The 55,132-nt window shown below is 64.5% G+C and carries 58 protein-coding genes and 2 pseudogenes (2 of these 60 cut by a window edge); 18 read left to right on the top strand and 42 right to left on the bottom strand.

Annotated features, from left to right (window positions below):
• From BSY18_RS17720 to BSY18_RS20750, 4 genes are all read left to right on the top strand, one after another.
• Nucleotides 1-141, top strand: partial view of a DUF3768 domain-containing protein gene (locus tag BSY18_RS17720; RefSeq protein ID WP_069051366.1) — the end only. Its footprint begins 195 nt before the window's first position; only the last 141 of its 336 coding nucleotides appear in the window; its start codon lies off the left edge, out of view; its stop codon occupies nt 139-141.
• Complete coding sequence (locus tag BSY18_RS17715; protein WP_069051365.1) at nt 141-326, top strand: hypothetical protein; 186 nt, start codon at nt 141-143, stop codon at nt 324-326. The genes BSY18_RS17720 and BSY18_RS17715 overlap by 1 nt, the downstream gene beginning before the upstream one ends.
• A gap of 151 nt (nt 327-477) precedes the next feature.
• On the top strand, nt 478-732 hold the full coding sequence (locus BSY18_RS17710) for a hypothetical protein (RefSeq protein WP_069051364.1): 255 nt from the start codon (nt 478-480) through the stop codon (nt 730-732).
• A gap of 85 nt (nt 733-817) precedes the next feature.
• Nucleotides 818-2,167, top strand: a complete 1,350-nt coding sequence (locus BSY18_RS20750; RefSeq protein ID WP_083231545.1) for a site-specific DNA-methyltransferase — start codon at nt 818-820, stop codon at nt 2,165-2,167.
• On the opposite strand, the gene BSY18_RS17700 is transcribed toward BSY18_RS20750, so the two are convergent.
• Nucleotides 2,120-3,067 (bottom strand): hypothetical protein, encoded by a 948-nt coding sequence (locus BSY18_RS17700; protein ID WP_150126321.1) that lies wholly within the window; start codon nt 3,065-3,067, stop codon nt 2,120-2,122. The two genes, BSY18_RS20750 and BSY18_RS17700, sit on opposite strands and share 48 nt — an antisense overlap.
• A gap of 34 nt (nt 3,068-3,101) precedes the next feature.
• Here BSY18_RS17700 and BSY18_RS17695 point away from each other — a divergent pair, with 34 nt between their 5' ends.
• Complete coding sequence (locus BSY18_RS17695; RefSeq protein WP_171900271.1) at nt 3,102-3,746, top strand: DNA-3-methyladenine glycosylase family protein; 645 nt, start codon at nt 3,102-3,104, stop codon at nt 3,744-3,746.
• 60 nt (nt 3,747-3,806) lie between these two features.
• Here BSY18_RS17695 and BSY18_RS17690 read toward each other — a convergent pair whose 3' ends face one another.
• Together BSY18_RS17690 and BSY18_RS17685 are read right to left on the bottom strand one after the other, a co-directional pair.
• Nucleotides 3,807-5,174, bottom strand: coding sequence for an exonuclease domain-containing protein (locus tag BSY18_RS17690; RefSeq protein WP_069051360.1), 1,368 nt, complete (start codon nt 5,172-5,174; stop codon nt 3,807-3,809).
• Between the two features lie 660 nt (nt 5,175-5,834).
• Nucleotides 5,835-7,430, bottom strand: a complete 1,596-nt coding sequence (locus tag BSY18_RS17685) for a recombinase family protein (protein WP_083231544.1) — start codon at nt 7,428-7,430, stop codon at nt 5,835-5,837.
• A gap of 43 nt (nt 7,431-7,473) precedes the next feature.
• Here BSY18_RS17685 and BSY18_RS17675 point away from each other — a divergent pair.
• Nucleotides 7,474-7,986: pseudogene (locus tag BSY18_RS17675) on the top strand (ATP-binding protein); the annotation flags it as partial.
• A 40-nt stretch (nt 7,987-8,026) separates the two neighbouring features.
• Here BSY18_RS17675 and BSY18_RS17670 read toward each other — a convergent pair.
• Nucleotides 8,027-8,809, bottom strand: coding sequence for a 3-hydroxybutyrate dehydrogenase (locus tag BSY18_RS17670; protein WP_069051356.1), 783 nt, complete (start codon nt 8,807-8,809; stop codon nt 8,027-8,029).
• Between the two features lie 150 nt (nt 8,810-8,959).
• On the opposite strand from BSY18_RS17670, the gene BSY18_RS17665 reads away from it, so the two are divergent.
• From BSY18_RS17665 to BSY18_RS17655, 3 genes are read left to right on the top strand one after another with little or no spacing between them, the layout of a single operon-like run.
• On the top strand, nt 8,960-10,048 hold the full coding sequence (locus tag BSY18_RS17665; RefSeq protein ID WP_083231543.1) for a patatin-like phospholipase family protein: 1,089 nt from the start codon (nt 8,960-8,962) through the stop codon (nt 10,046-10,048).
• A gap of 30 nt (nt 10,049-10,078) precedes the next feature.
• Nucleotides 10,079-10,834, top strand: coding sequence for an acetoacetate decarboxylase (locus tag BSY18_RS17660; RefSeq protein ID WP_069051355.1), 756 nt, complete (start codon nt 10,079-10,081; stop codon nt 10,832-10,834).
• 14 nt (nt 10,835-10,848) lie between these two features.
• A complete protein-coding gene (locus tag BSY18_RS17655) occupies nt 10,849-11,586 on the top strand; it encodes an acetoacetate decarboxylase (RefSeq protein ID WP_069051354.1) in 738 nt (245 codons plus the stop codon).
• Nucleotides 11,587-11,647: 61 nt separating this feature from the next.
• Here BSY18_RS17655 and arsC read toward each other — a convergent pair whose 3' ends face one another.
• The 4 genes from arsC to BSY18_RS17635 form a co-directional block, all read right to left on the bottom strand.
• A complete protein-coding gene (arsC, locus tag BSY18_RS17650; protein ID WP_069051353.1) occupies nt 11,648-11,995 on the bottom strand; it encodes an arsenate reductase (glutaredoxin) in 348 nt (115 codons plus the stop codon).
• A 17-nt stretch (nt 11,996-12,012) separates the two neighbouring features.
• Nucleotides 12,013-12,552 (bottom strand): single-stranded DNA-binding protein, encoded by a 540-nt coding sequence (gene ssb, locus BSY18_RS17645; RefSeq protein ID WP_069051352.1) that lies wholly within the window; start codon nt 12,550-12,552, stop codon nt 12,013-12,015.
• 70 nt (nt 12,553-12,622) lie between these two features.
• Nucleotides 12,623-14,479, bottom strand: coding sequence for a ferrous iron transporter B (gene feoB, locus BSY18_RS17640; protein ID WP_069051351.1), 1,857 nt, complete (start codon nt 14,477-14,479; stop codon nt 12,623-12,625).
• The gene (locus tag BSY18_RS17635) at nt 14,476-14,739 is read right to left on the bottom strand and encodes a FeoA family protein (protein ID WP_054135416.1); all 264 of its coding nucleotides are present in this window, start codon (nt 14,737-14,739) and stop codon (nt 14,476-14,478) included. The genes feoB and BSY18_RS17635 overlap by 4 nt, the downstream gene beginning before the upstream one ends.
• 127 nt (nt 14,740-14,866) lie before the next feature.
• On the opposite strand from BSY18_RS17635, the gene BSY18_RS17630 reads away from it, so the two are divergent.
• Nucleotides 14,867-16,474, top strand: a complete 1,608-nt coding sequence (locus BSY18_RS17630) for a phytoene desaturase family protein (protein WP_069051350.1) — start codon at nt 14,867-14,869, stop codon at nt 16,472-16,474.
• 39 nt (nt 16,475-16,513) lie between these two features.
• Here BSY18_RS17630 and BSY18_RS17625 read toward each other — a convergent pair whose 3' ends face one another.
• Complete coding sequence (locus BSY18_RS17625; protein WP_069051349.1) at nt 16,514-17,290, bottom strand: MerR family transcriptional regulator; 777 nt, start codon at nt 17,288-17,290, stop codon at nt 16,514-16,516.
• Between the two features lie 165 nt (nt 17,291-17,455).
• Here BSY18_RS17625 and BSY18_RS17620 point away from each other — a divergent pair, with 165 nt between their 5' ends.
• The 4 genes from BSY18_RS17620 (at nt 17,456) to nikE (ending at nt 21,328) form a co-directional block, all read left to right on the top strand.
• Nucleotides 17,456-17,998: a dihydrofolate reductase family protein gene (locus BSY18_RS17620; RefSeq protein ID WP_069051348.1), complete on the top strand. Its 543-nt coding sequence runs from the start codon at nt 17,456-17,458 to the stop codon at nt 17,996-17,998.
• 74 nt (nt 17,999-18,072) lie between these two features.
• Complete coding sequence (locus BSY18_RS17615; RefSeq protein ID WP_069051347.1) at nt 18,073-19,002, top strand: ABC transporter permease; 930 nt, start codon at nt 18,073-18,075, stop codon at nt 19,000-19,002.
• Nucleotides 18,999-19,787 carry an ABC transporter permease gene (locus BSY18_RS17610; protein WP_069051346.1) on the top strand — a complete coding sequence of 263 codons (789 nt, stop codon included), beginning with the start codon at nt 18,999-19,001 and terminating at the stop codon, nt 19,785-19,787. Before BSY18_RS17615 ends, BSY18_RS17610 begins: the two co-directional genes overlap by 4 nt.
• Nucleotides 19,784-21,328 (top strand): nickel ABC transporter ATP-binding protein NikE, encoded by a 1,545-nt coding sequence (gene nikE / locus BSY18_RS17605; RefSeq protein ID WP_069051345.1) that lies wholly within the window; start codon nt 19,784-19,786, stop codon nt 21,326-21,328. The genes BSY18_RS17610 and nikE overlap by 4 nt, the downstream gene beginning before the upstream one ends.
• 39 nt (nt 21,329-21,367) lie before the next feature.
• Here nikE and BSY18_RS17600 read toward each other — a convergent pair whose 3' ends face one another.
• The gene (locus tag BSY18_RS17600; protein WP_069051344.1) at nt 21,368-23,734 is read right to left on the bottom strand and encodes a TonB-dependent receptor; all 2,367 of its coding nucleotides are present in this window, start codon (nt 23,732-23,734) and stop codon (nt 21,368-21,370) included.
• Between the two features lie 197 nt (nt 23,735-23,931).
• Here BSY18_RS17600 and BSY18_RS17595 point away from each other — a divergent pair, with 197 nt between their 5' ends.
• Nucleotides 23,932-24,573, top strand: a complete 642-nt coding sequence (locus BSY18_RS17595; protein ID WP_171900270.1) for a TetR/AcrR family transcriptional regulator — start codon at nt 23,932-23,934, stop codon at nt 24,571-24,573.
• A 71-nt stretch (nt 24,574-24,644) separates the two neighbouring features.
• On the opposite strand, the gene BSY18_RS17590 is transcribed toward BSY18_RS17595, so the two are convergent.
• Complete coding sequence (locus BSY18_RS17590; RefSeq protein ID WP_069051343.1) at nt 24,645-25,877, bottom strand: FAD-dependent monooxygenase; 1,233 nt, start codon at nt 25,875-25,877, stop codon at nt 24,645-24,647.
• Between the two features lie 139 nt (nt 25,878-26,016).
• Here BSY18_RS17590 and BSY18_RS17585 point away from each other — a divergent pair, with 139 nt between their 5' ends.
• Nucleotides 26,017-28,353, top strand: a complete 2,337-nt coding sequence (locus BSY18_RS17585; protein WP_069052010.1) for a DNA translocase FtsK — start codon at nt 26,017-26,019, stop codon at nt 28,351-28,353.
• A gap of 24 nt (nt 28,354-28,377) precedes the next feature.
• On the opposite strand, the gene BSY18_RS17580 is transcribed toward BSY18_RS17585, so the two are convergent.
• The 27 genes and pseudogenes from BSY18_RS17580 to BSY18_RS17455 all read right to left on the bottom strand — a co-directional run bounded on the left by BSY18_RS17580 (nt 28,378) and on the right by BSY18_RS17455 (nt 48,518).
• Nucleotides 28,378-29,439: an AI-2E family transporter gene (locus BSY18_RS17580; protein ID WP_083231541.1), complete on the bottom strand. Its 1,062-nt coding sequence runs from the start codon at nt 29,437-29,439 to the stop codon at nt 28,378-28,380.
• Between the two features lie 154 nt (nt 29,440-29,593).
• Nucleotides 29,594-29,767, bottom strand: a complete 174-nt coding sequence (locus BSY18_RS17575; protein ID WP_069051341.1) for a DUF1328 domain-containing protein — start codon at nt 29,765-29,767, stop codon at nt 29,594-29,596.
• A gap of 116 nt (nt 29,768-29,883) precedes the next feature.
• Complete coding sequence (gene erpA, locus BSY18_RS17570) at nt 29,884-30,225, bottom strand: iron-sulfur cluster insertion protein ErpA (RefSeq protein ID WP_054135408.1); 342 nt, start codon at nt 30,223-30,225, stop codon at nt 29,884-29,886.
• Nucleotides 30,226-30,372: 147 nt separating this feature from the next.
• Nucleotides 30,373-31,490, bottom strand: a pseudogene (locus BSY18_RS17565) (OmpA family protein).
• Nucleotides 31,491-31,713: 223 nt separating this feature from the next.
• Complete coding sequence (locus BSY18_RS17560) at nt 31,714-32,157, bottom strand: DUF2793 domain-containing protein (protein WP_054136494.1); 444 nt, start codon at nt 32,155-32,157, stop codon at nt 31,714-31,716.
• A gap of 35 nt (nt 32,158-32,192) precedes the next feature.
• Entirely contained in the window at nt 32,193-34,391 is a 2,199-nt protein-coding gene (locus BSY18_RS17555) for a GTA baseplate fiber-binding domain-containing protein (protein ID WP_069051340.1), read from the bottom strand.
• Nucleotides 34,392-34,394: 3 nt separating this feature from the next.
• On the bottom strand, nt 34,395-34,826 hold the full coding sequence (locus tag BSY18_RS17550) for a hypothetical protein (RefSeq protein ID WP_069051339.1): 432 nt from the start codon (nt 34,824-34,826) through the stop codon (nt 34,395-34,397).
• Nucleotides 34,827-34,828: 2 nt separating this feature from the next.
• On the bottom strand, nt 34,829-35,650 hold the full coding sequence (locus BSY18_RS17545) for a DUF2163 domain-containing protein (RefSeq protein ID WP_069051338.1): 822 nt from the start codon (nt 35,648-35,650) through the stop codon (nt 34,829-34,831).
• A complete protein-coding gene (locus BSY18_RS17540) occupies nt 35,647-37,980 on the bottom strand; it encodes a DUF2460 domain-containing protein (RefSeq protein ID WP_069051337.1) in 2,334 nt (777 codons plus the stop codon). Before BSY18_RS17540 ends, BSY18_RS17545 begins: the two co-directional genes overlap by 4 nt.
• Before the next feature lie 4 nt (nt 37,981-37,984).
• Entirely contained in the window at nt 37,985-38,548 is a 564-nt protein-coding gene (locus tag BSY18_RS17535; RefSeq protein WP_069051336.1) for a tail tape measure protein, read from the bottom strand.
• Nucleotides 38,541-38,759 carry a phage tail assembly chaperone gene (locus BSY18_RS17530; protein WP_054136500.1) on the bottom strand — a complete coding sequence of 73 codons (219 nt, stop codon included), beginning with the start codon at nt 38,757-38,759 and terminating at the stop codon, nt 38,541-38,543. Before BSY18_RS17530 ends, BSY18_RS17535 begins: the two co-directional genes overlap by 8 nt.
• Complete coding sequence (locus BSY18_RS17525; protein ID WP_069051335.1) at nt 38,756-39,076, bottom strand: gene transfer agent family protein; 321 nt, start codon at nt 39,074-39,076, stop codon at nt 38,756-38,758. Before BSY18_RS17525 ends, BSY18_RS17530 begins: the two co-directional genes overlap by 4 nt.
• On the bottom strand, nt 39,073-39,480 hold the full coding sequence (locus BSY18_RS17520; RefSeq protein ID WP_054136502.1) for a phage tail tube protein: 408 nt from the start codon (nt 39,478-39,480) through the stop codon (nt 39,073-39,075). The genes BSY18_RS17525 and BSY18_RS17520 overlap by 4 nt, the downstream gene beginning before the upstream one ends.
• Before the next feature lie 16 nt (nt 39,481-39,496).
• Nucleotides 39,497-39,889, bottom strand: a complete 393-nt coding sequence (gene gp17 / locus BSY18_RS17515) for a tail completion protein gp17 (RefSeq protein ID WP_054136503.1) — start codon at nt 39,887-39,889, stop codon at nt 39,497-39,499.
• Nucleotides 39,886-40,110 (bottom strand): hypothetical protein, encoded by a 225-nt coding sequence (locus tag BSY18_RS17510; protein ID WP_150126319.1) that lies wholly within the window; start codon nt 40,108-40,110, stop codon nt 39,886-39,888. The genes gp17 and BSY18_RS17510 overlap by 4 nt, the downstream gene beginning before the upstream one ends.
• Complete coding sequence (locus tag BSY18_RS17505) at nt 40,107-40,649, bottom strand: head-tail connector protein (RefSeq protein ID WP_054136504.1); 543 nt, start codon at nt 40,647-40,649, stop codon at nt 40,107-40,109. Before BSY18_RS17505 ends, BSY18_RS17510 begins: the two co-directional genes overlap by 4 nt.
• Complete coding sequence (locus BSY18_RS17500; RefSeq protein ID WP_054136505.1) at nt 40,649-40,930, bottom strand: phage fiber-tail adaptor protein; 282 nt, start codon at nt 40,928-40,930, stop codon at nt 40,649-40,651. Before BSY18_RS17500 ends, BSY18_RS17505 begins: the two co-directional genes overlap by 1 nt.
• A gap of 49 nt (nt 40,931-40,979) precedes the next feature.
• Nucleotides 40,980-41,138, bottom strand: coding sequence for a hypothetical protein (locus tag BSY18_RS21300; RefSeq protein WP_171900269.1), 159 nt, complete (start codon nt 41,136-41,138; stop codon nt 40,980-40,982).
• The gene (locus BSY18_RS17495) at nt 41,125-42,297 is read right to left on the bottom strand and encodes a tail fiber domain-containing protein (RefSeq protein ID WP_069051334.1); all 1,173 of its coding nucleotides are present in this window, start codon (nt 42,295-42,297) and stop codon (nt 41,125-41,127) included. Before BSY18_RS17495 ends, BSY18_RS21300 begins: the two co-directional genes overlap by 14 nt.
• 137 nt (nt 42,298-42,434) lie before the next feature.
• Nucleotides 42,435-43,640: a phage major capsid protein gene (locus BSY18_RS17490; protein WP_236823398.1), complete on the bottom strand. Its 1,206-nt coding sequence runs from the start codon at nt 43,638-43,640 to the stop codon at nt 42,435-42,437.
• A gap of 105 nt (nt 43,641-43,745) precedes the next feature.
• Nucleotides 43,746-44,132 carry an HK97 family phage prohead protease gene (locus BSY18_RS17485; RefSeq protein WP_054136507.1) on the bottom strand — a complete coding sequence of 129 codons (387 nt, stop codon included), beginning with the start codon at nt 44,130-44,132 and terminating at the stop codon, nt 43,746-43,748.
• Nucleotides 44,129-44,440: a DUF6127 family protein gene (locus tag BSY18_RS17480; protein ID WP_335617672.1), complete on the bottom strand. Its 312-nt coding sequence runs from the start codon at nt 44,438-44,440 to the stop codon at nt 44,129-44,131. Before BSY18_RS17480 ends, BSY18_RS17485 begins: the two co-directional genes overlap by 4 nt.
• Complete coding sequence (locus BSY18_RS17475) at nt 44,437-45,573, bottom strand: phage portal protein (RefSeq protein WP_069051333.1); 1,137 nt, start codon at nt 45,571-45,573, stop codon at nt 44,437-44,439. The genes BSY18_RS17480 and BSY18_RS17475 overlap by 4 nt, the downstream gene beginning before the upstream one ends.
• Before the next feature lies 1 nt (nt 45,574).
• Complete coding sequence (locus BSY18_RS17470) at nt 45,575-46,903, bottom strand: DNA-packaging protein (protein ID WP_069051332.1); 1,329 nt, start codon at nt 46,901-46,903, stop codon at nt 45,575-45,577.
• A complete protein-coding gene (locus tag BSY18_RS17465) occupies nt 46,900-47,421 on the bottom strand; it encodes a hypothetical protein (protein WP_069051331.1) in 522 nt (173 codons plus the stop codon). Before BSY18_RS17465 ends, BSY18_RS17470 begins: the two co-directional genes overlap by 4 nt.
• A 120-nt stretch (nt 47,422-47,541) precedes the next feature.
• A complete protein-coding gene (locus BSY18_RS17460) occupies nt 47,542-48,075 on the bottom strand; it encodes an MmcB family DNA repair protein (RefSeq protein ID WP_082382491.1) in 534 nt (177 codons plus the stop codon).
• A 56-nt stretch (nt 48,076-48,131) separates the two neighbouring features.
• Complete coding sequence (locus BSY18_RS17455; protein WP_069051330.1) at nt 48,132-48,518, bottom strand: hypothetical protein; 387 nt, start codon at nt 48,516-48,518, stop codon at nt 48,132-48,134.
• Between the two features lie 312 nt (nt 48,519-48,830).
• Between BSY18_RS17455 and BSY18_RS17450 the strand changes: the two genes are divergently transcribed.
• Nucleotides 48,831-49,670, top strand: a complete 840-nt coding sequence (locus tag BSY18_RS17450) for a TorF family putative porin (RefSeq protein ID WP_069051329.1) — start codon at nt 48,831-48,833, stop codon at nt 49,668-49,670.
• A gap of 114 nt (nt 49,671-49,784) precedes the next feature.
• The gene (locus BSY18_RS17445) at nt 49,785-50,525 is read left to right on the top strand and encodes a 7-carboxy-7-deazaguanine synthase QueE (RefSeq protein ID WP_069051328.1); all 741 of its coding nucleotides are present in this window, start codon (nt 49,785-49,787) and stop codon (nt 50,523-50,525) included.
• On the opposite strand, the gene BSY18_RS17440 is transcribed toward BSY18_RS17445, so the two are convergent.
• From BSY18_RS17440 to BSY18_RS17425, 4 genes are all read right to left on the bottom strand, one after another.
• Nucleotides 50,526-52,232, bottom strand: a complete 1,707-nt coding sequence (locus tag BSY18_RS17440) for an ATP-binding protein (RefSeq protein ID WP_083231540.1) — start codon at nt 52,230-52,232, stop codon at nt 50,526-50,528.
• A 105-nt stretch (nt 52,233-52,337) separates the two neighbouring features.
• Entirely contained in the window at nt 52,338-53,099 is a 762-nt protein-coding gene (locus BSY18_RS17435; protein WP_054136515.1) for a TIGR02186 family protein, read from the bottom strand.
• Complete coding sequence (locus BSY18_RS17430; protein WP_054136516.1) at nt 53,096-54,013, bottom strand: sulfite exporter TauE/SafE family protein; 918 nt, start codon at nt 54,011-54,013, stop codon at nt 53,096-53,098. Before BSY18_RS17430 ends, BSY18_RS17435 begins: the two co-directional genes overlap by 4 nt.
• Nucleotides 54,014-54,087: 74 nt before the next feature.
• Nucleotides 54,088-55,132, bottom strand: the 3' portion of a protein-coding gene (locus BSY18_RS17425; protein ID WP_069051327.1) for a hypothetical protein. The gene runs 86 nt beyond the window's last position; only the last 1,045 of its 1,131 coding nucleotides appear in the window; its start codon lies beyond the right edge, outside the window — the gene reads right to left on this strand; its stop codon occupies nt 54,088-54,090.

Genomic DNA, 55,132 nt, shown 5'->3' with positions numbered 1-55,132 from the left:
GCGGTGGTCGTGGTGCCTGGTTATCGGATTATCTGGAAGATCGACTACTACCCCAACGATGACGGCTGCGCTGATCTCGACCCCACCGATCCGGCGACGACCAGGCGGGTAATAACGATTATGCTCGCGGAGGAATATTGATGCGAAAATTTGAAGTCAGCGACATTGGGGATTTTCACTACCGCCAGCTCCAGATGCTCATCAAACTTGGCCTTGCTGAAGCCCATATCGTAGTTCGACGCTGCGAGGGCGCTTGGCCGCGGACCAGTGACGTCGCTGACCGACGTGCAGCAGGTGGCGTGCCCACGGGCGAGGCGATCAACTGATCGGTGCTTGTCGGATACCACCACGCATGATCTTGTGTTACCTCAAAATTCTTTGGTGTGGCAGATAGCAAGTCGGTGGCTTATGAATGTATCGGGTTGCGTTCCATCCGCACCTATTGTTCGATCCCTCATTTCCAACTGATCAGGCACCATGTATCTATCTGACGTTGATGCGGCCCGTGTCGAAAAGCTCGCGCAAACTGTGAGGCAGCTCGCACCCGGTTCATACAAGCTTTCAGAAATCTGCGGCGACGAGTGGCGCTCCATGCCTGATGCCAATTCTTTTTCGCGCAAATTCCGTAGGGTAGTCGAAGCCGGGATGATCCCAGAATTGGTGATCCATCCTGAAAAAGGGCCAAGCGACACCCTCGTCTATATCGTCAAGATTGACGAAATTTGTGGCTAGATTGACTTCCTTACGCCTTTACGTTCCCGCATCGTTCTCATACAACATCGAAAAATTTGGTTACCAAAAAAACGGAGAATAACGCGTGGCAACAGGCATTACGGGACGCGAGCAAAAAAGCCAGGACGCTATCACTGCGCACGTTCCGCATCGTGATCCCCACCCTCTTCCAAGCGGGCAGGCTGAGCCCTTTTTGGCATACGACAACCGCATTACTCAAGCTGAAGCGCTGCAAGCAATCCCAGTGGATTTTTCGGTACGCGAAGCTTCGGGATGGAGAGATACCACGCTTGCAGCAAACGCTTTTGCGCTCTGCGACAATCTTGCTGGATTGAGTGCCCTTGCTCAATCTGGCCAAAAAGCTCGTCTATTTTACCTCGATCCGCCCTACAATACGGGTATGGGTTTTCATTCGCGTAGTCTTCAGCATGCTTACAAAGATAATCGCTCAACAGCTGCGTATGTTGAGTTTATGCGTCGCCGTATCATTCTGATACGCGAATGCTTGGCAGATGACGGATCGATTTATATCCATATTGGCCATCAGATGCTGGCTCATCTGAAAGTGGTCATGGATGAGATTTTTGGTGCTAAAAATTTTAGGAATATCATTTCGCGACGGAAGTGCAGTTCAAAAAATTTCACATCAAATAGCTACTCAAATATCCACGACTATGTGTTATTCTATTCAAAGACCGATGATTACCTCTGGAACCAGCCTGGGCAGAAACCCACGGAGGAGTGGGTAAACAAAGAATACACAAAAGTCGATGCCAAGGGGCGCTATAAGCTGGTTCCTATTCATGCGCCGGGAACCAGAAATGGTGAAACAGGCCTGCCTTGGAACGGGAAGAACCCGCCACCCGGTAAGCACTGGCAGTACGCACCGTCGAAACTTGACGAGCTGGATCAACAGGGCTTAATTCATTGGAGTAAAACCGGAAATCCGCGTCGTAAGGTCTATTTGACCGATGACAAAATGGTGCCGTACACTGACCAGTGGGATTGCTTTCGTGACGCGCATCACCAAAGCATCGGAATTACCGGCTATCCAACAGAAAAGAACATAGACATGTTGCGCATGATCGTGGGTGCAAGCAGCGATCCGGGGGACCTCGTCGTTGATCCCTTTTGCGGGTCAGGGACCACACTTGCTGCCGCTGATGACCTTGGTCGTAAATTCATTGGTATGGACGAAAGCTTCACTGCCGCCAGCGCAACCTTGAACAGGCTCCGATTTGGCGTCAAGCCCATGGGGGATTACGTGGATAGGTCGGCGCTGAGCAGTGGAGGCACGCTCAGCCTTTTTTCTGACCTTCCCAGCCTATCCCCGCACCCCAGCAATTTGGAGCATGAGCGCAAATTTGCATTTTTGGTCGACAGCGAGCTACTCAGCAGCTTTCGCAAGGAGATTGATGACCTCGCTGACCTCTGAAAGGTCTGCATCTTTGTCTCCGATCAGCCAGTCGAGCGTAATACGCGTGGGGGCGAGCTTAAGGCTCGCTACCCGAACATTACCATCCCATTCGCCATCGATTTCACAAGCCTCCTGCCATGTGTCGCGGTGGGCTAAGCCAGGACCATCAGCAAGAAAAATCACCCGGAATGATCTTCCCGTCTCTGCACAATACTGCCGTGCTTTTTCGACCTTGTATCTGTTGCCACCAGTACGGTCATCAGATTGCGCACCGCCTCGCGTTGCATCGTACCGAGCAAATCCGACCGCTAAGACTTTTGGCTTTTTGCCGACGGTCCGGATCACGAAGTCACAGGGATAGCCGCCAACAAAATCAGTGAAAATGCTGCTGAGTTCAACGTCACGACCCGCCCGACGGGGTCCTTCGATAGTGAGCACGTCCGGAAATTGCGTTTCAAACCAATCAAAGAACTGCTCTGTCAACGCATAGCCCGACTGCCCGCGCGTGTCATATTCGCCGACCAGCGCGGCAAGGGTCTCAAAATCCCCCGGTCGCAAGGCCGCAAATTGCTCCTGTAATTTCTCAATCGGCTTAAACGTTGCGCCGTAGCTGTTGACCAATTCCTCCGTCGTAACTTTCGTGATCTTTTTGCTCATTTCAGTGTCGATGACCGGGGCCACGCACCGCCTAAACATTTTCAGCAGAGACATGCGGGTATCTTTTTGTATTTTGGATGACCGGATGCGGTCCAGTAGCTCTGCGCTACTAGCGGAGGATTTTATGAGATCGTGGAAAAGGGCGATGTCGCCTTCGTAGCGGCTATAGCTCTGCTTCAATATCTCGGGGAAGCGGATCGCGCTATCAATGGGTGTGATGATCGAGCTGGGGACCTCAATCGAACTGAGAAATTTTGTCATTGCTACGCGCGCTCTCTTTTGTGATGTCTCGGTGATGTCCAACCCCTCGCCAGCTGTGTCAAGGAACAACAATCTAAAGGCTGCTTATCGCCACCTTCGCGATGTTTATCCGACACTGAACTGGCTTTTCGACGCCACTGGTGAAATTGCTCTTCCTGATCCCACGCCATTGCCCGTATCAACCTCGCTGGTGAAGATCGTGGTGGGTCAAATGCTTTCGGTAGCAGCGGCCAGGACGATCTGGGAACGACTTATAACCACAGCCACCGAGATCGGCGTTGGTGTGCATGATTTGCCGTTTGACGAATTGCGTGCCGCCGGATTGAGTGCGCGTAAAGCAAAGACTATTGAGCTGATCGCGCAAATCGTTGGCGATGACGTGCATTATCTCGAAACGTGGCGGTCACTGAGCTACACGCAGCTGCATGCGTCGGTTCGATCTATCTGGGGCCTTGGAGATTGGTCAGCCGCGATGCTCGGGATATTTCAGTTTGGGCACCCGGATGTTTTTCCACTCTCTGATGGCAGCCTTTTACGGGCGTTGCGTTTAGTCGAAATGAAATTCTACGATAATGGAGCGTTTCAACCTTGCGCTGCCGCGCCCTACCGCAGCTATCTCGCCCTAACGCTCTGGAACGCATTAGACGCTCGATTGCTCAGCAATGATGAGCTGACCTGACTTCTTGCGCATAGTTTGGCCAGAAAAATCAATGCATGCTGTGCTTCATTCCGCCACAGGTCACTGAATTTTAAAGTGCTGTAAAAATGCGGAAAGAATGGCAGTCTCCTCAGGGTTTCGTTTATCCAAGCGTGCCACTGCTTCAGCTTGGGCGTCGGCAATCGTCGTCCAACCCGTCCTTTCATATCCAGTGCCGGTCATACGCCGCGCAATCTTGGCGGCCATGTTGCTGCGAAGGCTGTCCGACAGCAGGTCAGGCCGATGTTCAAATATCAGACGACGACCGAGCACGATCAGTCGGCCATCGTCGAACCCGTCAACAATCGCTGGTCGATCTTCCCATGCTGTTTGGTGGAACGCAGCCATGCGGTTTTCATCAGCGCGGTTTACGAACCCAGAATAGATTTGCTCTTCCACGAACTCCGACGATGGCCAGTCCTGCTTGGCACACAGGCGGATTAACCGCGCACAGAATTCCGTGTCGGCTTGTAGCCGATATGCGCGCTCCAGCAGGTCGCCAGCAGCAACATCGTCGAAGTGATCATATTCGGTTAAGGGTTGCAGGGCCGGGGCAGCATTTGTGCGAATGCGCCTGACAGGCTTAGGCGAGCGGGCCAGCCGTGCGGCCAACTCTTCATCCGTCATGGCGCGAAGCTGGTCCATGTCGATAGTCAGGCTCAAGGCAAGCACGCTGCCAGCATTGCCGGGGTCATGCCCAATTTTGGCGAGCGCAAATTGGTACGGACGATTGTAATAGCTTTCCGTGAGAACGAAGCACGGCTCGGCATCCAAAAACGCTGCCAAAGCTGCTTTGTCCGAAAACTGAATAGCGTCTGCCCATAATGCTGGCGCGTTGTCACGGATGAGGCGGGCCACATGGATCGTGGCCTCGACATCGGCCAATGCGTCATGGGCATTCGCGTGCGCAAAGCCGTTTGCCGGTGCTAGCCGGTCAAGCCTGAACGTTGGCTTGCCGTTTTCACCAGTTGGCACGATGATAGCGCCCGGCATCAGAACTGACGCAGCCTGTGCTATCTTCAATATATCGATCCGGCAGTTGCCTGCCGTGTTGGTTAGATAGGGGGAGTGCAGTGACTGGTACAGCGCCTGCCGCAGCAGGTGCTCATCAAAGCTGAGGGTATTCCAGCCGGTGAAGATGGACGGCGACCAAGCCGCGAGCTTTGCTCGAATGGCGCAGATCATTTCGTAATGGCTAGGAAGGGTCGGGTCGGTGATCTGCTCAATGCTGATCCGTGTTACGCATAAAGCGCCGGGCGACGGCACGATATGTGGCATCAGGCGGCATCGGATTTCGAAGCGGTCGATTTCGTTCAGGTCAACGTCGGTGTGGATAGCCGCGAATTGCAGGATCTGATCGAAGCTGGTGCTCGTGCCGGTCGTTTCCGTGTCGTAGAAAACAAACCCCATATATGGTCCCGCTAACCCTGATCGGCTGACGCTATCAGTGCCGCCAATAAATCGCCATGGCCGACGAACCTGCCGTCGCGGTCGCGTGTTTCGTCCCGTGCAATTTCGTACCAGCCGACCAGCCTGCCGTTTCGATTGCGGCCTGTGATCCTGCCCCCGGCGCGGTCGGACCAACCCAACAACAACCCATTTCTATCTCGGTACATCTGTCGCACTGGTCTGCCTCCTTAATTGAGGCTGTTCGATCAAGCGCCGATGGTGGTGGCTGTCAACAAAAGGCTTTCGGTTCAGGCCGATGCTTCGGCAGCCCCGCTAAGGGGCCACAGACGTCAATATGGATTGAGGCATAGTCGCTGTGCTGCCCAGATCATTTTGCGCTGCTATGACCCTCGCGGGGCACTACATGCCTGCCACAGACAAACACACAGGGTTATAAAGTCGAACACCGATGCTGGAAAAGAGAAGGGTTCTTTATGCCAAACTGGCCACCCCCTGACGAGAAGCCGATTTCTCGCATCGAGATATTGATCGTTGCTACCCCCGTGGGGCTAACGATCCTCCTTACCCTTTGTGCTCTCGTTCAAGATCTTGGCAACTGGCTGGGGCGTTGAGGTGAAATCTCGACAAAGGCCCATGGGAAGCGAGGGGGTGCATTGCAATTTACTCTAGCACATATGATCCCTCGATCATGGTGCCTTTGGCATCGAAAAGCCACCAAGAGAAATCGTCGGGCTCAATCCTGAAGCAATCCGTTGGCATAATCACTATGCGCTTGAGAAGCCGCCTAAGGCTCATGTTGGCGCGGCCCCTTGCATAGGTGCGAACCTCATCAAGCTCGCTATCTAGGTCTGCCTCAAGCGCCCTGAGAGAAGCGGCATCGCTTTCTGTGGAAGGTTTGGACATCTCGATACCTAGCGCCTTCTGCGCCAAATCGATAGATTTGCTCCGGTCTTCGATCTGCTGTTGAAGTGCTGCCACGCGCTGGACGATTGCTTTCGGGCCACCCTCCTCAAGCACCCCGATCAGGTTGTCCAACCGATTTTGATCCGCGTCCCTGAGCCTCACAATTTCTGCTAGCTGTTCCCGTAACGTCGCCACTGCGGCAGCCTCGGTGCGCTTTGCCACCAATTGCGGCAATAACTCATTCAGCACCGTTGCCTCGACCACATCGTAGCTCAGGATTGTGCCATTGCTGCAATTGTGTTTGCGGCGGGCTCTGTCGCAACGAAGGCGACGGTGATCATTCCGTTTGTAGGTCATAACCTCACCGTTCTTTTTGGTGTATGTTTGCCCCTTGTCGATTTGATGACGAAAATGGGCACCACCGCCGCACTCTCCGCACACGATGATGCCTTGGAGCAGGTTACGGTTATAATTTGCTTTCGTGGTAGTCTGGTTGCCCTTTCGCATCGCCAGCGCGGCCTGTGCGCGGTTCCACTTCTCCGTGGTAATTGCTTGGGGGAAAAAATCGACAGCCAGGATTTCGCCTTTGTTCGTCACGTATTCGCCTAGCACGGTCCGTTTGGTGAGGAGACGGTAGATGTAGCTATAGAACCAACCGTTGTTCCCTCTCCGCTGCTCGGGCGGCGTCCAGCTTGGCTCGTCGCGGGCATGTAGAATTGTCACAATTTTGTGAATGCCAACCCCGTCGATGTAGAGGTCATAAATCTCGTTCAGAACTTTAGCGCGTTGCTCGTTCAGCACCATCTTTCCGCCAATGCGGTCGACCCAGAGCGGCATGTTCGGCACGGGAATATTTTTCGCGCCTTGGCTGATTGCGTCCATGCGTTTCTGCCAGGTGGCAGTGGTCCGCTTACTCTTTTTACTGCTTTCCTCGTGCGCCTGCTGCGCGATAATCACGAGCTTGAAGATGTCTAGCATCTCCCCAGATGCAGCAGCTCGATAGATATGCGCATCGTGATACGTGGCAACATCGACCCCGTTTTCGTTGAGGCCCCAGATCAGTTGAGCGGCGGCCTTTGCACCCTGACGGCTCAGTCGGTCGATGTTCTCCACGACCAGTACCTTGCCGGTATGCAGCCCATTTCTGGCTTCGATCTCAAACTCGTGAAGAGATGCGCCCTCGTATCTATTTGCGCCATGAAAGGCGGATCGCCCTTCATCTATGATCGTCTTCTCGACGGTCCAGCCGTGTTCGGTTGCGAAATCGGTGCCAAGTTTTCGCTGCCGTTCTAACGAGAAGCCCCTCTGCTCTGATGTTGAAAATCGGGCGTAAATGATTGCAAACTGTGACATCAAAACCCGTTAACACCCAAGCGTTGCATTTCAGTTTACTTACCTAGCATCCTGCGTGCAGATGATCGCGGCGATGAACCCGTGCCGCTGCGGGCATCTGGGCGATCCCGCGCTCGGCTGCTCGCGCGCGCCCAGATGCGCGGCGGATTATCAGGCCAAGGTATCGGGACCATTGCTCGACCGCATCGACCTGCATGTCGAGGTCGAAGCCGTCACCGCCGCCGACCTAACACTGCCCCCGCCCGCCGAAGGCTCGGCCGAGGTCGCCGCCAGAGTCGCCGCCGCCCGCGCCCTCCAGACCGCGCGCTACGCCGACATCAAGGCCCGCACCAACGCCGAGATCGACGGCGAAGCACTGGAACGCTTTGCCACGCCGGATGAGCCGGCAAGGCAGCTGCTGGCAAGAGCGGCAGAGGCGATGCGTCTATCTGCGCGCGGCTATACACGAGTTTTGAGGGTCGCCCGCACGATCGCGGATCTGAGCGGCGCACAGACAGTGGGCCGGGTGCATGTCGCAGAGGCACTGAGCTACCGCAGACGGGCGCCGGTGGGGTAACAGCAGCGGAGCCCCCCGGCCCCGCCGCCGTCATCGCATGTTACTGCGCGGTCCAGCCGCCATCCACGGGGATTGCGGTGCCGGTGATTTGCGCGGCGGCCTCGCTCGACAGGAACGCGGCGAGTTCGCCCATCTGTTCGGGAGTGGCGAACTGCTTGCTGGGCTGCTTTTCGATCAGCAGCTTTTCGGTTGCTGCTTCCACGCTGATGCCCTGATCGGCGGCCATCGCCTCGATCTGCTTCTGCACCAAAGGCGTGTGGACCCAGCCGGGGCAAATGGTGTTCGACGTGATACCGGTGCCGGCGTTCTCGAGCGCAACGACCTTGCTCAGGCCGACCACGCCGTGCTTGGCGGCGACGTACGCCGCCTTGTGCTTGCTGGCGATCAGGCCGTGGACCGATCCGATGTTGATGATCCTGCCGAAGCCCTTGGCCTTCATGTGCGGCAACGCTGCCTGGATGGCGAAGAAGATGCCCGACAGGTTGATCGCGATCACTTGGTGCCACTTGTCCGCCGGAAAGTCCTCGACCGCGTCGGTGTGCTGGATGCCGGCGTTGTTGACGAGGATGTCGACCGAGCCGAGCTTTTCGACGCACAGTTCGACCATCGCCTTGACATCGTCGGGCTTGGACATGTCGGCGTTGCTGTAGACGACCTCGACGCCGTATTTGGCGGCCAGGCCTGCGCGTTCCTTCTCGATCGCATCGGCATCGCCGAAACCGGTGATGACCAGATTGGCGCCCTTGGACGCCAAAACATTGGCAATGCCCAGCCCGATTCCGCTGGTCGAGCCGGTGACGATGGCATTCAGTCCCTTAAGCATTTCAGATCCCCTTCAGAGCAGTTGCACAACGCGGCCCGGAGCTTTGTTCGCAGGTGCAGCGAATCACTCTTGCCGACTCGTCTAACGTGAGTTACCCCTACGTTCCAACGGAAAAAGACGGGTTTCGCATCAGTTTCTGGGGGAAATGCGATGGCCAAGGCTAGCCCGTCGTCTGCGGCCAATGCTGCGGATGCGAAATCCGAAAATGTCAAATATGTTGCAGCCGCTAACAGCAAACCGGTCAATCTGGCGTTGCAGGGCGGCGGTGCGCACGGGGCCTTTGCCTGGGGCGTGCTCGACCGGCTGCTCGAGGATGGCCGGCTGAAATTCGATGCGGTGAGCGCGACCAGCGCGGGCGCGATGAACGCCACGGTGCTGGGCTATGGCCTTACCATCGGCGGGGCCGACGGGGCGCGCGAAGAGCTCGAGAAATTCTGGAAGAAAATCAGCGACGAAGGCGCCAAGGGGCCGCTGCAGCCTTCGTGGATCGACAAGGCGATGGGCAACCACAGCCTTGATTTCAGCCCCGCCTTCCTGATGATGGACATCCTCTCGCGGGTGATGTCGCCTTATGAGCTCAACCCATTCAACTTCAATCCGCTACGCCAGGTGCTGGAGTCCAGCATCGATTTTGGCGTGCTGCGCGAGGGTTGCCCGATCAAGCTTTTCCTGTCGGCCACCAATGTGCGCACCGGCAAGGTCCGCATGTTCGAGAACCACGAGATCGGCCCCGATCAGGTGCTGGCATCGGGCTGCCTGCCGTTCATGTTCCAGACCATCGAGATCGATGGCGAGGCATATTGGGACGGCGGATACATGGGCAATCCGGCAATCTTCCCGCTGATCTATGGCAGCGAGACCAACGATGTCGTGATCGTCCACATCAACCCGCTCAACCGCGAGGAAATCCCCAAGACCGCCAAGGACATCCTCAACCGGATCAACGAGATCAGCTTCAATTCCAGCCTGATGCGCGAGATGCGCGCGATCGCCTTCGTCACGCATCTGATCGACGACGGCCAGCTCAACGACGACAGGCACCGGCGGATGCTGATCCACTCGATCCAGGACGAGGTGTTCATGGAGAGCCTGGGCGTCACCAGCAAGCTCAACCCCGACTGGGGCTTCATGAAGAAGCTGCGCGATGTCGGCCGCGAATGCGCCACCCAGTGGCTGGACAATCATTTCGACGATGTCGGGGTGACATCGTCGACGGACATCAAATCCTTTTTTCTCTGATCCTTTGGTCAAAAACGGGGGTTCCTGACCATGACGCCTGAAGACATCCTGAAACTGCCTTCCATGCCCGCCGCAGCGCCCAGCTATCCGCTCGGCCCGTACCGCTTCATCAACCGCGAATTCATGATCGTGACCTACGAGACCGACCCGGTTGCACTGCGCGCCGCAGTGCCCGAGCCGCTCGAGCCCAATGCCGACAATCTGGTGCTCTACGAATGGATCCGCATGCCCGACAGCTCGGGGTTCGGCGATTATACCGAAAGCGGGATCGTCATCCCCTGCACCTATCAGGGCGAGCCGATCAACTACACTGCGCAGATGTATCTCGACGACGAGCCGCCGATCAGCGCGGGTCGCGAGATATGGGGCTTTCCCAAGAAATACGCTCTCCCAAAGCTGATCGTCGCGTCGGACACGCTGACCGGCACATTATCCTATGCGGGGCAGACCGTCGCGATGGGGACCATGGCGTACAAGTGGCAGGAGAGCCCCGGCGGCTGCGAAGCGCAGGCCAAATCGATGACCAAGACATCGTGCAACCTCAAGATCATCCCCGATGTCGATGGCAGCCCCAAGATCTGCCAGCTGGTCGCCTATAATCTGGAGGACGTCACGGTGAAGGGCAGCTGGGTCAGCCCAGCGCGGCTGCAGCTGATCCCTCATGTCAACGCGCCGGTGGCGGACCTGCCGATCCTGCGCATCGTCGGCGGCAAGCACTTCATCAGCGATCTCACCCTGCCGCATGGCCGGGTGCTGTTCGATTACATCAAAGACGCCGCAGGCTGAGAGGGGGACAGGACATGAACAAGCAGGATGTGCTGAAGCTCAGCTCCATGCCGCTGCAGAGCCCGACCTATCCGGTGGGCCCGTACAAGTTCTTCGAACGCCAGTACATGATCATCAACTACCGGACCGATCCGGCGATGATCCGCCAGATGTTGCCCGAGCCGCTCGAGCCCGATGGCGATGTCGTCTCGGTGCAATGGCTCGATCTGCCCGATGGCGAGGGCTTCGGCGCCTATTCGGCGGTGGCGCAGGCGATCCCGTGCACGCTGGGCGGCGAGAGGTGCACCTTCCTCACCCAGATGTATGTCGACAACTGCCCGCCTCTGGCGGGCGGTCGCGAGATCTGGGGCTATCCGATGAAGTACGGCATCGCCAAGCTGGATACCGTGGGCGACACGCTGACCGGCGTTCTGACCTATGCCGGGCAGACCGTCGCCAGCGGGACGATGGTGTACAAGCACGGCAGCCCGACCGATCCGGCAGCAATCGAGGCGCTGCTCAAGCGCACGCAGGTGACGCTCAAGCTGATCCCCGACATCGACGGATCGCCCGCGATCGCGCAACTGGTAGGCATCACCTTTGCCGATGTGGTGGTGAAAGGCGCGTGGACCGGGCGGGCGCGGGTCGAGCTGATCGATTCGGTCAACTGCCCGCTCGCCGACCTGCCGGTGCTCGAACACACCGGCGGACTGCACCTGGTGACCGACATGACGCTGCCTTATGGCCGCGTGCTGCACGATTATTTGACCTGACGGGCGCCCAAACGAACACTCCTGACCCCGGCGCGGCTTGAGCCCGCCGGGGTTTTCGCACTCAGAGCAGCTCGGCCACCGTCTCGCTGGGCCGGCAGAGCTTGACCGCATCGGGTGTCGCCACGATCGGGCGGTTGATCAGGATCGGGTGCGCCATCATCGCATCGACAATCTGCGCGTCGGTAACGCCGGCATCATCGAGTCCCAGCTCCTTGGCCAGTGGCTCCTTGGCGCGCAGCAGGCCACGCGCGCCCTCCCCCGCCCGCGCGATCAGGCTTTCCAGCGTATCGCGCGAAGGCGGGGTCTTGAGATATTCGACAACCTGCGGCTCGTGCCCCGCCTCGCGGATGGCCGCCAGAACGTTGCGCGAGGTGCCGCATTTCGGGTTGTGATAGACGGTGAACTGCATCGCCTGTTTCCGCAGGATCAGAACGGCACGTCGTCGTTGAGATCGTCGTCGAAGCCGCCGCCGCCCCAGCCGCTCGAAGAACCGCCATCGTTGAAGCCGCGCGCCCCACCCGAGCCACCGCCCGACGAGCCGCCGCCGCTGCTGCGAGCGCCGCCACCGCCGCCGTAATCACCGCCGCCGCCACCCATGCCGCCGCCGCCGCCGGGCTTGCCGTCGAGCATGGTCATCACAGCGCCAGGGCCCTGCAGCACGACTTCGGTGGTGTAGCGGTCGTTGCCGTCCTTGTCGGCCCATTTGCGGGTGCGCAGCTGGCCTTCGACATAGATCTTGCTTCCCTTGCGCAGGAAGCGTTCGGCGACGCCGACCAGGCCTTCGCCGAAGATCGCGACGGTGTGCCAGTCGGTCCGCTCCTGCTTTTCGCCGGTGTTGCGGTCCTTCCAGTTTTCGGTGGTGGCCAGCCGCAGATTGGCGACCTTGCCGCCGTTCTGGAAGCTGCGGACTTCCGGATCGGCACCCAGATTGCCGATCAGAATGACCTTGTTGACGCTGCCCGACATATGCTTTCCCCGGATATTGTGTGCTGTGGTGGATGACCGGGCAGAAATTCGCTCCGGTCTGTTGTCGCGTTTATAGCCCTAAAGCCGTCGCGGTCCAGAAGGTAATCCCAGCCGCGACCCATGCCAGGCCGAACAGATAGGCGAGCATGAACATCGGCCATTTCCAGCCATTGGTCTCGCGCTTGGTCACCGCGATCGTTGATATGCACTGCGGCGCGAACACGAACCAGGCGAGGAACGCGAGCGCGGTGGGCAAAGACCAGCGTCCCGCGAGCCGCTCGCCCAGCGCGAGCGCTGCGGTTTCCTCGTCGGGCGCGTCGATCGCATAGGTCGTCGCCAGCGCCGAGACCGCAACCTCGCGCGCCGCCATCGCCGGGATCAGCGCCAGCGCGATGTCGCGGCTGAACCCGATCGGCGCGACCACCGGCTCGAGCAGGCCTGCAATCCGTCCCGCAGCCGAATATTCAGATTGGCTCATACTGCTGCCTTCGGGCACCTGCGGATAGGTGAGCAGCAGCCACAGGCCGATGGTCACCGCAAAGATGATCGTGCCTGCCCGCCGCAGGAACAGCGCAGCGCGCTGCCACAGCCCCAATGCCAGATCGCGCAGCCGCGGCAGCTGGTATTTGGGCATCTCCATCAGGAAGCCGCTCGCCCCGCCCTTGGCGACGGTCGAGCGCAGCACCAGAGCGACCACCATCGCGCCGATGATGCCGAAGACATACAGCCCGAACAGCACCAGCCCCTGCATCCCTATCCCCGGGCCGATCGCGGTGGAGGGGATGAACGCGGCAATGATCACGGTATAGACCGGCAGCCGCGCCGAGCAGGTCATCAGCGGCGCGATCAGGATGGTGGTCAGCCGGTCCTTCTCGTCCGAGATGCTGCGCGTCGCCATGATGCCCGGAATCGCGCAGGCGAACGATGATAGCAGCGGAATGAACGAGCGTCCCGACAGGCCGACCCCCGCCATCATCCGGTCCATGATGAACGCGGCGCGGGCCATGTATCCGGTCGCCTCCATCAGCAGGATGAAAAAGAACAGGATGATGATCTGCGGTAGGAAGACGACCACCGAGCCGACGCCCGCGATGACGCCATCGACCACCATCGAGCGGAAGAAGCCTTCCGGGATCGTCGCGGTCGCGAGTTCGCCCAGCGCCGCAGCACCCGCCTCCAGCGCATCGGCGAACGGCGTTGCCCAGCTGAACACCGCCTGGAAGATGATGAACAGCAGCGCAAACAGGATGATCGGCCCGGCAAAGGGGTGGAGCAGCACGCCATCGGCGCGGTCGGTCCAGCGGCGGCTGTCGGTCTGCGAAACGATCGCGCTGTTGGCGATGTGCTCGGCTCGCCTGCGCCGCGCGCGCATGTCCGGCTCGCCCAGCGGCGCGTGCGGCCCCTGCTTGGCGAGGATCACGGCATCGAGCGCGGCGGCGAGTTCTGCCAGCCCCCTGCGCCGCACCGCGACCGTGGGGATCACCGGCACGCCGAGGTCCGCAGCCAGCCGCGCGGCATCGAGCGTCAGCCCGTCACGTTCGGCAAGATCCACCATGTTCAGCGCGACCACCGTGGGCAGGCCCAAAGCCAGCAACTCGAGCGCGAACACCAGATGCTGGTCGAGATTGGCCGAATCGAGCACGATGATCAGCGCCTCAGGCCGACGCTCGCCCGTCTGGCGGCCCATCACCACATCGCGGGTCACCGCCTCGTCGGGGCTGGTCGGATCGAGGCTGTAGCTGCCGGGAAGATCGATGAGCTCACCCGGACGGCCATCGGCAAAAGTAAAGCGGCCCGATTTGCGCTCGACGGTGACGCCAGGATAGTTCGCGATCTTCTGCCGCGCGCCGGTTAGCGCATTGAACAGCGCGCTCTTGCCTGCATTGGGGTTGCCGACCAGCGCGATCAGCGGCTGATGCACGGTCATGCGATGGTCTCTGGCGCGGCGTCGGGCGCGCGCAGCGTGATGGCGCGGGCATGGACGCGGCGGATCGCCACCGTCATCCGGCCGATGCTGAGCGCGATCGGATCGCGCCCGAAGAAGATGCCGCGATGGCGGATGGTGACGCTCGCGCCTTCGTCGACGCCCAGCGCACGCAGCCGCTTGCCTTCGTCTGCAGGCAGGACGCTCCAGTCGATCGCGGAAATTTCCGCACGCTGGCCGGTAGGGAGCTGGTCAAGAAGCATGGTCTGGTGTTGCGAACCGCTATCAATATCCGCGCGTGCGCGCCAGCGATTTCTTGTGACAGCGTCACCCGCCCTGGTGCACCCGTGCGGGCTTGGCGCGGCGGGGGTGCTGGGCTAGTCCAGCAGCATGGGCAGGGCGCACGCATCACCGGACGCGATCATCATCGGCGGTGGCCATAACGGCCTGACCTGCGCCTTCTATCTGGCGCGCGCAGGCCTGTCCGTGCGGATCGTCGAAGCGCGCAATGTGATCGGCGGCGCGGCGGTGACCGAGGAATTTCACCCCGGATTCCGCAATTCGGTGGCCAGCTACACGGTGAGCCTGCTCCAGCCCAAGGTCATCGCCGACATGGGTCTGGTCGGACGCGGGTATCGCGTCATCGAGCGCCCGGTGTCGAACTTCCTGCCACTTGCGCAGGGCGATCATCTGATCCTCGGCGGCGGGCTGGAGCGCACGCAAGCCGCGTTCGCGCGCTTCTCGCGCAAGGACGCCGAGGCGCTGCCGGGCTATTACGCGATGCTCGAACGCGTCGCCGATGTGCTGCGCGAGCTGGCGCTGCGTCCGCCGCCCAATGTCGGCGGCGGCGTCGCCGGGCTGGTCGAGGCGCTGACCACCGGGCGGCAGCTTTCCCGGCTGCCGCGGGAAGTCCAGCGTGACGTGCTCGACCTGTTCACCAAGTCCGCGCGCGAGTTCCTCACCCCCTGGTTCGAGAGCGCGGCTGTGCAGGCGGCGTTCGGCTTCGACGCCGTTGTCGGCAACTATGCCAGCCCCGACACGCCGGGCTCGGCCTATGTATTGCTCCACCACGTGTTCGGCGAGGTCAACGGCCACAAGGGCAGCTGGGGGCATGTCATCGGCGGGATGGGCAGCATCACTCGGATGATGGCCGAGGCCTGCGCCGAGCAAGGCGTCGAGATCAGCTTGAACAGCCCGGTCGAAAAGGTGCTGGTCGAGGGCGGGCGCGCCACCGGGGTGCGGCTGGCAAGCGGCGAGGAACTGCGGAGCCAACGCATCATCGCCAATGTCGGGCCGAAACTGCTCTATGGGAAGATGGTGCCGCGCGCCGCACTTCCGCAAGATTTCGCGCGGCGGATCGATGGCTACGTTTGCGGATCGGGCAGCTTCCGGATGAACGTCGCGCTCGACCGGCTGCCCGATTTCACATGTCTGCCCGGGGCCGAAAACCCTTGGGGCGAGCATCTGCGCGCAGGCATCGTCATCGCGCCCAGCCTCGATTACATGGACCGCGCGTTCAGCGATGCCAAGGCGCACGGCTGGTCGCGCGAACCGATCGTCGAGATGCTGATCCCCTCGCTCGTCGACGACAGTCTGGCGCCCGCGGGGCATCATGTCGCGAGCCTGTTCTGCCAGCAATTCGACCCCAAGCTCGACTGGACGCCCGAGCAGGAAGCGGCGGCTGCGGACACGATCATCGATACGGTCGAGGCGCACGCGCCTGGCTTTCGCGCTTCGATCCTGGGCAAGCAGATGCTCAGCCCCAAAGGTCTGGAGCGCACCTTCGGCCTGATCGGCGGCGACATCTTCCATGGCCGGATGAGCCTCGACCAACTCTGGGCCGCGCGCCCGGTGCTGGGCCATGCCGATTATCGCGGGCCATTGAAGGGGCTGTACATGTGCGGATCGGGCACGCACCCCGGCGGCGGCGTCACCGGCGCGCCGGGGCACAATGCGGCAAAGGTGGTGCTGGCGGACAAGAGATGGCGGCGGGGGTGACCCGCTCCCCTCCCGCCCGCGGGAGGGGAGAGGCCTCTGTTACCCCTTCGCCAGCCGCGCCGCAGAGGCCAATTTGATGAAAGCCCACACCTCGCTATCGAAGCCGGGATCGGCCTGAACCGGCCAGTTGGGCATGTCGTCGTACATCTTCATCGTGCCCTGCATCATCGCCGGGCTGGCGACCTGGGTGAAGGGCTTGAGCAATTCGAACCAGCGCGCGACAAAGCCCGCTGCCACCTCGCTGGCAGGGTCCATCGGCAGCGCGGCCTTGATTGCGTCGCCCAGATCCTTCCATTGCGCGGCATAGGCCTCGTTATCGAAACCGGGCGTCATTGCGCCCATCTTCTCGGCCCATTCGGCCTGCTCTTCGGGGGTGAAATAGCGGTCAGTCACCGCCTTCCATTGGTCTTGTGACATGGTTGTCGTGTCCTGTTGTTCGTGTCGGATCAGCGAGCAGAAGGTCTCTGCATCGATGGGCTCGCCGCGATCGATGCGTGACTTGACGGAAACGAGAAGCGCCTGCGCATCGGATATGCGCCGCGCCTGCGCCTCGAGATGGTCGAGTTGGGCGGTGATCAGCCCGTGAAGATCGATCCGCCGGTTGGCGGTCAGCCGCTGGATCTGCGCCAGAGTCAGCCCCGCCTTCTTGAGCGACAGGATCAGGTTGAGCCGCTCGAGCGCCGCCGCATCATAATGCCGCCGCCCCGACGCGGTCCGCAAAGGCTGCACCAGCCCCCGCGCCTCGTAAAAGCGCATCGCGCGGGCGGTAAGACCGGTGAGCCGGGTAACGGCAGCAATGTCGAGCGAATCAGCCATGAGCTGCTTATGCCACTTGACGCTGCGTCAGCTTCAAGGGGTTTTTTCAGCCCTATCCCCTCCCGCTTGCGGGAGCGGATAGGCACTGCGCACCTCCTCCCGACTTTCCGCATGACGTGCCCCGCCCCATGAGTCATGATCGCGTCCGACATAGCGAGGTACACCATGCGGAAACTTGCGTCGTTCCTGTTCATCTCGCTCGACGGCGTGGTCGAGGCGCCCGACACTTTTGTCCGGCCCGAGCTGTATCAGGACTTTTCGCCGCTGATCGCGCAGTCGATCGCCGGGCAGGACCTGGTGCTGATGGGCCGAAAGATGTACGAGGAATGGTTCGCGTTCTGGCCGACCTCCGACATCCAGCCGTTTTCGGGCTTCATCAACACGGTGCCCAAGCTGGTGGTGTCCGGCACACTGACATCGACCGAATGGCAGGGCTCGTCGCTGCTGGCAGGCGACGTGGCAACCGAGGTCGCCTCCCTCAAGGCCACCGATGGCGGTACCATCGGCGTACATGGCATCGCGCTGATCGAGTCGCTGATCCATGCACGACTGATGGACGAGCTGCATTTCGTGCTCGTTCCTGCGATGGCAGGATGCGGACGGCGACTGCTGTCCACGGCTGCCGAGGCGATCCAGCTCGACCTGATTTCTGCGCAGACGACCCCCACCGGATTGCAGCACCTTGTCTACACGCTGCGGTCAGGCTGACGCCGCTTCCACGCACCCGGTTCGTCCCATTTTCCGCATGACGCCACGCAGCCGATCCGCCATTGTCGCACCCGATGCGTGCCTTGATCCTTCGCCGGCTGTTGATCGCAATCCCCACTTTGCTGCTGGTCCTCATCGCGTCGTTCGCGCTGATGCGGTTTGCGCCGGGGGGGCCGTTCGATGGCGAGCGGCCGCTGGCGCCCGAGACGCGCGCGGCACTGGAGGCGGCTTATGGGCTGAACCTGCCGATGGGCGAGCAGTTCGCGCTGTACCTGAAGCGCACGCTCACCGGCGATTTCGGGCCGAGCCTGGTCTATCGCGATTTCTCCGTGACCCAGTTGATCGCCGACAGCCTGCCGGTGTCGCTCACCCTGGGCGGTCTTGCGATCATCCTCGCGCTGGCGCTCGGGCTGGCCGCAGGGACGGTCGCCGCGCTGCAGCCCGGTGGCTGGGCGGATGAGGCGCTGATGCTCGCTGCCACGATCGTCACCGCCCTGCCCAGCTTCGTCACGGGGCCGTTGCTGGCGCTGATCTTCGGGCTGTGGCTGGGGCTGCTGCCGGTCGGCGGGCTGGGCGATAGCCTCACTAGCGCGCCGCAATTCTGGGTGATGCCGGTGATCGCGCTGGCGCTTCCGGTCGCAGGAGCGATCGCCAAGCTGGCGCGCGCAGGCCTCGCGGCGGCGCTGGCGCAGGAGCACATCCGCACCGCGCGGGCGCGGGGTCTCAGCACCGGCGCGATCATCGTGCGCCACGGGCTGCGGCCTGCGCTCGTCCCGGTGGTCAGCTATCTCGGCCCGGCGGCGGCGGGGCTGCTCACCGGCGCGGTCATCATCGAGACGGTGTTCGCGCTGCCGGGGCTCGGGCGCTACTTCGTGCAGGGCGCGCTCAACCGCGATTACCCGCTGATCATGGCGGTGATCCTGCTCTATGCCGCGCTGATCATTGCATTCAACCTGATCGCGGACCTGCTCTACAGTTGGCTCGACCCCCGGAGCAGGGCATGAACCGCATCGCCCTGCCCGCCACGATCGTCGCGCTGATCGTGCTAGCGGCGCTCATCCTGCCTGCGCTTTTGCCGTGGAGCCATGATGCGATCGACTGGGACCATGTCCGCGCACCCGCCGGATCGCCGGGGCATCTTCTGGGGACCGACGAGCTGGGCCGCGACCGGCTCGCGCGCCTCGCGGTGGCGAGCCGGATCACGCTGCTGGTGGCGCTCGCCGCGGCTTTCGTCTCGATGGTCGTCGGCATCGCCTGGGGCATGGTCGCGGGCTGGGCCGGAGGCCGGGTGGACGAGGCGATGATGCGGATCGTCGATGCGCTCTATGCGCTGCCGTTCATGTTCATCGTCATCGTGCTGATGGTGGTGTTCGGACGCTCGATCCTGCTGGTGTTCGTCAGCATCGGGCTGGTCGAATGGCTGACGATGGCGCGGATCGTGCGCGGGCAGGTGATGACGCTGCGCCAGCGCCCGTTCGTGCTCGCCGCAACGGCGAGCGGGGCACCGGTGCGCGTGATCCTGTGGCGGCACATCCTGCCCAATATCGCAGGCGTCGCGCTCGCCTATCTCACGCTGACGCTTCCCGGGATCATCATGATCGAGAGCTTCCTGTCGTTCCTGGGCCTTGGCGTACAGGAGCCGCTGACCTCGCTGGGCATCCTGGTCAAGGAGGGCGCGGACGACATGGACGTCGCGCCGATGGGTCTGCTGGTGCCCGGCGGGGTGATGGTGACGCTGCTGGTGTGCCTGACGCTGATCGGCGAGTGGCTGCGGGACCGGTTCGCATGAGCCTCTACCGGCTCGAGGGTTTGTCGGTGACCATCGGCAACCGCACGCTGGTGCGTGATGTGTCGCTCGAGATCGCGCCCGGAGAATGCGTCGCGCTGGCGGGCGCTTCGGGATCGGGCAAGAGCCTCACCAGCCTGTCCCCCTTCGGCCTGTCCGCCGGGCGGATCGGAGGATCGGCGATGCTGGCGGGGCAGCAACTGGCAGGATTGCCCGAAGCGGACCTGAGCCGCCTGCGCCGCGTGCATGTCGGCTTCGTCTTCCAGCAGCCGCTGACCGCGCTGACCCCGCATCTCACCGCCGCGCAGCATCTGGCAGAGTGCGTGATGCAGGCTGGAGGCCAGCGACCGGATCGCGCAGCGCTTTGCCATATGCTGGAGGCGGTCGGGCTCGCCGATCCGCTGGTAAAGCTCAGACGCTATCCGCACCAGCTTTCGGGCGGCGAGCGCCAGCGGCTGATGATCGCCTGCGCCATCGCGCATCGACCGAAGCTGCTGATCGCCGACGAGCCGGTGTCCGCGCTCGATGCGCATCTGCGCGGGGAGATCATGGCGTTGCTCACCCGGCTGAGACACGAAACCGGAATGGGGCTGCTGCTGGTCAGCCACGACCTCGCCTCGCTGGAAGCCCATGCCGTCCGGGTGCTGGTGATGCAGGGCGGGCAGGTGGTCGAGGCCGGCGCAGCGGCAACGATCGCCCGCGCGCCCACCCATGCCTATTCCCGCGCCTTGTGGGAAGCGACACCCAGCCTCAGGGCGCCGTTGCCCGGCGATCTGCCCGCCCCCGGCGCGCCTTTGGTCGAGGCGCGCGGGCTGACGGTGCGCTTTGCGGGCGCAGGCCTGTTCGCCAGGCCGGTGACCGCGGTCGACAATGTGGACCTCTCGGTCCGTGAAGGCGAGGCCGTCGCGCTGATCGGCGGGTCGGGTTCGGGCAAATCAACCATCGGCCGCGCCATCGCCGGGCTGGGGCCGGTGAGCGCAGGCGCGGTGTCGTGGCGCGGCGGACCACTCAAGCCACACCGCACCCGCGAGCAGCGGCGCTCGATCCAGCCGGTGTTCCAGGACCCGCTCGCCAGCCTCGACCCGCGCTGGCGGGTGTCGGACGTCATCGCCGAGCCGCTGGTGCATCTGCGCCCCGATCTTACGGCATGGGGCCGCGCGGGGCTGGTGAAAAAGGCGCTGCAACTGGTCGATCTGGACGGCGCGCTGGCCGATGCCACGCCGATGGCGCTCTCGGGCGGTCAGGCGCAGCGGGTCGCGATCGCCCGCGCGCTGGTGGCAGAGCCGCAGATGCTCGTGCTGGACGAGGCGACGAGCGCGCTCGACCCGCTGGTGGGCGCGCAGATCGTCGCGCTGCTGAAGCGGCTGCAACGCGAGCAGCACATTGCGATGCTGGTGATCACCCATGATCTCGCGCTGGCGGCGCAGTTCTGCCACCGTGCGCTGGTGCTTGATGCCGGACAGATCGTGGAGGCGGGGCCGATTGTGGAGCTGATCGCTGCCCCGCAGGCGGCGATGACCCAAAGGCTGGTGGCCGCAAGCTGACGCCTGCGACCACCACCCCCCTTGCAAAGGGTCAGCGGGTCAGAACTTGACCGTGCCGGTGACGAATACCTGGCGCGGGTTGCCGTAGAAGGCCGTCGCCACGCCCTCGGTGCCCAGCGTCGGGATGAAATTGCCCGCCGCATTGCGCGTCGGCGTACCGTCGGGCGCGGTCGCCAGGAACTGGTAGCCCGAGGTGATGTACTGCTTGTTCAGGATGTTCTTGGCGTTGAGGCCGAAGCTGAACCGGTCAGCATCATCGCGCCAGATCAGCGCGGCATCCCAAAGCGCATAGCCCTTCTGGTCAAGGAACGGGCTGGGCGTTTCGAACTGGAAGGTCTTGCTGCGATAGCTGACCGTGGTCGACGCGGTGATCATCCCCGAGAAGGCCGGGAAGGCGCCGGTGAAGGTGCCCGATGCGGTCCATTTGGGGGTGTTCTGGATGCGGCGCAAATTGGCGACGTCGATGTTGCGCGCATCAATGAAGCGCTTGTATTCGCCATCGATGTAACCCAGCGTGCCATTGAAGCTCAGGAACGAACCGTCGCCGGCAAAGTCGCGGGCGAACACGGCGTTGCTCTCGAATTCCAGGCCCTTGAACTCGGCCTTGCCGGCGTTGGTGGTGACACCGATGAAGGTGTCGTTGGTGCCGTCGCCGTTCGAATCGAAGCCTGCGGACCCGGGCACCTGCACATTGGTATAGTCGGCGTAGAAGCCGGTCAGCGCGATGTTGATCGCATTGTCGGCAAAGCTGCCCTTCCAGCCCAGTTCATAGCTGTCCACCGTTTCGGGCTCGAAGCTCAGGAAGTCGAAGATTTCCTGCTGGCTGCGCACGCCATCGCGGTTGGTGTCGGGTGCGGCGGTCGAAAGGCCGCGCGGATCGAAGCCGCCGCCCTTGAAGCCCTGCGAGTAACTGGCGAACAGCAGATGATCGCTGTTGGGCTTGAAGCTCAACGACGCGCGCGGGTTGAAATCGGTAAAGCGCGCCTGGCCGTTGAAGTTTGAGGTGGTGGCAAGCACCAGCGGGTTGCCGCCGAACTCGGCCGAGCGGCCCAGCTTGGTCTGGCGCAGAATGGTCGAGTTGCGCTTGTCGACGGTGTAGCGGCCGCCCAGGGACAGCGACAATTGATCGGTGAAATCATAGGTGAAATCGCCGAACACCGACCAGGTATCGGTGCGCGCGTCGCCGGCGGTGAAGGCGTTGAGGTTGGCGACCGTGGTGAACAGCAACACATCGAACGCGGTCGAAGCCTTGGCGTCCAGATAATAGAAGCCGACCAGGCCCTTGAGGCGGCTGCCTTCATAGAGCAGCTGGAATTCCTGGCTGATCTGCTCGTTGCGATACAGCGCGGGCACATCGACATCGATTGCGGGCAGCGCGTCGAAATCGATCGGGGTGAAGCTGTCATCCTTGCGCCAGGCGCTGATCGACCGGAAGGTCAGCGTGTTGGTCAGTTCTGCGGAGATGTTCATCGCCAGGCCGTAAGCCTCGATGTCCTGCTTGGGCGCGTTGAGGCCGGCGCGGGTGTCGTAGACATCGCGCAGCACCGGGGTTCCGCTGCGGATGCCGGGGATGAGGCGGTGGCCGTTGCGCGGATCGGACTTGTCGCGGGTATAGTCGCCCGAGATGCGGATCATGATCGGCGCGCCATAACCGCCGATTTCCAGCGTGCCGCGGCCTGCATAGACATCGCGGTTGTAGTTCTCGAGCCCGCGGATGTTGAGGTTGTCGCCAAAGCCGCCGCGCGACAGCCGCGCGAAGGTGCCGCCGACGCGGACGATATCGCCGATCGGAGCCGACACGGTGACCACGCCATCGGCCTGGTCATAGGTGCCGTAGGTGCCGCGCACCTTCAGGCTGAACTCCTGCGGCAGCATCTTGGTGACGTACTTGACCGCGCCGCCGATGGTGTTGCGACCATAAAGCGTGCCCTGCGGTCCGCGCAGGACCTCGATCCGCTCTACCTCGTAGATATCGAGCACCGCAGCCTGCGGGCGGTTGAGATAGACATCATCGAGATAGATGCCGACGCCCGCCTCGAAACCGGGCACCGGATCCTGCTGGCCCACCCCGCGGATGAACGCGGTGAGGGTCGAGTTGGTGCCGCGCGAGTTTTCCAGCGTGGTGTTGGGGGTGATCTGCGAAATGTCGGTGATGTCGAGCGCGCCCTGGTTTTCCAGCCGCTCGGCGGAAAAGGCGCTGATCGCGATCGGCACATCCTGCAGGTTTTCCGCACGGCGCCGCGCGGTCACGACGATCACGGAGCCATCGGCCGAGGTCGTGGCGGCCTCTTCCTGCGCGTCCTGCGCCTGGGCGATGGCGGGAAGCGCGGTCAGCGCGGCTGCTGCAACCCCCAGCGTCAGCGAGGCGCGCGCGGCGGCAAAGCGGGTGAACCGAAACGATGACATTATATTCCCTCCATCATCCAAACCTGAAGTCCCGCGGTGCGCCGGTTCATCTGTTGACCGGCCTTGCGCAAGGCGTGAATGTTCATTAGTGAAAGTTGAACCAGCTTTCAACTCTTATCCGTTTGGGGGAGACAAAGCCGGAGAGATCGGCCAGAAGTGTTGCATCAGTGCATCATGTGCGGCGGTGGGAGTGGATTATGGCGGCACAGGCACCTGACCCAATCGGGGACGAGGCGGGCGACCCGTCCGAAAGGCCGGGCAAGACACCCCGCACTGCGCGTGGCCGGGCGACCCTGCGCAAGCTGCTGGACGCAGCCGCGATCGAATTTGGCGAGCGCGGTTTCCACGAGGCCTCGATCAGCGGCATCACCCGCCGGGCGGGCACGGCGCTGGGCAGTTTCTACACCTATTTCGATTCCAAGGACGAAATCTTCCGCGCGCTGGTGCAGGACATGTCGGCGCAGGTCGGCGTGCACGCTGCCGCCGCGATGCAGGAGGCCAAGAGCGCGCTGGATCGCGAACGTGCCGCGCTCAAGGGCTTTCTGGAATTCGCGCGCGAACACAAGGAAATCTACCGGATCATCGACGAGGCCGAATTCGTCGATTCAGACAGCTACCGCGCGCACTATCAGGTCACCGCATCGCGCATTCTGGCAAGGCTGAAGGCTGGCGCGGAGACCGGCGAACTGCGCGACGATGTCAGCGAGCTCCACGCCTGGGCGGTGATGGGGATGAACGTGTTCCTCGGCCTACGCTACGGCATCTGGAGCGAGGACCTCGCCCCCGACGCGATCGCCAGCGCGGCGAACGACTTCATAGCGCGCGGGCTGAAGCCTTGAAGGTCATCAAAGTGGTTGCGTCCTGACCCGGCATTCCCGCGAAAGCGACAATGACGGTGCCGACGCTCGCCTCAGTCGCTCGCCATCAGCAGTTCGGGCAAATCGCCGCTAGATCCCCGCGCCTCGTCGATGATGAACCGGCGGATCAGGCCGGCGCGCCCGACAATCTGCATGCCCAGACGCCGCACCAGCGAAGGCGCGCTGCCCGGCAGGCCATAGAGCCGGTTGAGCACATCGGTGGCGCCCGCCATCATCGCGTTGTCAAGCATCCGCCAGTCCTGGTAGCGCTTGAGCTGCGCCAGATCGCCCGGATCGAGCCCCAGCCGCGCGCCCTCCCCCAGCACCTGCGCGAGCGCCGCGACGTCACGAAGCCCAAGGTTCAGCCCCTGCCCTGCGATCGGATGGATGATGTGCGCGCTGTCGCCGACCAGCGCGATGCGCGGCGCGACCATGGCGCTGGCCTGGCACAAGGTCAGCGGCCAGCTGCTGCGCGGCGTCACGGGGGTGATTTCGCCCAAAAAACCACCGCTCATCTTGGTGAGCGCGGCACCGAACGCGCGATCGGACAGCGACACCCACGCATCGGCCTTGCCCTCGGGCACCGTCCAGACGATCGAGGCCATCGCGCGGCCGTCGTCGTCGTCGTTGAGCGGCAGGATCGCGACCGGACCATCGGGATAGAAGATCTCGAACGCGGTGTTCTGGTGCGCTTTCTCCAGCGTCACCGCGGTCACGATGCCGCGCTGGCGATAGGACCACTGGCCCAGCGTGATCCCGGCAATGTCGCGCGTCGGCGACATTTGGCCCTCTGCCCCCACCAGCAGCGATGCCGAAAACGCCCGGCCATCGGCGAGCGTGATCGTCGCACGATGCGCATCGACCGCGCGGGTCGCAACGTCTGCGCCCATCACCAGATCGATATCGCCATCGGCGCTCGCGGCCGCGAACAGCGCTCCGCGCAACAGGCTGTTGGGAAGCATCACCCCCATGCCCTCTGCGCCCGCATCGAAATCGAGCCCGCCCTTGCGAAGACCGTCGCTCACCGCGATGCGATCGATCGGGCAGGCATCGCGCCACAGGCCATCGGCCAGTCCGAGATTCTGCAGCATCTGCCAGCTGGTGCTGGCGAGCGCCGAGGCCCGGCCGTCAAAGCCCGGATCGGCCAGCGTCTGCGGGCTGATCCGGTCGATCACCCTGACGGAAAGGCCGCTGCGCACCAGCGCCAGGGCAAGCGCAAGGCCAGCAGGCCCCGCGCCCATGATCAGGATGTCGCTATGCTGCGCTGAAATGTGGGTATCGGTCATGGCGCCAATGTAGGGCGCAACATCCGCTCTGAACAGGGGCTTTGCCGTCCGGAGTCCCGCTCAAGTCCTTGCTTGACGCGGAGTCCGTCCTCTGCGCAAAATGCACGACATTTACCATATTGCCGGAGTTGAACAGGATATGGCCAGCCGCGCCGCCACCAGAAACGCGCCCGATTGGCGCGACCTGATGCGTCAGAGCCTGTTGCGCAGCGGCAGTCTGATCCTGGCGCTGACCTTGTTCGCGCTCACCGCATTCGTCGCGGTCTCGCTGATCACCTATCACCAGACCGATCCGTCGTTCAACACCGCCGCCGGGGGTCCGGTGGACAACTGGATGGGGATGACAGGCGCCTGGATCGCCGATTTCATGCTGTTTCTCGCTGGCCCTGCCAGCGCGCTCGCCCTGCCGATCACCGCCATCCAGGCGCATCGGATGTGGATCAACCGCCCGCTGGGCCACTGGCGGCGCGCGGTGCTGGCCACGCTGGTCAGCATCGTGATGCTTGCGGTCGCATCGGCGGTGTTCTTCGGGGAGGCCGCGCAGCATTTCCCCGCCGGGCCTGGCGGCCTGACCGGTCTGGTCGGCGCGCGCGGGATCCAGGCTCTGGGCGGATTGCTGCCGCCTGCAGGCGTCGCCTGGGCGGTCTATGGCACCGCGGGCCTGCTGGCGCTTGCCGGCACCTTGCTGGGCTGGAAGGCGCTGGGTCTCGAGCGCGGGCTGCTGCGCATGCCGCCGATCAAGGTGAGCGTTCCCGAAGCGCTGTTCCGCAAGCCGATCGGCCCGGTGATCGAAGAAGGCGACGAGGACGCAGCCGACGATGCCGTGGAAACACCGCTTCCGGCGCTTGCCGCCCCGCGCAAGGAGGCCGTGCCCGACAACCGCCCGCCGCCGGAGATCACCGAGCCATCGCTGCGCCCCGCCAAGGCGCAGCTTGGCCCCAAGAGCAAGCAGGGCGACTTTTTCGGACCTTATGACCTGCCCTCTGTCGACCTGCTCGACCCGCCACCGACCAGCACCGGCCCCGCACTCGACAAGATCGCGCTCGAACGCAATGCCCGCCTGCTCGAGACGGTGCTCAGCGACTTCAACGTCAAGGGCGAGATCACTGCGGTGCGCCCCGGCCCGGTCGTCACCCGCTACGAACTGCTCCCTGCGCCGGGCATCAAGGCCAACCGCGTCATCCAGCTTGCCGACGATATCGCGCGCAACATGTCCGCGCGCTCGGCGCGTGTCGCGGCGATCCCGTGCCGCAAGGAGCTGGGCATCGAGCTTCCCAACCAGCACCGCGATGCCGTGGTGCTGCACGAGATGATCGGCTCCAGCCATTTTGCCGAGAACACCGGCCAGCTTCCGGTGATCCTGGGCAAGAACATCTCGGGCGATCCCGTCATCGCCGATCTCGCACCGATGCCGCATCTGCTGATCGCCGGCACCACCGGATCGGGCAAGTCGGTCGGGCTCAATGCGATGATCCTGTCGCTGCTCTACCGGATGACCCCCGAGACGCTGCGGCTGATCATGATCGATCCCAAGATGCTCGAGCTGTCGATCTATGACGGCATCCCGCACCTGCTTTCGCCGGTGGTGACCGAACCGCAAAAGGCGATCCGCGCGCTCAAATGGGCGGTCGAGCAGATGGAAGAGCGCTACCGGATGATGAGCGAGCTCAAGGTCCGCAGCCTGGTCAATTTCAACGACAAGATCCGCGTCGCCAAGGCCAAGGGCATCCCGCTGGGCGAGGAAGTTCAGACCGGCTGGGACCCCGTCAGCGGCCAGCCGCAATACGAGAAGAAGCAGCTCGACTACGAGCCGATGCCGCAGATCGTGGTGATCGTCGACGAGCTTGCCGACCTGATGATGACCGCGGGCAAGGAAGTCGAGTTCCTGATCCAGCGGCTGGCGCAGAAGGCGCGTGCGGCGGGCATCCATCTGATCATGGCGACCCAGCGGCCCTCGGTCGACGTGATCACCGGCGTCATCAAGGCCAACCTGCCCACCCGGATCAGCTTCCACGTCACCAGCAAGATCGATTCGCGCACCATCCTGGGCGAACAGGGGGCCGAACAGCTGCTGGGCAAGGGCGACATGCTGTACATGTCGGGCGGCAAACAGGTCGAACGCGTGCATGGTCCGTTCGTGTCGGATGAAGAGGTCCGCCGCGTCGCCGATCACTGGCGCTCGCAGGGTGCGCCAGATTACATCCAGGCGGTGACCGAAGAGCCAGAGGATGGCGGCTTCGCGCTCGATGGCGCGAGCCTCGACGATACGCCCGAAGAACAGATGTACCGCAGCGCTTGCCAGATCGTGTTCGAAAGCCAGAAGGCATCGACCAGCTGGCTGCAGCGCCAGTTGCGCATCGGCTACAACAGCGCCGCGCGGCTGGTCGAGCGGATGGAAGAGGACGGTTTTATTAGCGCGCCCAACCACGTTGGGCGCCGCGAAGTTTTCCGCGACAAGGACGGCAACCCGCTCTGACGGTGCAGAGCGGGTTGACCGCGATCAGTCGCGCCCGGCGATCTTGATCGGCTTGCCGAGCAGCGTCTTCACATAGATGCGCTGGACCATCACATAGACCACGACGGTCAGCGGCGCGGACAGCAGCACGCCCAGAAAGCCGAAGATCAGTCCCGCGGCGACCACTGCGAACAGCAGCACGGCGGGCGGAACATCGACCGCATGCTTCTGGATCATCGGCTGGAGGAAGTTGCCCTGCAGCTGCTGGACCACCAGGAACAGGCCGATCGTCCAGAGCGCCGCCGTCGGCGAGACGGTGAACGCCAGCAGCACGGCGGGCACGCCGGCGATGATCGGTCCGACCATCGGAATGATGTCGAGCAGGCCCGCGATCACGCCGAGACCGCCCGAAGCCGGAACGCCCAGCACCCAAAGCCCCACGCCAGTCAGGATAGCCACGACCAGCGACGACACCGCCTGTCCGACCATCCAGCCGCGCAGACCGCGCGATGCATCATCCAACGCCGCGGCAACCGGCTCTTCCGCCCGAGCGGGCATCAACAGCAACAGGCCGCGCCGGTACACCATCGGATCGCTGGCGATGAAGATCGCGCCTACGAGCACGAGTACGAAGTTCGCGATCCCATTGGTCGCGGTCATGGCAAATCCGCCCAGACGCGCGGCCATGCTGGAGATGTCTCCGGTTCCCTGGCGGATCATGTCGCGGGTCGAATTGCCCAGGCCGAACTGGTCGAGCTGCGCCTCGACGCGATCGATGGCAGGGGGAATGCTCTGCTGGATGGTGTCGAACTCGTTGGTCAACTGCGATCCGAACAGTGTGAAGACCCCGGCAAACACGCCGATCGTCAGAAGCACCGAAATGGCTAGCGCGGGCCCGCGGCTCATCTTGGTATATCGGCACACCCGGCTCGCCATCGACGAGAACACCGCGGCCAGCACCAATGCCGCAAACACCATCATGAGGAAGCCAGCGAGCTCGATGATCAGCCAGGCGACCCCGAGAATGGCCACGACGACCATCGTTATGGCAGCGACCCGGCCCGCTCCCCACACGCCATCCCGGCCGTCACGATCTGCAGGCTCCATTAAGTCAGTCTTTCACAACAGAGGAACGCCACCGGCCGGAGGCCAGTGGCGCATTTGGTGGGTGGCGACATGGATATCACCGGTGTTGAACTTGGAAAAGCGAAGACGCGCTGTGGGCTGCAGCCGCGTTGACGACAGCCCGCCGTGCGACTGCTCAGGTAACCTTCTTGTAGACGAAGGTACCCAGGACGAACAGCGCGACCGCGATCACGACAGCGATCCAGAACAGGATTTTGGCAAGGTCCCAGGCAAAGCCGGCAAGCCCGCCGAACCCAAGGACGCCCAGCACAAGGGCGATGATGGCAAAAATCAGGGCGGCTCTCAGCATGGCGTGGTCCTTGTCGCGGGTCTGGCAGTAACGCTTGTCATGACGTTACGCGAAGGCGCGCCAAAAGGTTCCGCAACAGCGGCAGTACGAGCAGACCGTACCGTCAGGCTAGAGAGTCAGATCGAGAAGCTGGAGCCGCAGCCGCAGCCGGAGGCCGCGTTGGGATTGGTGACCTGGAAGGCCGATCCACCGAGCGATTCAACGAAATCGACCGCACTGCCGCGCACCAGGTCGAGGCTCATCTCGTCAACGACCAATGCGACGCCGTCACGCAGTGCAACCGTATCGCCGTCCTCGGGAGCATCGGCGAGCCCGAAGCGGTACTGGAAACCTGAGCAGCCGCCGCCTTCAACCGAAAGCCGCAGCACCGCAGGCTTGCCTTGCTTGGCCGCGATCGCGGCAACGCGGCTTGCCGCACTGGGGGTGAGGATGATGTCGGCGGTGGCTGTGGTGTCCATGGGCTCGATATAAGCCTTTCGGTCGGGCGCCACAAGCGGTCAGCACGCAGACACCAGGAACGCACGGCTTGCGCGCACAAAAAAAGGGGCCGGTCCGAAGACCGACCCCGATTTTTTGCTGCCTGATCTTGCGATCGGGCGAGTGGCTTACATGCCCGAACCCGGACCGTAGGTGATTTCCACGCGACGGTTCTGCAGTTCGCGAACGCCATCGGCGGTCTGCACGCGGTTCTTGGTTTCGCCAAAAGCCTGGGTGCTGATCGCGCTTGCCGGGATGTTCCGCGAGACCAGATAGGCCTTGACGGATTCGGCGCGGCGCTGGGACAGACCAACGTTGTAGGTTGCTGCACCCGAACGGTCGGCGTGACCTGCGAGCATGACCGGGACCGAACCACAGCTGCCATAGGCTGCCACGGCGTTGTCCAGAATGGTCGCTGCTTCCGGCGTGATGTTCGACTTGTCGAAGTCGAAGAACACGATGTACGGACCCTTCTCGCAAACCGGCGGAGGCGGCGGCGGAGGAGGCGGCGGGGGCGGCGGAGGCGGCGGGGCGGCGGGGGCGGGGGAGGCGGCGGAGCCGCTTCTTCACCACCGAAGTTGTAGATGATGCTGCCCAGGATCGAGTGGCTGCGGAAGCGGCCGTCGAAATCACGTCCACCGGCGTCGATCAGGCTGACCGAGTCGCTGTTGAAGAAGCGATACTTCAGACCCACGTCCCAGCTGTCGCTGAGCGGAGCGCGAACGCCTGCCAGGATCTGCCACGCAAAGCCGGTGTCAGAATCGTTCAGGAATGCAGCGCGGCCGGGGTTGGTGGCAGCTGCAGTGATGTCCGTACGGGCAACACCGACACCGCCGCCGACAAAGCCCTGAAGGCCATCATCGGGACCGAAGTCGACCAAGCCGTTCAGCATGAACGCGAGCACGTTGGCCGAGCCAACTGCGTTCGAACGACCAACCAGAGCGGGAAGGGGCGCACCACGTGCGATGGCCACAGTGCTCTGAACGTCGGTCACATCGGCTTCGCGATAGCTGACTTCAGCTTCGAGACGGAACGGGCCGAAATCGTAGCCGACAATGCCGCCGACATCATAGCCGGTGTCGGTGTCGAGGGTGACACCGTTGTTGACCGCACCGACGTCGAACTGGATGTCCTCGACGAGCATGGCGCCGCCTTCGACGCCAACATACCACTGGCCATCACGGGCAAGCGCCGGTGTGGTCAGGGCGGTAGATGCCAACGCCAGTCCTATGACTAACTTTCGCATAGATATTCCCCTTATAATTAGGATTTGAAACGACAACTCGGCAACGTTACTAACGCCAACCCGGTTGCCACGCAAGCGCGGTTTTAATGATAGTGTTGCCGAAATGTCGCCATTTCAGGGGGTGCCGGACAAAAAATGGCGCTCGCCAGAGGGTCGATGCAGGATCGGGGCAGACGCGACTGGCGATATGCGAATCATAAGCGCAGAATGCCCATGAGATCAATCATGTAGCGGCAACAAGGCCAAATTCGCGCAACGCTGCCAGCAGCGCGGTGAGCACAGTGCGCGCTTCTGCATCCACCACCGCCCCGCCCGCAGGGTCCGCGATCGCCTCGGCACCGAGCCATTCACTGCCATCGAAGCGGCGCATCCCGCCGTCGGCACGGTCGTAAATCCGCATGCTCTCAAGCGGCGGCGCAAATCGCCAGCCGCCTGCCGTGGAGATGGCGATATGCGATTCCCGGTCCGCCCAAATGCCGGACGGAGACGGCCCGACAACCCACGCCCTACCCTGTTCGGCAGCGACAGTACCCGGGTCGGAGGCGACGCCCTCGATACATCCGCCAAGCAGAGCATCGATCACCACCAGCGCCTCGTTGTGCGTCAGTTCCTTTTGCGCCTGCGCGGCGAACAGCATGGGCAGGTCGAAATTCGGCGTACGCGACATGATCAAAGCTCCTGAGACATCGGCCAGAGCCGGGTTTACAACGGCAGATCGACCAGCAAGGGCGGCGACAGCCCCAACGCACCCTGCTGGACGATGGCGGCGCGCAGCGACACGCTCGCCGCTGCGCGCAGGCCAGCGACGGTTGCAGAATCGAACACAATGGCAGGTTCGGGGACGGTGAACTCAGCGATCACGCTGCCATCGGCGGATATGGCCACGCGATAAGCCTCGCTGTCCTCGCCAAGCGGCACGTCGATGCCATCGCGCCAGACAAAACCGCTGCGGCTGCGTCTGACCCAGCTGACCAGCAGCCCCCCTGCCCCGTCGTCGCGCCAGCTGCCATGCACCGGTGCCAGCGGCCGCGCCGCGCGGCCATGGCTTGCAAGTTCGGCGAGCACGGGCTCGGGATCGTCCCGGCCTTGCGCGGCGGCGCGAAAGCCGGGTTCCACTCCGATCTGCGCAGGATCGACCAGCCCCAGCGCCTCGGTGATCAGCACGAAGGGCTCGTCGGCCGCATGCCCGAAGATCGCATCCTCGGTTCCTCCCCGACCGCGCCACAGCCCGGACAGCCGGAACATGCCGTCCCCCAAGGGCTCGGCACGCGCGAACTGGATCGCCTCTGATCCGATCATCGCCAGATTTGCGCCGCGCGACAGCGCCGCATCATCGGCATTGACCAGCGCGAACGGACCATCGCGCACGAGCTGCACGGTCAGGCTGTTGAGGTCATCGCGCAGCAGCGGGGACCCCGGGCCCAGCGCCTCGATGCTGCGGCCCATGGTCGCACCAACCCTCAGCACATCCAGCAGATCGCCCAGGTCACCATCGGCCTCGCGCCGATAGACCGTCGCACCGCGCCATCCCGCAAGCGGTCCTGCGACCGCCAGCGCAATGTGCGAATGCGCCATCGGCCGGTCCATCGGCGAAGGCAGATCGAACAGCGCGAACCGGGTTGGACCGATACCGCCGTCTGGCGTGTTGACGCTGCGCCCGGGGTCTGCGCCCAAGGGCAATGCAGCACCCCCAGGCCTTTGGCTGGCGAGCGCCAGATCGATGCCATCGGCGCTCCACCGCCAGTGCAACACGCGCCACAGGCCGGGCACGCCCTCGATCGAAACACATTTGCCCGGCAGCGTCGCAATATCCAGCGTCGCAATGCGAAGGTCGATCCTTTCCAGCCCGTCGCGTTCGGCCCGGGCGAGTGCCTCGGCCCGCTGCTGCGCGGCAGCTGCGGTCAGCACCATCGGCAGCTCGATCTGGCGCATCCGGCCGCTGGTGCTGGTGCCGTGACGGCGCAGCCCAGGCTGATAATCGCGTTCGGGTTCATAATAGCGCAGCACCACCGCATCGGTGCGCGGCGCCGTCCGCTGCGCGCGATAGGGGAACGGATCGTCGCCGTCGGGCGATAGCGGGAGCAAGGCCGTGGCCGCGATGGTGCGGTCCGATGCCATCTGGCCCTGCCGCCAATCGGCATGCAAAGCACCGGAACTGTCGTGCAGCACCAGCGGGAAGCCGGTAGCGATGGCCTGCAGCACCTCGCGGCGCGTGGCGGCGGTGAGCGCCAGCCCAGTGACGGCGGGCATAACGATCGATCCGTCGGTGCCGATGTCGATCCCCGACAGGACCGCACCGATATCGACCTCGCCCGCATCACCGATCACCTCGAAGGTCAGCGATGGGATCCGGTTGCCGAACTCCTCGAGCGCCATGTCCTCGAACACCGCATAGGCAAGCCCGCGATAGGCCGGACAGGCGCCCACGCCTTCGGCCGCAGCGATCAACGGATCGAGCAGCTGGTCGCCAAACCCATGGTGCAGACGAAAGCCGGTGTCGCTGGTGAACACGCCATCGGCGCCGCGCAGCAGGTTGCCCTCCGCCCAGATGCGTCCGATGCCGGATATCGGCCTGCTCGACAGCGCGACGGCGAACGACACCGAATAGCTGTAGCGCGTCGTCCCCGGCCTGCCCTTGCCGCCGCCCTCGCGGATGCGGCTTTCCTTGAGGTCCGTCGCCCAGATCACCGTTCCGGCCACCCGCACGCGGCCATGCACCTGCGCGAACGGGCTGCCATATTGCGAGCTTTGCACCGCAAGATCGGTCAGCCTCGGCCCTTCGCGGTCCTTGGGTTTGAACAGCACGGTCTGGTCGATCGCCCGGCCGATCAGCGCGCCCAGCGCGCCGCCGATCGGGCCGCCGACCAGCGTTCCAACGGTGCTCAGTACCAGGGTTGCCATGAACTAGCTTTCCTTCCTCAACTGCCACCGCCGCACCACCGGCCAGGGCGAGGGCCTGGGGTGGGCGACGACCCTGCGCAGGGTGGCATGGGCATGGACCAGCACGGGTCCGGCATCGATCATGACGTGAAATTGCTGCGGTCCTGCTGCGCACAAAAGAACATCGCCCTGGACGTCCATACCCCGCAGCGGAACCGCCGTAAGACCGCACTGCGCGGCCCATTGATCGAACCTGTGCAGGCACCCGCCGCGCAGCCTGTAATCAAGGGGTGGCGACACCTGGATGCCGATACCGGCCAGCGCGGCCACCGCAACGCCGACGCAATCGAGGCCTGTCGCAGGGTCGCGCCCGTGCATGCGAAACGGCACGCCGACAAGGCAAAGCGCCGTCGCGGCCAGCCTGTCGCCCTGGGTCCCGTCGACGATGTCTGTCATGCTCAGAAGGTCGCGAACCGGGTGAGCAGATCATTGCCCGGCAAATGCGGTTCGCCGCGAAAGTTGATCGCGTTGCCGAAGCGCGCGGCGCAGGTGGCAAGCGACTTGTCGCAGCCCTGGATCAGCAGCGCGCGATCCCCGGGTTGCGGCGCGTTCCCCAGTCTTCCGTCGATCTGCAGGCCGGAACCCGAAAGTCCGATGATCTGCGCGTCCAGCCCGCAATTGCGCCCGCTGATCCAGCGCAGCCCACCCAGCACCAGCGCGGCAGCGGCATCCGGACCGACCCCCGCAAACACCAGCCCCGCATCGTCCGCAGTCTCCACCATCGCCACCTGTTCGAATGCGGCGCGGGCTAGGCCGCAGCCCGGCCCACAGAATTCCGCGCGGCACGAGGGCGAGGCAGCGGGCGCGAAGGGCTGGTCGAGACCGGCCTTGAGGCCGCGCAGTTCGGCGGAGAACCGGCTGCCCTCGCTCGACACCGCGCCCAGATGTCCGTGCCAGAACCACCCCGCCCCTTCGTCCGGCTGTTCCCAGTCGATCAGTCCGATACGCACTGCAGCATGGTCCCACCGCCCCGCCGACAGATCATCGCCGCGGATCATATCGTGGCTGAGCGCGCCGCCGATATCCATGTCGAGCGGGTCGAGGCCATCGTCCATCTCGATCGCGGAGGGCAGCATCCCGGGTGCCGCGTGATAGCGGACATGGCCTGCGACGATATCGCGATCATGCGCCGCAAAGCCGAGCGCAACCCCGTCGCGCCGCTCGACCCGCCACAGCATCGCGATGGTATCGAGCTCCCGGTCGAACCAGCGCGTCCTCATGTTGCCTCGCGGATCTCGACCAGCGGCACCGATACCGCCTCTCCTGCGGCATAGGTCGCGGCGCTGACCGTCAGCTCATCCGAAGCGAAACGCACGGGGACATCGAACTGAAAGCCTGCGCGCACCTCGACACCGGGCCCGGGTGCATCGGCAAAACGGACGATCCCGCCAGGTTGCAGCGTCCAGCCGCTGGCTGGCGTCCCGTCGAGCGACACCGCGACGGTTTCCGCGACAGGCCGGGTGATGCGGCGCTGCTGGCCGTCGGGCGGTTCGCCATAATGCTTGATCAGCGCAAATTCTGACCGCACACCATCGCCTTCGCCCAGCAGCTGGTCGCTGTGATGCGGGGCATTATTGTCCTGTGCGGAACTGTGATCGAGCGGGTCGTGCAGGCGAAATCCCCGCGCAGGGCCCCGCCGCGCACGGAAGAAGCGGACAAGATCGGCACAATCGGCCTCGGACCGCACCCCGGGACCGACATCGAAGCTGAGGCTCGCATCCGCCCATTGGCTGTTGCGGGTTTCATGCCCGCTGACCGATCGGAAGATCTGGGTCGAATAGCGGCTGGTGCTCTGCGCCTCGCGCCCCAGCGCGAGCGGAAAGCTCACATCGTCAAACGCCTGCATCGCGCCGTCTCCTTCTGCATTCAGGGCGAAATAGGTGAACCCGTCGCGCACCACCTGCGGCAGCGCCCAGAGCAAGGTTTCCGCCACCCCGCGCGCTTTGGCCAAATCCGCCGCGCGCGCTATATCGGCCCAGATCTCGGCCTGGTCGGGCAGCAGCACGAAGCCGCTCATGTAATGCTGCTGCGCAAGCGGATAGCCCAGCCGTTGCTGCATCAGCGCGAGCCCGCTTTGCTGCGCAGCAAAACGTCCCTCGATGACCCAGTCGTAATCTTCCAGCTGCAGTACATCGAACGCCGGCCAGGCCCAGCCCAAAGGCACATTGGCGCGCCGCGCATCGGGGGCTGCGGTATCGAGCACGGTCGGCAGATACACCAGCACCAGCGATTCCACCGGCAGCGGCGCCAGCGCCTCGCGCACCGCATCGACCAGCGCCGATGTCGATGCTGCGAGCAGGACGCCCGCCGCGTCGAGCATTGCCGTCTGGGCCGGGCTCATCCACGCCCTGATGCTGGGGATCGACACGCCCGCATCCCCGAACGCCACGGTGGCGGCATCGTCGTACAGGCATATGCGGCCATCGGGCATGATCCACCACCATGGCTCGCCGACCTGAAAGCGCACCGGCAGCCCTTCATCCGCGATGATCCGGGCGAAGGCGACGCCGACCGCCTGGAGATAGGCCATCGCTTCGCCGTGCGCCGGGCTGAGCAGGGTCGACGGCGGCACCCATCCGGTCAGCGCCGGATCGCCATTTTCGGCGCGCTGCTTCCAGGCATGGGGGCAGTGCGCATCGAACAGTTCATACGACAGCGAGACGATCGGGCTCAGCCCCCAGCGCTTTGCCTCCTGCGCCAGGCTCCGGTGCCATCCCGCGCACGGCGCGTTGATCGCGCCACCCTCGCTGGTCACCAGCAGCGCCTCGCCGTCGCGCTCCAGGGCGAAATAATGGCTCATCCCGACATAATGGTTGAGCGACCCGCGATACCCCAGGCCGATGACATTGCGCACCATCCGCGCCGGCGTGAGGTTGAAGCTGTCGTCATAGGCGCTCGCCATCGCAAGGCCATGTGGCGGGACCAGCACATCGCCGATGTCGAGCATGGCGCGCTCGCCATCGCAGACAATGTCGGTCAGTTCGACCCAGCCCGAAACAGGCTGTGCCAAAGCGCCGCTGGTGCCGTCATAACCGGGGGGTACCAGCGAGATGAACATCCGGTCGATGTCCGAAGGGTGCACTGCGTCAGCTTCCGCAGGCAGATCAAAGCCACCCGACAGCGAGGAAAAGGGCAGAGTGACAACGGCATCCTCGGGCGTGCCGACTGCATGGTTCCACAGCCGGACATACCAGCTGCGCGGCGCGCCTGCGGCATCACGGCCCTCGATGGTCAGCGTCGGCCCGTGCACCGCATCGAGCGGCTTGATCCCGGACGAGCGCCAGTGGAACTTGAGCGTGGTGCGCGCATAATCCCGGTCGGTGGCATAGGCGACCAGCGGGTGATCGAACCGGTCTTCGCTCTCCCAGATCAGCCCGGCCAACGCCTCGCGATCGTAGAACACCGCATCGACCCGCAGCGCGTCCGGCGCGGTATTCACTACCGATGCCATCATCGGGCGCGGAAAGTTGACCGTCCAGAAGCGCGGATCGAACCGCTGGATATGGCTCGCCATCTGGTCGCCGCGTGCATCGCACAGCCAATAGGCCATCGTCCTACTCCTCGATCAGCGCCCGGCGCACCGCGCGCGCCACCTGGCGGCTGGAGGCCTGCAGTGCGGCAGGCGCCGACTGGCCGCCCGCGTTGATGCTGATCGACACCCGAACATCGCGGGACCCTGCGCCTGCGACACGCTGCTCGACCCGGCCATAGCCCGAAGGCACGAACAGTTCGGGCCCGCGCTCGCCGACGAGATACGGTCGCCCCGCGCTCACCGGGCCGCCGGTCGCGCGTCCGGGAAGCCCGAGCAGCCCGGTGAGCAGGCCCCCAACCAAAGACGGCGCGCCATCGCCGCCAAGCCCGATCGATGCCAGCCCGCGCGAAATCGCCGCAGCCGCAATCTCTTCCATTACCGCAAGCGCGACTTGTTTCAGGTCCTCGAGACCCAGCGAGCCGCGGCGCAGCGCAGACAGCAGACCGCTTTCCAGCACTTTCCCAGCACGGCCGAAGCCTTCGATCAGCTGGCCATCGATGACCCCGCGCATTGTGGTGCAATCGCGGGCAAAGCCCTGCGTATCGGCGCGCACGGCGACCATCAGTTGCTCGATTTCATCATCCATCGGGTGTCTCCACGGGATCGGGGAACATCGTGCGCAGCGCCGCGATCGCCTGGGTGTCGGGGGGTGCGGACGACGAAGGCGCCGGGCCGTTCAGCGATGCCGCCAATTCATCGGGCGTCGCGCGCCAGAACTCCTCCGGACGCCAGCCCAGCGCCCAGGCGCTGACCCCCGCCAGGACGCGCGCCGCCTCGGCAAAGCTCGCGGCGCTCACCGGCCCTGCAATATCTGCCGCAGCAGCACACGCAGCACCGGGGTTAAAGCGACCAGCCCGGCCGCCGCCAGCGCGTCGCCAAAAGCCTCGCGCGTCAGCGGACAGCTGGCCTCGGTCCGGCAATGCCAGAACAGCGCGGCGATCTCCGCCAGCCCCAGCCGACCGCTCGCCGCGCGCTCGACCAGATCGAACAGCGGCCCTGTTTCCTGCTCGGCCGCTACCAGCGCGGCAAAGCTGGGGCGCAATACGATATCTGCATCGCCCAGTTGCAGCAGCGCCTCGCCGCGCACCGGATTTGCGGTCTGCCCCCCGCTCACAGGCTGGTCACCGCGCCCGAGCTTTCGAGCGCCAGCGTGTAGTTGCGCTCGCCGTTGAAATCGCCGGCATATTCGAGCCGTGCGACCAAAAAGCGCCCACGCATCCGCGCACCGCTTTCGAAGCTCAGCTCATAATCGTCGAGCGTTCCGGCGAGCGCGTGCGCGCGGATCGCGTTTTCCGCATCAGACCCCAGGAACAGCCCGGCAGCCGAGACCGAGACCGAGCGCACGCCCGCGCCCGAAAGCAGTTCGCGCCAGCCGCCGCTGCCCTTGTGGGTGATCACCACCGGCTCGCCGTTGATCGCCATCTGCGTGGTGCGCAGCCCGGCGACGGTGCGGTAGGCAACCGGGCTGGCGCCATCACCGATCTTGAGCAGGAATGCGCTGCCTTTTTCCGCTGTCATGCGAGAGTTCCTTTCATCACAATTGCAGGAGCCGCGCCCGGTAATCGAGCGTGACGAGCCACAGGGCATCGATCCGCAGCGTGCGGCTGCGCAGCGGCGAGAGGCTGACCATCCGATAGCCGCCACCGGTGGGCGGCATGGCAGCGAGCCGTGCCTCGAGCGCGGCGGTGATCGCCGCTGCAGGGCCGGAATCGTCCGATCCATCGCGGATGGTGAACGCCAGCCGCGCCTCGCGACCGGGCCGGTCCTTGGTGCTCCAGTCGGTCGCCAGCACATCCTCCAGCACCACATAGGGCGCGGCGATCCGAGCAGGGCTCCGATGAAAGACGCCGTTGACCTGCGCCACCAGCGCGGCATCGCCCGCCAGCCAGTCGATCGCGGCGCGGGCAAAATCCTGTTCCAAGCTCATCGCAGCAACCTTCCCAGCCAGCGCAGGGCTGCATCGGTGGTCCAGCGCCGACGCAGGCCGCGCGCGCCCAGGCGCACGCGTGTGCCCTCCCGCCAGATGCGGATGTCGGGGAGGATCACGCCGACCTCATCGCACAGCCGCTGCGCCACGGTCTCCGCGCGTCGTGCGCCGATCCGCGTTGCCTGTCGCAGCAGCACGCGGCCGAAACCCTGCGCGCTCACAGCCGCACCACCCGCCAGGGCCGCCACAGCGCGCTGACCGATGCGGGCGGACCTGCATCGCCAGCGCCATCGCGCGCCAGATGCACATGCGCCGCCAGCCGGATGATCCCCTGCCTGAGCGGCTCGGGAAGGTCGCCCCAGTGCGAGGCGATCCCGGCGGAATATTGCACCTCGATGCGGCTTGCCGATCCCGGTCGCAGCACCCGCACCCGGCCAGAGCCATCGGCATCCAGGGCGATTGCATAGGCATCGCTCGCCAGAGCCAGGCTCGATCCGTCAGCAGTGATGCCGGTCACCCCGGTGATCGCAACCACCGGCTGAGCGGCCAGCGTTTGCCAGTCGCGCGCCACGGCGAGGGTCTCGCGGTGCGGGCGCTGCAGTACCGACTGGCCGATGAACTGTTCACACAAGGCTGCTGCGCTGCGCAGATGCCCGGTCAGCACCGCATCGTCGGCATCGCGGGTGATGTGCAGATGCGCCTTGACCTCGGCGAGCGCGAGCGGTGCGAGGGCAACGGGTTCGCTGGTGATCATCGCCATCAGCGTTGCTCCACCCGGACGGCGACCGAACGCTCGTCGATCTCGCCATTGGACAGCGTCACGCGGTTGATCAGCGCATAGCTCGCGCCGGCCACCCCGCCGGTCAGCGTTGCACTGGCGCTGCGGCCATCATGCGAGGATGCCGCCACCGCGAGACCGCCGGCGCGCACGGGCGATACCGACCAGCTGCTGGCAACGATCAGGGTGTCACCCAGATAGGCGGCGCCCCAATCGATGCGATAATCGATCCGGCTGTCCGGATCCTTGACGAACAGGCTCATGGCTTCATCCTCTTTCTGGCAGGGCCGATTGGCGCAGGACGGTGCTGACTCACGGGCGGCGCGGGGTCATCGCCCGAAGCCCGCGCGCTGCCATGCCCCGATGGCCGGGGCGGACGGTGTCTGCGAGCGGCCCCAGCGCCGCGGCGGTGCCGCGGCGCGGCCCTGCACTGGCGAGCGCAGCCCCAGCCACCGGATCACCCCGCAGCATCGGGTGTCTCCGAAGGCGCGGTCAGGCCGGTCTCGTGCGCGAGCACCGCCATCAGGAACAGCGCCAGCTGATCGGACCGGATTCCGAAGCGCTCGTGTTCGCCATCATCATCGGACCAGCGGTCGTGGCAGCACCAGCCATAGCGCCGCCAGTCGAGGCCATGTTCCGCGAGGATCGCAAAGGCGTTCTGCGCGCGCAGCCCGAAATGCCGCCGCGCGTTCTGCGGGCCCTTGGCCTCGACGGCATCCAGCCACTGGAAGAACCCGAGTTCCGCCATCAGTGCGCGCCCGGCGGCGATTTCCTGCGCATCGGGCGCCCCCTGCCAGAGCTTGTCGGCGGCGTCCGAGGTGTTGATCGTGCCGGTCATCGCATACAGCTGGGAAAACCTATGCTCCGCCTGGCCCAGCGCCAGCGCGGTATCGAAAGCCGGTCGCACGAAGCTGGGCGTGATCTGCAGCGCATGCATGTGACCAACGCCCCCCAGGCTGACGTTGAACGCGCTGCCCCCCTCGGTCGCCCACAGCCCGACATAGCCCGCGCCATCCTTGAAGATCAGGCCGCCGCCATAGGCCCCGTCGAGCGTCATCGCCGAGGTCGCATTGCCGAAGGGATCATAGCCGTTCCAGCGGATGTGCAGCGCGCCCACCGGGGTCTGGGTGCCGATGCCAAGCCCGCCCGAAGCGGCAAAGCGCGCTGCCTCTGCACCCCCGATGGCGAAGCCCAGGCTGTTCGCCGCCGGATGGAACATCCCGGTGTCGCTGTCACCGGCAAAGCCGATCGCGGGCGCTGCGGCGCTGCCATCGGCGAAGGATATCGCGTCATGGTTGTGCCCGCTGCGGTCGTCGCGCGCGGCGAACCAGGCCGACGCCACCGTCAGCGTGACGATCTTGAGCCCCTGGAGAAAATCGACCGGATCATTGCCGGCGGACGAGGCAAGCGTTTCGATCCGGGCCAGCGCTCCGTCCGTCAGCTCGCCCTCGCCCACCTCCCTTTGCTGTTCGTGGGTGACGCCGGCGATCGCATAATGAAAGCGGCTGCCAGGCGGCACGCAATCGGCGAAGCGGCGATGGCCGGGCGTCGCGCCATCGAGCGGCAGCGCACCGGTTCCGATACCGGTGCTGCTCTCGCGCACCAGATCGGCAAAGAAGAGATCGGGCATGTCAAAGCTGTCCTTGATGGATCACGCGCAGCGCGAAATGCCCGCGCGGGCGGGGAGGACCCGCGCGGGCACCCTTGCCGATGCGCCCGTGCGGGCAACCGGCAATCGGATGGGTAACGTAAAGCCGCTGCAGCCGGTCAGCTGGCGGCGAACTTCATCAGCTTGATCGCCTGCGCATTCATCACCTGGCCGCCGATCCGCCTGGTCGCATAGAAATGCACGAACGGCTTGTTGGTGAACGGATCGCGCAGGATCGTTGTCGCGCTGCGTTCGGCGATCAGATAGCCGGCGCGGAAGTTGCCGAACGCGATCGACAGGCTGTTCGATGCGATATCGGGCATGTCCTCGGCCTCGACCACAGGATAGCCGAGCAAAGTCGCGGGCTGCCCCGCCGCCAGCGAAGGCTGCCACAGGAATGCGCCGTCATCGCTCTTCATCTTGCGGATGCGCGCCAGCGTCGAGGAGTTCATCACGAAGCTCGCGCCCTGACGGTATGCGGGACGCAGCGCATGGACCAGATCGACCAGTCGGTCCTGCGGATCGCTGCTGGCGAAATTGCCATCCGCTCCGGCGGCGACATATTGCAGCACACCAAAGGCGCGCGCGGCATCGTCCTGCGTGGTCGGCGTCCCATTCAGGAACCCGCGCGGCTGGTTGGTGCCGGTGCCGTTCACGAACGCGGCGCCTTCGGCCCTCGCGAACTCCTCGGCGATCTCGCCTGCCAGCCAGCTTTCGACATCGAACGCGGCATCGTCGAGCATCGCCTGGCTGGCTGCCGGGTTGGCATAAAGCTCGCCGGAGGGCGGGGCGATCTCGGCAAAGGCAGGCGTATCGGTCTCGGGCCGCGCCGCCACCTCGCTGACCCAGCCCGAGGGCGTGCCGCCGGTGGTCACCAGCTTGCGATAGCCCGCGGTTCCGGTCTGCACGACAGAGGCAATGGCTCGGATTGGCGAGATATCGGCGAGCGTGCGCGCGATCAGCGCATCGATCTCGCGCGGCACTGCATAGCCGCCATCTGGGCCAGTGGTCGCGGTAAAGCTCTTGACCCCGGTTTCCAGACCGCGCCGCAGATACTGGTCGACGAAGCTCTTGGTCTCGGGCGCCATGCCGTCGCCGCCGCCAAGCGAGGGACGTCCGCTCGAACGCGCCAGCCGCTCGATCCGCTCGCGCATCGTTGCGCCTTCGGCCTTCAGCCCATCGACATCGCTGCGCACACCGTCGAGCCCGTTTTCGAGCGCGGCAATGCGCTCGGCCTGGTCTTCGGCGTCGAGAATGGCGTCGAACGACGCCTCCAGCGGATCGGCATCGGCCTTCAGTACCATCGGGTTCGGGGGCATTTCCATAAGCTTTTCCTTCAGTTCACGGATCACACGGGGACCACCCCCGGATTTCAGGCATGAAAAACCCCGCCGGAGCGGGGGAATGATGGTCAAATTCTCTCGCGGCGTTCAGCGCAGCATGTGAACCTTCGCGCCCGGCATCATCGGCAGTGTCACCAGGCTCACCTCGACCAGATCGAGTTCGATCAGCTCGCGCGGTGCGCGGCCCTGCGCGCGGCGGACGCGGTAGCCAAAGCTTAGCCCGGTGACGCTGCCGCTGCGCAGGCCGGCGAGCGCATCGTGCGCATCAGGATCGAGCGCCGCAATGACACGCAGCCCGCGCCGGTCCTCGCTTGCATGGCGGATGCTCCCGATGCGCTGATCGGGCCGGTGTTGCCACAGCAAAGGCAGTTCGCCTGTGCCCAGCGACCCTGCAAAAGCCCCGCGCCGCACGATGTCGCCGCCGCGATCGATCCGGTCGAACAATGCGGCATAACCTGCAAAGCGCAGCGTCACTGGACGATGTCTCCAACGCCCAGTTGCACCGCGAGCGCTGCCAGCAGGATCGCCATCAGCGCGCGGACGAACTTGTCGAACGTCGCGCCCCACAGCCCCGAGCGCGCATCGCGCCATGCCTGCAGCAGTTCGCGCAGCTCGCGCATGTCCTGCCCGGCGCGAGCGTCATCGAGCCCGATCCGCGCCAGAGCGCGCTGCGCTCCCAGATCGCCCGATTCCTCGACAATCGCGCGCAGCGACCCAAGGTCCGCGCCTTCTTCCGCCGCCTGCGCGATCAGGGTGGCGAGCATGTCCTCATTGTCCATCATGGTTTTCCGATTCCCAGCATCGCGCGCTTTTCCTCCGGCGAAAGAAAATCTGCCGCGCCGACCTGCAGCCACAACCGCTCGCGGTCCTCGGATAACGCAGGCACCTTGTCCTGATCGACGCCAAGCGCCGCATCGGGCCACCAATGGCCAAGGCCCTGTGCGATTGCGGCGGTGATCTTGTCCGCGAGCGGCAGCAAAGTCAGCCGCCACAGCGCACGATTGGCCTCGCGGTAGTTGGCATAGGTATTGTCGCCGGGCAGACCGAGCAGCATCGGCGGCACCCCGAAGGCGAGCGCGATCTCGCGCGCGGCGTTCGATTTGAGTGCCACGAAATCCATGTCCGCAGGCGACAGCGCCATGCTCTGCCAGCTCAGCCCGCCTTCGAGCAGCATCGGCCGCCCGGCATTGGCGTGGCCTGCAAAGCTCGCCTCGAGTTCAGCCTTGAGCCGCGTGAACTGGTCGGGCGAGAGCACCCCGCCCGGCTCGTCGGGCCGATAGACCAGAGCGCCCGAGGGCCGCGCGGCGTTGTCGAGCAGCGCCTGGTTCCAGCGGCTGGCGGCATTGTGCACTGCCACTGCGCGCGCCGCCGCGCCCAGGCAGCCCAGGCCGTAATGGTCATCGGTAGGGTGGAAGCCCTTGATATGTACGATCACCGGCGCGCCATCGCCCTCCTGCGCCGCCAGCCGCGTCGCGGTATCGCCGACGCGATAGACATAGGCCACCGGCCAGCCGCGCCCATCGGGCTCGATCGTCACCCGGTCGGGGCGCAGCGCATAAAGCTCTGCCGGGCGGCCATCGGCATCGCGCAGGATCTGCACATAGCCGTTGCCGTGAAGCAGCAGATGCGCCGCCAGCGTTTCGAGCAGTCCCTGTCCTGCGCTGGTGGTGGCCACCAGTGCCGCCATCACAGGATCGGACGCGGTGATCGGCGCACCGCCCACCCCTTCAGCCACCAGCCGCACCGCGCGTTGCGCGATCGGGTTGTCGCAATAGGCGCTGCGAACCAGCTCGGCATAAGAGAAAGGCGGATCGGCGAGAGCCAGGCTCCATGGGCTGGTATACGCGCGCGCCAGAGACGGCCGTTCGGTTCTCGCGCCTTTCAGCGCGAGCGCCAGATCCTTCCAATATCCCATGTCAGTTCTCCAGTGAGCGGATGCGCGGGGTGCCGCGCCGTCCCAGCATCAGTTCGGTCAGCGCCCAGACCAGGGCGTCGGCGCGGTCGGGCGAGCGACCCGGCCCCTGATAGTCGCCGCCGGTCATCAGCCCGCACATCTCGTCTTCCAGCCGCGCAAAGGTGCCGCAGTGGACCACCCTTCCCGCCTCGTATAGCGCCGCGACCGGTTCGGCCCGCGCCACCTTGCCACGGCTGGCATGCACCAGCCGCACCGGCAGCGCGATGTTCGATGCGCGCAGCACCGCGCCCACCATCTCGCCGCCCTGGTTGGCCTCGGCGATGATGCGGTCGGCATTCCATTGTTCCGACGCCCGCGCCACCGCACGTGCCCAGCCTTCGGGCGAGGCGCGTTCGACCGAGCAGTCTGCCAGCACCGCCGCTCGCCCGTCCTCGAGCAGCGCGCACACGATAATCCCGCACGCATCGCCCGACGACCCGGCAGGCGGATCTACCCCGACCACCACCCGCTCCAACCCTTGCGCACTCCAGCGCACCCGGCACGCCTCGATCAGGCTGCGGCTCCACAAGGCGCCTTCGATATCGTCGAGCAGTTCGCCGTCGAGCTCCTGCCGCCCCAGCGTGGTCCCACCATAATGGCGCTGGACCGCATCCAGGAACGCGGGCGGCAGGTTGGCGCGGTTGGCATGGCTGCTGCCCCGGCTGATCACCACCGCCGGATCGGCGAGCAGATGCCGCACCAGAGGCACCGCGCGCGGTGTGGTCGTTGCCGCGATCTGCGGCAGCGCACCGACGCGCAGGCCCAGCTGCAGGTTGTCCCACGCCGCCATCGCGCGGCCCGAGGCGTTGTCCCATTTGGCAATCTCGTCGCACCACGCATGGCTGTGCTCGGGCCCCCGCAGGCTCTCGGGCTCTGCGGCCGAAAACAGCGTCGCCTGCGCCCCGTCCGGCCACCGCAACCGGCGCAGCGAAGGCTCCCAGTGTGGCCGCATGGCATCAGGCGCGATGGCCAGAAGACCACTTTGCCCCTCGACCATTACGCTGCGCGCCTCGGCCAGGTTCGCCGCGACCAGCGCGATCCGCGCATCGGGATCAGCCTCGGCAATGCTGCGCACCCATTCGGCCCCCGCCCGCGTCTTGCCGAAGCCGCGCCCGGCCATGATCAGCCAGATGCGCCAGACGCCATCGGGTGCCAGCTGTTCGGGCCGCGCCCAGAACTGCCAGTGATGCGCCAGGCCTTGCACAGCAGGATCGCTGAGCCCGTCGATATAGCGCCGCGCCGCAGCCGCCGGCATCGCCGCCAGCCGTTCGGCCAGCGAGCGTCCGTTCATGTCTGCGACGCCGCGTCTGGATCATCTGTGCTGCCCGCGCCGGTCGAGGCATCGAGCCGCTGGCGGATCTGCTCGAGCGTGGCGGCGAGCTGATCGCGCGCCGCGCGGGCGGACGCCGCATCGCCGGCGCCTTCGCCCCGCCCCTTGTCGGCGCCCGCCTTTTCGAGATTGGCCTTGTACGCCATCAGCAGCTTGAGGCCCTGGGCATCGTCATATTCGGTGGCGCGCCCGATGCTGCCATCGGGACGCTTCACCGGCTTCAACGTGCCGAAGCGCGCGGTCTTGAGCATCCGGAACTCGAGCTCGTCATACCCGGTGGCAATCGCCGACTGCCAGCCCGCGCGAAAGGCGGGGCTGCTCGCGCGCAACCGGTACACCGCCGAGCGCGACACCCCGGCACGCTTCGCCGCCACCGAAACGTTCGACGTCTCAGCCAGATGATCGAGAAACGCCCACAGGCATTCCTCCGACACGGTATCGGACAAACAGGCATCTCCGCGCAGAACAGCGACAAGCATGAAGAAGGGACACCGCAGGAGCCGCCCGTCAGGCCATCTGCCCGACTCGCTCCATCTCGATGTTCAGGTTTTGTGCCATATCAGCGTTACGATGTCAAGTATTAATAACCTATCTGGTTATCAGTAGGGTTCGCCCGGGGCTGCCGGATCGTGCAGCAGGTTGAGCCGTCGCAGCGCAAGGCAGGCCAGCCGCGCGGTCTCGCTCTTGCGGCGTGCGGGCGCCAGCGGGCGGGTTGCAGCGGGGCGAACGATCTCGGCATCGTAGGCATCGGCAATGATCAGCCCGGTCGTGTCCGGCAGAAACGCAGGCGACTGGACCAGGGCGGCATCGAGCGACGGCGGCAAGCCCCAGTAGAAGCGGTCGCAATGGTCGAGATATTCGGGCCATTTGGCATCGCCCAGCAGATCGGCGCGCGAAACCTTGATCTCGACGATCACGATGGCGCCGCGCGAATCCAGCCCCATCAGGTCGGCACGGCGTCCATTGGGCAGCGCGATCTCCGGCGCCACCCAGATCTGGTTGCGGCGGAACAAACGGGCGATGCCGCGCGCAACCGCTGCTGCACCCTGAGGCAGGCCGCAGATGTCGGTCGGAACGGGAGGGAGCGGGTCGTCCGCCACGATGGAGGCAGCATGGAAACGGGTGTCGGTCATGCCGCCTTGCTAATACAAAACGGGAACAAAGGAAAGCCGGTCGCGCAGGACCGCGCTCAATGGTGTCCGCTACGGCCGAGGTCTTGGAGAATGTCGCGATACAGACCGGAGGCTTCGGCGTGGAGCAGCAGCGCGGTGGCGCGGTTGAACCGTCCTGTGGTCCGCGCATTCTCGAGCGCGATCAGCCCTGCCTGCAACACCATGCCCAATGTCTCCAGCTGCTCCGCGGCAAACCGCATCCGTTCGGGCGGCAGCGATGCGAGGACAGCCGACAGGTCTGCGCTCTGTTCGAGCAGCCCTGCGCGAGCCTGGGGCGCGACCCCGGCAAGCCGGGCGATCACCGCGAGCACCGGCGTCATCGATTCGAACTGGCCCAGCACGACCTGCGCCTGGGCATCGGCGCCATCATCAGCCGCCAGGATCGGGGAGAGCGGAGCAAACATAGCCTAAGGCAATAAGGCGCCCCGGTTAACACCGCTCTAATTCGCAAGGATACTGCGCACACGCGCGATCGCGGTGATAAAGCACAGCTCTGTATAGGTCCGATATGGTCTGTTCAGCGTGACGCGAAAGACACATTCTTTCAACCAATGTCATAATTTTGGCATTTTTCTCTTGTGCAGCGCAGCATGACACGGCAGCATTGCTGTCGCTGATTATGAGCACCCCATCACGGCGCACAGGGACGCCGCAAGAACAGAGGGTCGCCATCGCAGCGCAGGCGGGACGAAACGCATCCAGTTGAAAGGAAAAACATGCGTACGTCCATATTCCACCGGGGCCTTGCTGGCCTCGCCGTTCTCGTATCGTCGGCTGTTGCCACCCCTGCGTTCGCGCAGGAGGAAGAGGCCTCGCCGCCGGTGACCATCTCCGGCTCTGTCGGCCTTGTCTCTGACTACCGCTTCCGCGGCGTTTCGCAGTCCGATGAAGGCGTCGCGCTTCAGGGCGGCTTCACCGTCAGCCACGAATCGGGCTTCTACGCCGGCACCTGGGGTTCCAACCTTGCCGGTTGGGGTACCTTTGGCGGTCCGAACCTCGAGGTCGACCTGTTCGCAGGCTATGCCACCACGATCGGCTCGGCCGGCATCGATGTAGGCGTGACGTGGTACATGTACCCCGACGGCTTCGACAACACCGACTTCTTCGAAGGCTATGCCAAGCTGAAGGGCACCGCAGGGCCGGTCTCGCTGACCGCCGCTGTCTATTACGCCCCCAAGCAGGAAGCGCTGGGCAACTTCTCGAACACGCCGTTCAGCCGCGGTCAGAAAGAGGACAACCTGTATCTCTCCGGTGATGCGAGCTTCGCCATCCCCGACACTCCGGTCAGCCTGACCGCGCATATCGGCTATTCGGAAGGCAATCCGGGCCTTGGCCCCAACGGCACCAGCGTGACGCCGACCGGCGAATACTGGGACTATTCGGTTGGCGCGTCGGTCAATGTCTACGGACCGCTGACGCTGAGCGTGAGCTATGTCGATACCGACATCGGACGCGCCGAATCGGCCTATCTGCTTCCGAACTTCCAGAAGTTCCGCACCGGCGGCGGCCAGATCGCCGATTCGACGATCGTGTTCGGGGTCACCGCGGCCTTCTGATCGGGGTCTGTTCACTCCTGACTTTGCCATTGGGGGGTGTGGCCGCATCTGTCTGTGACAGGTGCGGCCACTTTTTTTGGCAGGCGGAAGATTTTTCGCTAAGGGCCGGGAGCCATGACCAGCCTGCGCCTTGCCACTGTCCATCCCGGAGAACCCGAGATATTCCATTCGCTGCAGGGCGAAGGGATCTCGCTGGGCAGACCATCGGTGTTTGTGCGGTTGTCGGGGTGCAACCTGGCCTGTCTGTGGTGCGACACGCCCTATACCTGGTATTTCACCGGGCATAACGCCAGGCATCGCGGATGCGAGACCTTTGTCCGGCGCGAGAACAGCCTGACACTGGACATTGCCGAGGTGGCCCGGCGCATCGCAGAATTCGGGTGTCGCCACATCGTCTTCACCGGAGGCGAGCCGCTGCTGCAGCAGCCCGCGCTGGCTGCCCTGTGCGCCCTTTTGGGGCCGGACTATCATATCGAGATCGAGAGCAACGGCACGGTCGCGCTGACGGCTGCCTTCGATGCGCATGTCGATCAGCTGAACCTGTCACCCAAGCTCGCGCATTCGGGCAATGCCGCAGACCTCAGGGTGAACGAGACGAGCCTGGCGGGCTATGCCCGCGACCCGCGCGCATGGTTCAAGTTCGTGGTGGCGAGCCCTGAAGATGCCGGCGAGATTGCCGCACTGGCCAGCCAATATGCTATCGCGGCCGAGCGCATCCTGCTGATGCCCGAGGGCACCAGCCCTGCCGTGCTGCAGCAGCGCGCGCACTGGCTTGCGCCTTTGTGCCTCGATCGTGGATGGCGGTTCACCGACCGGCTGCACATCCACCTGTACGGCGATACGCGCGGAACCTGATCAGCGCTGGCCGGACTGGTTGCCCTGGTTGCGCCAGCGACTGACCACCCGCGAAACCATTTCCATCTCGCCGCCGCGCTCGCACCACAGGCTGCTGAACAGCGGATCGTCCGATGCCGGACGCCGCGCCTCGGCCAGATCGTCGAACGCCACGCGGATCGGGATCGACACGCCCTCGCCACAGATGATGCACTCGCGGTTGCGCAGCGCGGGAATCGAATCGAGGAACCCGCGCGCGCCTTCGGGCATCGCCGATCGGACATGCGCCTGGTCGCGGTCGTTGTTGAGGCGCATCGCGATGATGGTCCCGCATTGCGACAGCACGCCTTCGGACAGATCGGACGGGCGCTGGGTGATCAGGCCCAGCGAGACGCCGTATTTGCGGCCTTCCTTGGCAATGCGGCTTAGCACGTTGCGCACCGCGCTGTGCTCGAGCACGCGGTCGGACGGGATGTAGCGGTGCGCTTCCTCGCACACCAGCAGCACCGGGGTGATCTTGTCCTTGCGACTCCAGATCGCGAAGTCGAACACCATGCGGCTGAGCACCGCCACGACGGTAGAGGTAATGTCGGACGGCACGCCCGACACGTCGATGATCGAGATCGGCTTGCCCTCGGCTGGCATGCGGAAAATCCGCGCGATAAAGTCGACCATATTGTCGCCCACCAGCATGCCTGAGAACATGAAGGTATAGCGCGGGTCGGCCTTCATCTCCTCGATCTTGCCCTTGATCCGCAGGAACGGCGCGCTCGATGTCGCCTTGTCCAGCTTACCCATCTCGTTCTGGATGTTGGCGACAAGATCGGACAGCATATAGGGGATCGGGGTGTCGACGGTCACTCGCGAGGCGTTGATCGCCGCCTTGCTCTTCATCCGGGCGGACAGAAGGCACTTGGCGAGAATCTCGGCATCGGTCTGCCGGTCCGCGCCCGAAGAGGTGAGGAACACCTCGCAATGCTCCTCGAAGTTCATCAGCCAGTACGGCATCGCCAGATTGCCGACATCGAACAGCGCGCCATTCTCGCTGAAGGCGGTGGAATATTCGCCATGCGGATCGATCATGACGATATGGCCATCGGGCATCATGTCGCAGATCCGGTGCAGGATCAGCGCTGCGGCGGTGGACTTGCCGGTACCGGTCGAACCCAGCAGCGCGAAGTGCTTGCCCAGCAGCGCATCGACATACAGCGCGCCGCGGGTGTCGGCGGTGGGGTATACCGTGCCGATCTCGATATGCGGACGCGAATCGGCGGCATAGACCTGCTTGAGGTCGGCGCTCGTCATCGCGAACAATGGCGTGCCGGGGACCGGATAGCGCGTCACCCCGCGGCGGAAATTGAAGATCCGGCCGGTGAGCTTTTCCTCTTCGCCCTCGCCCAGAAAGTCGATCTGGCAGACGATCAGCCCGGCCTCGCGCTGATGCATGCGCTGGGTGCGGACATTGGCGACCAGCCAGCGCGACCCCATGCGGATCTTGACCTGGCTGCCCACCTGGCCTGCCATCGACACGCTGGGATCGTTATGGTCGGTCAGCGTGGCCAGACGGCTGGCATCGAGCAGCACCTGCGAGCTCGATCCGGCGATCTCGACGACCTCGCCGATCTTGAGGTGCTCTGCGGGGCGCGGTGCCATCCGGGGCATGGCGGGAAGATCAGCAGGAGCGGCTGGCGCGCGGTCCTGGAAATTGCGGGGATTCAGCTCAACCATCGCGCCGTCCGGTGCCTTTCTGAAGCAAGTACAGCTCGCTCCTAGCCCGGTTGGGTAAATTTTCCCTCTATGCCGAAGGGTTTGGCGCTTGCCACGAGGGCCGTCTCAGATCTTGCGGAACACCACGCCGCCGATCCAGCCGAGCAGCAGCGAGACCAGAACCGCGCTGACGCCATAAAAGAACGGCTGATATTCGGCCATTGTCGCGACAAACCGCTCGAACCCGAACTTGCGCACCTCGATCTCGCGCACCGCAGCAGCGAGCACCTGACCGTCGCGCACCAGGAAGGTCTCAGCAGTGTACATTCCGGTGGGCACGCTGGCGGGGATCGACAGCCGCGCCTGATACAGCACGTCCTCCAGAATCTCGACGCTGCCTTCCTGCTGCTTATACAGCCCTTCGCGACGGTTGAGATCGACCAGCCCGGACAGGAAGCGCCGCTGCTCCTTGGGGTCGATCGACCCTGCTGGCGAGAGCTGCAGATTGCCGAGGCCGAATTCGTAGATCGCAGCGGTGCGCTTATCGACGATCTTCTCGATCGGGCGCGAAGAGGCGAGCGCGTAATAGGCAGGGGCCGAGCGGAACTCGGTGCTGGCAGCGTTGATCCAGATGCCTGCAATCTGCTGCTTTTCGCGCAGGATGATCGATTGGGGCGGGCCTTTGAGGATCACTACGATATCGCTGTCCCCCGATGGCGGGGTGCCGCCGGGATAGACGATCGCGCCGAACAGCAGCAGCTCTGCACCGGTAAACCCGTATTTGATCTGGATGTCGCGCTGCGACACTTCGGGCACCAGCACCGGCTCGCTCGCTGCAGTCAGCAGCCATGCGCCCAGCAGCGCCGCCAGGAGCCGCGCCAGCCTCATTGCAGCAGCTCGACCGAATAGATTTCCGCCGGGCGAAAGCCGAGGCCAATCCCCAGCCGCAGCGCGACCAGCAGCACCAGCACCGAGAGCAGCAGCCGCAGATATTCGGGTGGCAACTTCTGTGCAAACCGCGCGCCGATCTGCGCGCCGGTCACGCTGCCGATCAGCAGCAGCACCGCCAGCACGATGTCCACCGCCTTGGTGGTCAGGCTGTGCACCATGGTGGATGCAAGCGTGACGAACAGGATCTGGAACAATGAGGTGCCAACCACCACCTGTGCGCCCATGCCCAGCAGGTACAGCATCGCAGGCACCATCACGAAGCCGCCGCCGACGCCCAGCAGGATGGTCAGGATGCCGGTGGCAAAGCCCAGGATCAGCGGTGCAAGCGGAGAGATATAGAGGCCCGAGCGGTAGAACCGCCAGCGCAGCGGCAGATTGGCAACCAGCGGATGGTGCCGCCGCTTCTTGGCCGGCAGCCGCTCGCCGCGCCGCATCGCCAGCACGCTCGCCAGGCTTTCGCGCGCCATCAGCCCGCCGATCGACCCCAGCAGCAGCACATAGACTATGTTGATCACGGTATCGATCTGGCCCAGCTGCTGGAGCACGCGGAACAGCGCGGCACCGGCAAATGTGCCCATGATGCCGCCAACCACCAGCACACCGCCCATCTGATAATCCACCCCCTTGCGGCGGCTATAGGCGATCACCCCCGACACGCTCGATCCGGTGACCTGGGTGGAAGCGGAAGCCGCAGCGACCGTCGGCGGGATGCCGTAGAAGATCAGCAGCGGCGTGGTGAGAAACCCGCCACCCACCCCGAACATCCCCGACAGTATACCGACAAGTCCGCCCAGCCCGATGATGACGAGCGCGTTGACCGACAGATTCGCAATGGGAAGATAGACGTCCATGATATGCGCGCGACGCTAGACGCTTTACGCTGTCAGCAGAAGGGGGCACGCGACCTTGCTGGTGCGTTCCGCCGCTAAAAACCGGTGGACAGGGTAAGCGCCGCGCCCGACGCGGGCTGGGCATTGCCATCGATCCGCTGGCGCCAGTCCAGCGCGAACGTCATCTGGCTGTCCCCCACCGGCAAGGCGACCGAAGCGCGCGGGCCCAGATCGACGCGGTGGACCCAGCGTTTGTCGCCCGAGGCATCCAGTTCCTGCTGCCCGCCCGCCCACAGCCCGCCGCCCAGCGACAGGCTGTGCCGGTCCTGCACCGCCACCTGCCGCGTCGCGAGCAACTGCAGGTCGAAAAAGCCCTGGCGCTCCTGCAAGCCGACCACGCCCGCCTGCGCAAAGGAATCCAGCCAGATGCTGCTGCGCTCGAGCGCGGCGCCACCGCCCGCCACCAGCATCGCGGCAAACCGGTCGCGCTGGCCCTGACCAAGCCCGAAGCGCCGCTCCAGCGCCAGATCGACCGGGACCGCTCCCCAGGGCCGCGTCATCACGCCAAGCGCCAGGCTGCGGTCGTCGCCGCTTTCCAGCGCGGTCGCCGCGCGCGCATAGAACACCGGTGCCAAGGGACCCTGGCCCGGCGCATAGCGCACGATCAGCCCCGCCTGGCTGCCGCCATACTGCGCGCCCGGCGCCAGCGTCCGATCGCTCCCGCCCTGCCGCAGCAGCGACCAGCCATAGACCGACCAGCGTTTATCGCGCGACAGGCCGACAGCGCTCGCCCCCGTTCCAGCGGGCGGCTGCGCGGCGCGCTCGGGCTCGATCAGCAAGGGTGCGTCGATCAACGGCGAACGCAGCCGACCCGAGGGCCCGGTAGAGGCGGTCAGGCTTTCCACCCACGCCAGGTGATGGGCCATCGCGACATCGAAATCGAGGCTTGCAGCAGCATCTGTGCCCCGAAGCTGCGGGGGTCCGAGCGCCCCCAGCCTCGCCGTCGTTCGGGGAGCAGGACCAGGCAGGCCGATCATGGCCAGCGCGCCCGCCAGCACCGGCTGCGCATGCGTCTGCTGCACAGCGGCAGGTTGCCACGAGTTCGCGAATTCGAGCGCAGACGGCGCGGCGCGCTGCGCA

This window comes from Blastomonas sp. RAC04 (assembly GCF_001713435.1).
Lineage (GTDB): Bacteria > Pseudomonadota > Alphaproteobacteria > Sphingomonadales > Sphingomonadaceae > Blastomonas > Blastomonas fulva.
This window is presented reverse-complemented; position numbering and strand designations above follow the sequence as displayed.

Bases quoted from the DNA above. Each gene is read 5' to 3' on its own strand.
- BSY18_RS17715 (WP_069051365.1), top strand. From the start codon at position 141: ATGCGAAAATTTGAAGTCAGCGACATTGGGGATTTTCACTACCGCCAG.
- BSY18_RS17710 (WP_069051364.1), top strand. From the start codon at position 478: ATGTATCTATCTGACGTTGATGCGGCCCGTGTCGAAAAGCTCGCGCAA.
- BSY18_RS17700 (WP_150126321.1), bottom strand. From the start codon at position 3,067: ATGACAAAATTTCTCAGTTCGATTGAGGTCCCCAGCTCGATCATCACA.
- BSY18_RS17695 (WP_171900271.1), top strand. From the start codon at position 3,102: ATGTCCAACCCCTCGCCAGCTGTGTCAAGGAACAACAATCTAAAGGCT.
- BSY18_RS17690 (WP_069051360.1), bottom strand. From the start codon at position 5,174: ATGGGGTTTGTTTTCTACGACACGGAAACGACCGGCACGAGCACCAGC.
- BSY18_RS17685 (WP_083231544.1), bottom strand. From the start codon at position 7,430: ATGTCACAGTTTGCAATCATTTACGCCCGATTTTCAACATCAGAGCAG.
- BSY18_RS17670 (WP_069051356.1), bottom strand. From the start codon at position 8,809: ATGCTTAAGGGACTGAATGCCATCGTCACCGGCTCGACCAGCGGAATC.
- BSY18_RS17665 (WP_083231543.1), top strand. From the start codon at position 8,960: ATGGCCAAGGCTAGCCCGTCGTCTGCGGCCAATGCTGCGGATGCGAAA.
- BSY18_RS17660 (WP_069051355.1), top strand. From the start codon at position 10,079: ATGACGCCTGAAGACATCCTGAAACTGCCTTCCATGCCCGCCGCAGCG.
- BSY18_RS17655 (WP_069051354.1), top strand. From the start codon at position 10,849: ATGAACAAGCAGGATGTGCTGAAGCTCAGCTCCATGCCGCTGCAGAGC.
- arsC (WP_069051353.1), bottom strand. From the start codon at position 11,995: ATGCAGTTCACCGTCTATCACAACCCGAAATGCGGCACCTCGCGCAAC.
- ssb (WP_069051352.1), bottom strand. From the start codon at position 12,552: ATGTCGGGCAGCGTCAACAAGGTCATTCTGATCGGCAATCTGGGTGCC.
- feoB (WP_069051351.1), bottom strand. From the start codon at position 14,479: ATGACCGTGCATCAGCCGCTGATCGCGCTGGTCGGCAACCCCAATGCA.
- BSY18_RS17635 (WP_054135416.1), bottom strand. From the start codon at position 14,739: ATGCTTCTTGACCAGCTCCCTACCGGCCAGCGTGCGGAAATTTCCGCG.
- BSY18_RS17630 (WP_069051350.1), top strand. From the start codon at position 14,867: ATGGGCAGGGCGCACGCATCACCGGACGCGATCATCATCGGCGGTGGC.
- BSY18_RS17625 (WP_069051349.1), bottom strand. From the start codon at position 17,290: ATGGCTGATTCGCTCGACATTGCTGCCGTTACCCGGCTCACCGGTCTT.
- BSY18_RS17620 (WP_069051348.1), top strand. From the start codon at position 17,456: ATGCGGAAACTTGCGTCGTTCCTGTTCATCTCGCTCGACGGCGTGGTC.
- BSY18_RS17615 (WP_069051347.1), top strand. From the start codon at position 18,073: ATGCGTGCCTTGATCCTTCGCCGGCTGTTGATCGCAATCCCCACTTTG.
- BSY18_RS17610 (WP_069051346.1), top strand. From the start codon at position 18,999: ATGAACCGCATCGCCCTGCCCGCCACGATCGTCGCGCTGATCGTGCTA.
- nikE (WP_069051345.1), top strand. From the start codon at position 19,784: ATGAGCCTCTACCGGCTCGAGGGTTTGTCGGTGACCATCGGCAACCGC.
- BSY18_RS17600 (WP_069051344.1), bottom strand. From the start codon at position 23,734: ATGTCATCGTTTCGGTTCACCCGCTTTGCCGCCGCGCGCGCCTCGCTG.
- BSY18_RS17595 (WP_171900270.1), top strand. From the start codon at position 23,932: ATGGCGGCACAGGCACCTGACCCAATCGGGGACGAGGCGGGCGACCCG.
- BSY18_RS17590 (WP_069051343.1), bottom strand. From the start codon at position 25,877: ATGACCGATACCCACATTTCAGCGCAGCATAGCGACATCCTGATCATG.
- BSY18_RS17585 (WP_069052010.1), top strand. From the start codon at position 26,017: ATGGCCAGCCGCGCCGCCACCAGAAACGCGCCCGATTGGCGCGACCTG.
- BSY18_RS17580 (WP_083231541.1), bottom strand. From the start codon at position 29,439: ATGGAGCCTGCAGATCGTGACGGCCGGGATGGCGTGTGGGGAGCGGGC.
- BSY18_RS17575 (WP_069051341.1), bottom strand. From the start codon at position 29,767: ATGCTGAGAGCCGCCCTGATTTTTGCCATCATCGCCCTTGTGCTGGGC.
- erpA (WP_054135408.1), bottom strand. From the start codon at position 30,225: ATGGACACCACAGCCACCGCCGACATCATCCTCACCCCCAGTGCGGCA.
- BSY18_RS17560 (WP_054136494.1), bottom strand. From the start codon at position 32,157: ATGTCGCGTACGCCGAATTTCGACCTGCCCATGCTGTTCGCCGCGCAG.
- BSY18_RS17555 (WP_069051340.1), bottom strand. From the start codon at position 34,391: ATGGCAACCCTGGTACTGAGCACCGTTGGAACGCTGGTCGGCGGCCCG.
- BSY18_RS17550 (WP_069051339.1), bottom strand. From the start codon at position 34,826: ATGACAGACATCGTCGACGGGACCCAGGGCGACAGGCTGGCCGCGACG.
- BSY18_RS17545 (WP_069051338.1), bottom strand. From the start codon at position 35,650: ATGAGGACGCGCTGGTTCGACCGGGAGCTCGATACCATCGCGATGCTG.
- BSY18_RS17540 (WP_069051337.1), bottom strand. From the start codon at position 37,980: ATGGCCTATTGGCTGTGCGATGCACGCGGCGACCAGATGGCGAGCCAT.
- BSY18_RS17535 (WP_069051336.1), bottom strand. From the start codon at position 38,548: ATGGATGATGAAATCGAGCAACTGATGGTCGCCGTGCGCGCCGATACG.
- BSY18_RS17520 (WP_054136502.1), bottom strand. From the start codon at position 39,480: ATGACAGCGGAAAAAGGCAGCGCATTCCTGCTCAAGATCGGTGATGGC.
- gp17 (WP_054136503.1), bottom strand. From the start codon at position 39,889: ATGAGCTTGGAACAGGATTTTGCCCGCGCCGCGATCGACTGGCTGGCG.
- BSY18_RS17505 (WP_054136504.1), bottom strand. From the start codon at position 40,649: ATGGCGATGATCACCAGCGAACCCGTTGCCCTCGCACCGCTCGCGCTC.
- BSY18_RS17500 (WP_054136505.1), bottom strand. From the start codon at position 40,930: ATGAGCCTGTTCGTCAAGGATCCGGACAGCCGGATCGATTATCGCATC.
- BSY18_RS21300 (WP_171900269.1), bottom strand. From the start codon at position 41,138: ATGCTGCGGGGTGATCCGGTGGCTGGGGCTGCGCTCGCCAGTGCAGGG.
- BSY18_RS17495 (WP_069051334.1), bottom strand. From the start codon at position 42,297: ATGCCCGATCTCTTCTTTGCCGATCTGGTGCGCGAGAGCAGCACCGGT.
- BSY18_RS17490 (WP_236823398.1), bottom strand. From the start codon at position 43,640: ATGGAAATGCCCCCGAACCCGATGGTACTGAAGGCCGATGCCGATCCG.
- BSY18_RS17480 (WP_335617672.1), bottom strand. From the start codon at position 44,440: ATGATGGACAATGAGGACATGCTCGCCACCCTGATCGCGCAGGCGGCG.
- BSY18_RS17475 (WP_069051333.1), bottom strand. From the start codon at position 45,573: ATGGGATATTGGAAGGATCTGGCGCTCGCGCTGAAAGGCGCGAGAACC.
- BSY18_RS17470 (WP_069051332.1), bottom strand. From the start codon at position 46,903: ATGAACGGACGCTCGCTGGCCGAACGGCTGGCGGCGATGCCGGCGGCT.
- BSY18_RS17465 (WP_069051331.1), bottom strand. From the start codon at position 47,421: ATGCTTGTCGCTGTTCTGCGCGGAGATGCCTGTTTGTCCGATACCGTG.
- BSY18_RS17460 (WP_082382491.1), bottom strand. From the start codon at position 48,075: ATGACCGACACCCGTTTCCATGCTGCCTCCATCGTGGCGGACGACCCG.
- BSY18_RS17455 (WP_069051330.1), bottom strand. From the start codon at position 48,518: ATGTTTGCTCCGCTCTCCCCGATCCTGGCGGCTGATGATGGCGCCGAT.
- BSY18_RS17450 (WP_069051329.1), top strand. From the start codon at position 48,831: ATGCGTACGTCCATATTCCACCGGGGCCTTGCTGGCCTCGCCGTTCTC.
- BSY18_RS17445 (WP_069051328.1), top strand. From the start codon at position 49,785: ATGACCAGCCTGCGCCTTGCCACTGTCCATCCCGGAGAACCCGAGATA.
- BSY18_RS17440 (WP_083231540.1), bottom strand. From the start codon at position 52,232: ATGGTTGAGCTGAATCCCCGCAATTTCCAGGACCGCGCGCCAGCCGCT.
- BSY18_RS17435 (WP_054136515.1), bottom strand. From the start codon at position 53,099: ATGAGGCTGGCGCGGCTCCTGGCGGCGCTGCTGGGCGCATGGCTGCTG.
- BSY18_RS17430 (WP_054136516.1), bottom strand. From the start codon at position 54,013: ATGGACGTCTATCTTCCCATTGCGAATCTGTCGGTCAACGCGCTCGTC.